Raw genomic sequence first — 50879 nt, forward strand, 5'->3', positions numbered from 1 at the left:
GGGCCGGAGGCCACAGCCTCGCTGAGCTATCTCGGCCCGGTGTTCCGCCAGCGTGCCGGCCGGGCGGGGGAATTCCCCCAGGCGGGCATCGAATCCTTCGGCCGCACCGACCGCGAGGCGGCGGACGCGGAGGTCGTGGCGCTGGGCTTCGAGGCGCTGACCGGCCTCGGCGTCACCGAGCCTTCCGTGCGCCTCGGCGACGTCGGCCTGCTGCGCGCCGTGCTCGACGCGCTCGGCGTGTCGGCCGCGCAGCGCCGGCGCGTGCTGCGGGCGGTGGCGGAGGGACGGCCGCTCGACTGGGCCAACGGCGAGCGCGCGGGCCGGAACGGCGCGGCTTCCGACCACGCGGGCCTGCTCGCGGCCATCGAGGGGCAGGACCCGACCGCCGCGCGCGCCTTCGTCGAGGACGTGCTGTCGATCGCCGGCATCAGCAGCGTCGGCGGACGGTCGGCCGGCGAGATCGCCGAACGCTTCCTCGCCCGCGCCGCCGACCGCAACGGCGGCGACCTCACCGACAGGCAGCGCGAGATGCTCGCGCGCTACCTCGCCATCGAGGCCGATCCCGACATGGCGGCGGCCGCGATTCGCGATCTGGCGCGCGAGGCGCGGATCGACCTCGATGCGGCGCTCGAATCGTTCGAGGCGCGCACCGGCTTCCTCGCCGCCCGCGGCCTCGATGTCGGCGCAATCGTTTTCGCTGCGGGCTTCGCCCGCAACCTCGACTACTACACGGGCTTCATCGTCGAGATCCACGACAGCCGGCAGCCGGACACGCGGCCCATTCTCGGCGGTGGGCGCTACGACAGCCTGCTGACGCACCTCGGCGCGCCCGAGCCCGTGCCGGCCGTGGGCTTCGCCATCTGGATCGACCGGCTCGACGCCGACAACGCCACGGGAGGCCAGTAGATGAGCGCGCCCCTGATCATCGCCGTTCCCTCCAAGGGCCGCCTGCAGGAAAACGCCTTCGCCTTCTTCGCCCGCGCCGGGCTTGAGCTGGTGCGCCCCGGCGGCGCACGCGACTATCGCGGCGCGATCAAGGGCCTCGCGGATGTGGAAGTGGCGTTTCTCTCCGCCTCCGACATCGTCGGGCAACTGGCGACGGGGGCGGCGCATCTCGGCATCACCGGCGAGGACCTGCTGCGCGAGCAGCTCGCGGACGCCGACGCGGTGGTGGAATTCGTCGCGCCGCTCGGCTTCGGCTTCGCCGACGTGGTGGTGGCCGCGCCGCAGGCCTGGATCGACGTGCGCACCATGGCCGACCTCGACGACGTCGCCGCCGATATCCGCCAGCGCCACGCACGCCGCCTCAGGGTGGCGACGAAATACGTCAACCTGACGCGCCGCTTCTTCGCCGACCACGGCGTCAGCGACTACCGCATCGTGGAGAGCCTCGGCGCGACCGAGGGCGCGCCCGCCGCGGGCACGGCCGAGATCATCGTCGACATCACCACGACCGGCGCGACGCTGGCGGCGAACGCGCTCAAGGTCATCGACGACGGCGTGATCCTGCGCTCGCAGGCCAATCTGGTCGCCTCCGTTTCCGCCACCTGGTCCGGCGCGGCGCGGCGGGCGGCGCGCACCATCCTCACCCGCATCGCGGCCGAGGAGGAGGCGCGCACCATCCGCGAGCTCACCGCCGTGCTGCCGGCCGACGCGCAACTGCCGGACGACCTCGCCGGGCGCTTCGGCGCGAGCCTGCCCTTCGGCCTGCCCGACGCGCGCGGCACGGTCGTGCTGCACTGCCCGGTGGGACAGGTTTTCGCGCTGGCGGACCTGCTGGCGCGGACCGGAGCCGATCCCGTGACCGTGCGTTCCGTGGACTGGGTGCTGCGCCGCACCAATCCGCTGATCGAACGCCTGCTGGCGCGCATCGGCGCCGAGGCGGCGGGCTGATGCGGGCTTTGACGGGTTCTGCCCGCCACGACTTCACGATCGCCTCATTTGCACGATCGCCTCACTTGTATCATTGCCTCACTTGCGCCGCGCGGATATGGTTTGCGGCGTTCTGTTCCCGTCATGACGGTCAGCGCCGTCGAGCTTTCGAGTCCAAACGTCCATGAAGCATGCCCCTTTCACGTCCGCCTCGCCCAAATTCCGCAGGGCCGCGATGCTCGTCACGGTCGGCACGGCTCTCCTCACCGCCTCCGTCGCCCCGGCGCAGAACAACAACGATCCCGGCATGATGCGCGGCAACGAGCCAGGCAGAAGGCAGGCCGTGCCCCAGCAGCAGGAAAAGCAGTTTCCGGTCGGCACGTCGTGGGCGGCCCTCGAGCTCAACGGCAAGGCCTATCCGGGCGACCGGAGCCGGCCCTATTTCACCCTCGACAGCCAGTATCAGCTGCGCGGCTTCGGCGGATGCAACACCTTTTCCGCCACGGCCTATCCGCTGCGCTCCCAGGGCTTCGCCGTGAGCCCCTTCGCCATGACGCGCAAAAGCTGCGGCGCCGCGATCGACGCGGCCGAGCGTGCCTTCATGCTGGCGCTGCGCATGAGCCAGAAATGGGACATCGTCAAGGGCCAGCTCGTGCTCCAGGGCTCCGCCGGCACCATCCGCGCCGACCGCTCGCTCTGACGCCGTTCCGCGCCGTTCCGCGATCACAAAAAGTCCGTTTCTCTTCCCTTGACAGGATGCCGGGGTGAAACTACCTTCGCCTCATCCGTTAGCACTCTCCTCGGTCGAGTGCTAACAGGCTGCAACATCCACCATACCGCGCGCCTTGCGCGCATGCTTTGAAGAGGAAGCGGATCCATGACATTCCGTCCGTTGCATGACCGTGTGGTCGTCCGTCGCGTCGAGAGCGAGGAGAAGACCAAGGGTGGCATCATCATCCCCGACACCGCCAAGGAGAAGCCGCAGGAAGGCGTCATCGTCGCCGCCGGGCTTGGCGCCCGCGACGAGGACGGCGAGCGCATCCCGCTCGACGTCAAGGAAGGCGACCGCGTGCTGTTCGGCAAGTGGTCCGGCACCGAGGTGAAGATCGACGGCGAAGACCTCCTCATCATGAAGGAATCGGACATCCTCGGCATCATCGGCTGAGCGGTCGCGACCGGTTTTTTCTTCCATCAGATTCAGTTAGCAGGAGATCAAGAGTTATGGCTCCCAAGGACGTGAAATTTTCCGCCGACGCGCGCGAGCGCCTCCTTCGCGGCGTCGACACCCTCGCCAACGCCGTCAAGGTGACGCTCGGCCCCAAGGGCCGCAATGTCGTCATCGAGAAGTCGTTCGGCGCGCCCCGCATCACCAAGGACGGCGTCACCGTCGCCAAGGAGATCGAGCTCGAGGACAAGTTCGAGAACCTCGGCGCGCAGCTCGTGCGTGAAGTCGCGTCGAAGACCAACGACCAGGCCGGTGACGGCACCACGACCGCGACCGTTCTCGCCCAGGCCATCGTGCGCGAGGGCTCCAAGGCGGTTGCCGCCGGCCTCAACCCGCAGGACCTGAAGCGCGGCATCGACCTCGCCGTCGACGCGGCCGTCAAGGACATCAAGGCCCGCGCCAAGAAGCTCGCCAACTCGCAGGAAGTCGCGCAGGTCGGCACCATTTCGGCCAACAGCGAGGCCGAGATCGGCAAGCTGATCGCCGAGGCCGTCGAGCGCGTCGGCAACGAGGGCGTGATCACGGTCGAGGAGGCCAAGAGCTTCGAGACCGAGCTCGACGTGGTCGAGGGTCTGCAGTTCGACCGCGGGTATCTCTCGCCCTACTTCATCACCAACGCCGAGAAGCTGATCGTCGACTTCGAGGACCCCTTCATCCTCATCCACGAGAAGAAGCTGTCGTCGCTGCAGCCGCTGCTGCCCGTGCTCGAGGCCATCGTGCAGACCGGCAAGCCGCTGCTCATCATCGCCGAGGACGTCGAGGGCGAGGCGCTCGCGACGCTCGTCGTCAACAAGCTGCGCGGCGGCCTGAAGGTCGCGGCCGTCAAGGCGCCGGGCTTCGGCGACCGTCGCAAGGCCATCCTCGAGGACATCGCCATCGTCACCGGCGGCCAGACGATCTCCGAGGACCTCGGCATCAAGCTCGAGAACGTGACGCTCGCCCAGCTCGGCCGCGCCAAGCGCGTGCGCATCGAGAAGGAAGCCACCACGATCATCGACGGCAGCGGCGCCAAGGAAGACATCGACGGCCGCGTCGCCCAGATCAAGGCCCAGATCGAGGAGACCACCTCCGACTACGACCGCGAGAAGCTGCAGGAGCGTCTCGCCAAGCTTGCCGGCGGCGTGGCGGTCATCCGCGTCGGCGGCGGCTCGGAAGTCGAGGTGAAGGAGCGCAAGGACCGCGTCGACGACGCGCTGAACGCCACCCGCGCCGCGATCGAGGAAGGCATTGTCCCCGGCGGCGGCGTCGCCCTGCTGCGCGCCAAGGCCGCGGTGGAGCAGCTCGCCACCGAGAACCCCGACATCAAGGCCGGCATCGAGATCGTGCTGAAGGCGCTTGAGTCGCCGGTCCGCCAGATCGCCGCCAATGCCGGCGTCGAGGGCGCGATCGTGGTCGGCAAGATCCTCGACAGCGACTCCCAGACCTACGGCTTCGACGCCCAGACGGAAGAGTTCGTGGACCTGATCGAGGCCGGTATCGTCGACCCCGCCAAGGTCGTGCGCACCGCCCTGCAGGATGCGGCCTCCGTCGCCGGCCTCATCGTCACCACCGAGGCGCTGGTCGCCGAACTGCCCAAGGAAAAGCCCGCCCTTCCGGCCGGCGCTCCCGGCGGCTTCGGCGGCGACTTCTGATCGCCCGCCAACGCCCGCACGATGCGCTGCGGGCCATCCGGACAATCGCGCCGGCCCCGAAAGGGGCCGGCTTTTTGTCTTGCCAATCTCCTCTGTTCGGGCTGCCATGCATTGCACGCATGCCGCGCCGCCTCAGTCGGTTATTTCCGCTTCTTATGCTGGAATTTATATGATTTCACTTGCCTGATGGCTTTTCCGCTTACATGATATAGGCGTCATGTGCCGTCTCCTCGCCTACTCTGGCGACCCGACCTTTATGGATGCTCTCGTCTGCGCGCCGAAGAACTCTCTGGTGCGGCAATCCCTGCATGCCTGCGAGGGCAAGACCGCGACGAACGGCGACGGCTTCGGGCTCGCCTGGTACGGCGATCGCGACGAGCCGGGGCTGTTCCGGGACCTGCGTCCCGCGTGGTCGGACGAGAACCTGCAATCGCTGTGCGCGCAGGTACGCTCGCCGCTGTTCCTGGCGCATGTGCGCGCGGCGACGCACACGGCGACGACCCGCGCCAACTGCCACCCGTTCGCCTGCGGACGCTACGCCTTCATGCACAACGGGCAGGTCGGCTCCTATCACCGCGTGCGGCGCCGGCTCGAGGCGCTGCTGCCCGACGAGCTGTTCGATCAGCGCGCCGGCACGACCGATTCCGAACTGCTGTTCCTGCTCGTTCTGGCGCAGATGGAAGCCGGCAAGAGTCCGGGCGCGGCCGTGGGGACGGTCATGGCGCGGACGAAGGAGCTCATGCTCGCCGCGCAGATCGCCGAGGCGCTGCGGTTCGTCGCCATCCTGACCGACGGCCAGACCATCTGGGCCTTCCGCACGTCCTGCGACGGACACACGCCGCGCCTCTACATGCGCGAGCGGCCGGGGGCGACCATCATCGCTTCCGAGCCGCTCGACAACCTGCGCGATGCGTGGACCCTGGTGCCGGACAATTCGGTCACCACGATCCGCCGCGGTCTCGGCGCGACGAGCGAATCGCTCGTCATCGGCGGCGGCTCCTGGCCGCTTGCCGCGTGATCGCGGTTCCGGTCACGCACGCACCATGTCCTTCTCCCGAGCCTAGACGATGTCGCGCTTCCGGTCTGTCGCACGCGCGGGGGCTGCCGTCGGCGCGGCATCCGTGGCATCGCGCCTCCTGGGGTTCGCGCGCGATGTGCTGATCGCGGGGGTGCTCGGCGCGGGCGTGGTCGCCGATGCCTTTCTCGTCGCCTTCCGTATTCCCAACGTCATCCGGCGGGTGCTCGGCGAAGGCGGGCTGAACGCCGGGTTCGTGCCGCTCTACGGCGAGGTCGCGGCGCGCGAGGGCAAGGAAGCCGCGCGTCGGTTCGCGGGGCGCACCATCGTCAACGCCGCCCTGTTCTTCGCGGCGCTCGCGGGCCTCGCGGAGCTCGCGGCGGGGGCGCTCGTGCTCGCGGTCGCCACCGGCTTCGGCGACGATGCGAACAGGTTCGCGCTTGCGGTGTGCTACACTCGGCTGGCGCTGCCGTTCATCGCCTTCACCGGCCTCGCCTCGCTGCTGGCGGCGCTGCTCAACGCGGAACGCCGCTTCATGGCCGCGGCCGTGGCGCCGGCGCTGGTCAACGGCGTGCTGATCGCAGCCCTCCTGCTGCTGCCCGGCGGCGGGACGGCCGACGACCCGGCGACCGGCGCCTGGCTTGCCGTGGCGATCAGCCTCTCCGGCCTGCTGCATCTTGCCATCGTCGCATGGGCGGCGGCGCGCATGCCCGATTGCCCACCGCTGCCCCCGCCGCGGCTCGACGCCGACGCCCGGCGGCTGGTCGCTTTCGCGATCCCGGCCCTCGTGGCGAGCAGCATGACGCAGATCATCCTGCTCGCGGCCATGGCGCTCGCTTCCGGCCAGCCATCGGCGGTATCGTGGCTCTACTACGCCGACAGGGTGTTCCAGCTGCCGCTGTCGTTCATCGGCGTCGCGGCGGGGGTGGTGCTGCTGCCGGAATTCGTGGCGGGGCGGCAGGGGACGCCGGCGCTGTCCGCCGCGCTGACCGACTACCTCACCGGCGCGCTGGCGCTGGCGTTGCCCGCGGCAGCGGGGCTCATCGCGCTCGGCGCCTCGATCGTATCGGTGCTGTTCGAGCGCGGCGCCTTCACCGCAACGGACGGCAGGGCCACCGCCGCGCTGCTCATGGCACTGGCGATCGGCCTGCCGGCGGCCGGCGCCAGCAAGGTGCTGAGCCAGCCCTTCTTCGCCCGCAGGGAAGTCCGGCCGCCGCTCGCGGCGGGACTGGCCGGCGTCCTCGTCACGCTCGGCTGCGGGCTTCTGCTGTCGGGCCTGTGGGGCGATGCGGTGACATGGCGCTCGCCTTTCACGGGCGCGCCGGTGCCGTTCGGCACCATCGGGCTCGCGGCGAGCCTGGGGCTTTGGGCGCAGGCACTGGTGCTCGTCGTGCTCGGGCGGGCGCAGATCGCCTGGAGCGGACAGGCGGGTTCGCGGCTCGCGCGGCTCTCCGCGGCCGCCCTCCTGATGGGCCTGATCGTCGCCGCCGCCGACGGCCTCGCGGCCTCGTGGCTCGACCCCCGCCACCCCGTGCTGCTGCGCGGGGCTGTCCTGGCGGCGCTTATCATCGGCGGCGTGCTCGTCTACCTCGAGGCGCTGCGGACATTGGGCGCGCTCAACGCGTTGCCGCTGAAACGCCGGCGATGAGCGAACGGATGCCGGTTGCGGATTTCGGTTGCGGATTTTCCTTGCGAAACCGCGCGCGCCTGCGATAACCCGCCCGGTGAGCGAAAGCAGCCTCGCCGCCGACGACAGACGACAACATCGAATGAAAGGGATAGGACGCCACCATGTCCGTCTTGAAGCAACGCGTGTTTTCCGGCGTGCAGCCCACCGGCAACCTGCATCTGGGCAATTATCTCGGCGCGATCTCGCGCTTCGTCGCCTTTCAGGAGCAGTATGACTGCATCTATTGCGTCGTCGATCTGCACGCCATCACCGTGCCGCAGGATCCGCAGGCGCTGACGCGCCAGATCCGCGAGGTCACGGCCGCCTTCATCGCCTCCGGCGTCGACCCGGTGAAGCACATCGTCTTCAATCAGAGCCAGGTGTCGGCGCACGCGGAACTCGCCTGGATATGCAATTGCATCGCCCGCATCGGCTGGATGAACCGCATGACGCAGTTCAAGGAGAAGGCCGGCAAGGACCGCGAGAACGTCTCGCTCGGCCTCTACGCCTATCCCGCGCTGATGGCCGCCGACATCCTCGCCTACCGCGCCGACGTGGTGCCCGTGGGCGAGGACCAGAAGCAGCACGTGGAACTGACGCGCGACATCGCGCAGAAGTTCAACAACGACTATGCCGAATCAATCGCCCGCAACGGGTTCGGCGAGACGTTCTTCCCGCTGCCGGAGCCGCTCATCCAGGGCACGTCGACGCGCGTCATGAGCCTGCGCGACGGCACCAAGAAGATGTCGAAATCCGACCCTTCCGACTACTCCCGCATCAACCTCACCGACGATGCCGACACCATCGCCCAGAAGATCCGCAAGGCGAAGACCGACCCCGAGCCGCTGCCCGAGACGGTCGAGGAGCTCGCCGGCCGGCCCGAGGCGGAGAACCTCGTTGGCATTTTCGCAACGCTCGCGGGCAGGACGCGCGAGGCGGTGCTCGACGAATTCGCCGGCGGCCAGTTCTCCACCTTCAAGGGCGCGCTGGTCGATGTCGCCGTCGAGAAGCTGGGGCCGATCGGCGCCGAGATGCAGCGCCTCGTCGCCGACCCGGCCTATATCGACAGCGTGCTGATCGACGGCGCCAACCGCGCCCGCGTGCTGGCGGACGAAACCGTCAATGCGGTGAAGGACATTCTCGGCTTCGTGCGCGATCGCAGCTGACGCCTGCCCCGGCGCCGCCCGCCCATTGATTGGACGGGCGAAAAGCGCCACATTGGAAAAGATCCGCCGGGTGTCTCCCGGCGGAGGTGAGTCACCGCCGCCCTTGAACCGGTCTGGTGAGGAGGAAAACATGTTCATTCAAACCGAAACGACGCCCAATCCGGCGACGCTCAAGTTCCTGCCGGGCCGGGACGTATCGCCCGACGCGCCCATCGAGATCCGCTCCCCGGCGGAAGCCGAACATTCGCCGCTGGCCCTGCAGCTCTTCGATATCGAGGGAGTGTCGAACGTCTTCTTCGGCTCCGATTTCATCGCCGTGACCAAGACGGGCGGCGAGTGGCCGCACCTCAAGCCCGCGATTCTGGGCGCGATCATGGAGCATTTCCTCTCCGGCGCGCCGCTCGTCACCGACGGACACGGGCCGGCGGGCTACGATGACGGCGCGGAATTCTTCGACGACGAGGATCTGGAGACGGTCGAAACCATCAAGGAACTGCTGGAGACGCGCGTGCGCCCGGCGGTCGCCGGTGACGGCGGCGACATCACCTTCCGCGGCTATCGCGACGGCGTCGTCTATCTCGCCATGAAGGGCGCATGCTCGGGCTGCCCGTCGTCGACCGCCACCCTGCGCCACGGCATCGAGAACCTGCTGCGCCACTTCCTGCCGGAGATCGAGGAGGTTCAGGCGGTCTGACACTCCGGCGCACCGGCCTGCGGATTGCAAAATTGCAAGCGTGGCTTGCACGGCAATGCCGTCCGCCATGCGTGGCATCCTGCTGCGGCGCAGCATATGATCTTCGTCGATCATTGTTCCACACAGTCAACGGAGGTCATCCATGACGACCGACAGAGTGAACCACCAGCCGCTCGATCCGGCGGCGCTCGACCAGCTGTTCCGCACCGCCCGCACGCATAACGCGTGGAAGGACATCCCGGTGTCGGACAATCTGCTGCGCCAGGTCGCGGAACTCTCCAAGTTCGGACCGACCAGCGCCAATGCGTCGCCGGCGCGATTCGTCTTCGTGCGGTCTCCCGAGGCCAAGGCCAAGCTCGGGCCGCTGCTGAGCGAGGGCAACCGCGCCAAGTCGCTCGCGGCGCCGGCCACCGTCATCGTCGGCTATGACACCGAGTTCTACGAAAAACTGCCGAAGCTGTTCCCCCATGCCGACGCCAGGTCGTGGTTCACGAGCAGCGCTGCGCTGGCCGAGGAGACCGCCTTCCGCAACGCGACGCTGCAGGGTGCCTACTTCATTCTCGCGGCGCGCGCGCTCGGCCTCGACACCGGGCCGATGTCGGGCTTCGACAAGGCCGGCGTCGATGCCGCCTTCTTCCCCGACGGCAAGGTGAAGTCGAACTTCCTCATCAATGTCGGCTACGGCGACCCGTCCGTTCTCTTCGACCGCCTGCCGCGCCTCGATTTCGACGAATACGCCAGCATCGTCTGATGCGCATTTAGCCATCGAATGGAATCATTCGATGGCTAAATGCCAACCTCGATCGCCCATGTACATCATGCACACGTTGTGGCGCGGCCGGTCGGGCCGTGCCATCCCCGGCAGATTCGGCGGTCGTGCCGATCCGAGGGTGACATCCCCGCCGCTTCGTATCATACATGAAACGCCGATTGGGCGGCGACGATGCATGATGCGGGTGTTCGGGGGACGGATTTGCGCGTACTGGCCATCGATACGGCGCTTGGCGCCTGCGCCGCCTGCGTGCTCGATACGCGGGCGGAACCTCCTCAGCCCGGCATCGACACGCCCCCGGACGACGCACCGGCTTCCGATCCCCTCGCCGCCGGCATCCTCGCCCATGAAAGCCTGCTGCTCGACCGCGGACATGCCGAGGCGCTGCTGCCGCTGATCGAGCGCGTCGTGGCGCAATCGGCGGGCGGTTCGGCGCGGGAAGGCCTTGCGGCGCTCGACCGCGTCGCCGTCACCGTCGGCCCCGGCAGCTTCACCGGCCTCAGGGTGGGCATCGCGGCGGCGCGCGGCATCGGCCTCGCCGTCGGCGTGCCGGTCGTCGGCGTATCGACGCTCGCCGCCCTTCTCGCCCCTCTTGTGGTGACGCCCGACGCCCGCCAGCCGGTGCTGGCGGCGGCCATCGACGCGCGCCACGGCGCGATCTATTTTCAGGCGACGGCTCCGGGCGGCCGGGTCATCGTGCCCGCCCGCCATCTCTCGATCCGCGAAGCGGCGCGGCTGCTCGGCACCAGCGCGGTGACCCTGACGGGACCGGCCGCCCCCCTCCTGGTGGACGAGATCCGGGCCATCGGCCTCGACGTGGAGATGGCCGACGTCGCGCCCGCGCCCGACATCCGCTGGGTGGCGCGCCTCGGCTTCGCCGCGGACCCCGCCATGGCCCTGCCGAAGCCGCTCTACCTGCGCGGCGCCGACGCCAAGCCGCAGGACAAGGCGCATCTGCCGCGCCAGTGATTCTCCCTCGAACAAGGCCATTTCCGGTATCAATCGCATGATGTTCCGAGATCTGTTCCCTCCCCGCCGCCCCGCCTTCCACATCGCCACCCTCACCGGCGACCACGCGGCCGGCGCTTCCGCCATTCACGCGGCGAGTTTCGCCAGACCCTGGGACACGCTCGAACTGGAGCGCATGATCGCCGCCGACACGATCTATTCCGACGGTGTCTTCCTCGGCACGGACACGGCGCTGCTCGGCTTCGCGCTGTCGCGTCTGGTCGCGGACGAGGCGGAAATCCTGACGCTCGCCATCGACCTCGGCACACGCGGCCAGGGCGCAGGGTGGACGCTGCTGTCGGCGCATCTCGACAGGCTGTCGCGGGCCGGCACGCGCGCGGTGTTTCTCGAGGTCGACGAGGGCAACGAGCCGGCGCTGGCGCTCTACCGCCGGGCGGGCTTCGCCGAGATCGGCCGCCGCCCGGGCTATTATCCCAAGCCCGACGGCACCAAGGCCACCGCGATAGCAATGCGGGCAACCCTGGGCTAAAGCAGAGGGCCAGAAACCAGAAATCTGAATCGGTCCCGCCGCGCTATCTGTTTGTCTGCGCATAACGGTACCCGTTTCGAGGCTTGATGCTTTAAGATGCGCTTTCCTGTAGAGTTTCGGCATGTCGCGTTCAACACTATCGCCTTCGTCACGGACACAGCGGAAAGGTGCGATGCCCGCAAACCGGAAACCAGCCGCCGCTGACGCAACCGCCAGGGAAGCGGCCAGAGGGGAAGCGCCCGGCCGGCGGACGCGGTCGCGGACAATCGTCAAGAATGAAAGCGCGATCCGGGAAAAGAACGCGATCGAGCGCCTGTGCGGCACGCACGGCCTGCGCATGACCGGCCAGCGGCGCATCATCGCCCGCATCATCGCCGAGGCGCAGGATCATCCCGACGTGGTGGAGCTGCACCGGCGCGCGACGCGCGACGATCCCAACATCTCGCTTTCCACCGTCTATCGCACGGTCAAGCTGTTCGAGGATCAGGGAATCATCGAGCGCCATCAGTTCGGAGACGGCCGCGCCCGCTACGAGAGCGCGCCGAACGAGCACCACGACCACCTGATCGACATGACCACGGGAGCGGTGATCGAATTCCAGTCCGACGAGATCGAGGCGCTGCAGGCCGAAATCGCCCGCAAGCTCGGCTACCGGCTGGTGCATCACCGGCTGGAGCTCTATGCCCTGCCGCTCGACGACAAGTCGAAATGAGCGACGAATGAACCGCGCACCATGAGCAGGCTTCGCTTCTACAGCCGCATCGCGGTGCTCTTGCCGGTGACGATCATCGGCATCCCGCTGCAATGGCTCGTGCTGCGGCTGAACCTGCCCGGCCGGCGGACCATTCCGATGCTCTACCACCGCATCGTCTGCGCCACGCTCGGCATCCGGCGCATCGTGCGCGGTGCGCCGCCTAGGGGCAAGGCTGCGCTCATCCTGTCGAACCACGTCTCGTGGCTCGATATCTGCGTGCTGTCGTCGCTGATGCCGCTGTCCTTCATCGCGAAAGCCGAAGTCGGCACCTGGCCGGTCGTGAGCCTTCTGGCGCGGCTGCAGCGCACCGTGTTCATCGATCGCACCCGCCGCACGGACACCGCCCGCACCAACGGCGCGGTGGCCGAGCGCCTGCAGGCGGGCGACGCCATCGTGCTGTTCGCGGAAGGCACCACCGGCGACGGCACCCGCGTGCTCCCCTTCCGCTCGGCGCTCGTCGGCGCGGCGCGCGAGGCGCTGGCGAGCGAGGGCGCGCGCGACGTGGTGCTGCAGCCGCTCGCCATCACCTACGTGCGCCGCGACGGGCTGCCGGTGCTGCGCGGCGACGCGCCCGACATCGCCTGGCACGGCGACATGGAACTCGCGCCGCATCTCAAGGGGGTTCTCGCCGGCGGCTCCATCGACGTCCAGATCACCTGGGGCGATCCCATCCCCTTCAACGCCGACACCGACCGCAAGGAAGCCACGCGCCGGGCCGAGGAGCAGGTGCGCGCCAACGTGCGCGAGGCGCTGGCGTGGGGGCGGAAGATCTGAAGCCCGCACGGCGCTTGAGCGAAGCCCACACGCTCCCCGTCGAAGACCGGGAGCGTTGTATGGGTCCTACATGAAGCTCTGCGGGTCGACATCGACCGCCACGCGTACTTTTGCAGGATGTTTCGGCGCGCGCGCCAGCCAGTCGCGCAGGTAGGCCTGCAGATCGACCGAGCGGCCGGCGCGCACCAGCAGCCGGAAACGGTAGCGACCGCGGATGAGCGCCAGCGGCGCCTCGGCGGGGCCAAGGACGACGACGTTCGCGGGAGCCTGCGCCACTCGCGCCAGCGCGCGGGCGTGGTTTTCCGCCTCAGCCCGGTCGGGGCACGATACGATCAGCGCCGCGAGCTTGCCGAAGGGCGGCAGCCCCGCCTCCTCGCGCACGGCGATTTCTGCCGCATAGAAACGCGGCGCATCGCCCGAGACGATGGCGCGCAGCACCGGATGCCCGGGCTGCATGGTCTGGATCAGCGCCCGGCCGGGCTTGTCGCCACGCCCCGCGCGCCCTGTCACCTGCTGCATGAGCTGGAACGTGCGCTCGGCCGCGCGCGGATCGCCATTGGCGAGCCCGATATCGGCGTCGATGACGCCGACCAGCGTCAGGCCGGGAAAATTGTGCCCCTTGGCCACGAGCTGCGTGCCGATGACGATGTCGAATTCCCCATCGGCAATCGACTGCAACTCCGCCCGGATGCGCTCCGCGCCGCCGGGAAAGTCGCTGGACAGCACGATGGTGCGCTTGTCCGAAAACACCTCCGCGACCTCCTCGGCGAGCCGCTCGACGCCGGGCCCGCAGGCGGCGAGCGTGTCGGTGGCGTGGCAGGCGGGACAGATCTCCGGCCGGCGCTCGACATGGCCGCAGTGATGGCACACCAGCGCCCGCCGGAAGCGGTGATCGACGAGCCAGGCCGAGCAATTGGGGCACTGGAAACGGTGGCCGCAATGGCGGCAGAGCGTCAGCGGCGCATAGCCGCGCCGGTTGAGGAACAGCAGCGCCTGCTCGCCGGCGGCGAGCGTCTCGTTCATGGCCCCGACGAGCGGCGGCGAGATCCAGCGTCCGCGCTCGAGCGGATGGCGGCGCAGGTCGATGGCCTTGATGACCGGCAGCGGCCGGCCGCCGAACCGCTCGGGCAGGACGAGGTGGCGATAGCGGCCCTTGCGCGCGTTCACCTTGCTCTCGATGGAGGGCGTGGCGGACGCGAGCACCACCGCGGCCTCCTCGAAGCGCCCGCGCACCACGGCCATGTCGCGCGCGTGGTAGGTGACGCCGTCGTCCTGCTTGTAGGCGGCCTCGTGCTCCTCATCGACGACGATGAGCGCCAGATCGCGGAACGGCATGAAGAGCGCCGAGCGCGCGCCCGCCACCACGCGCACGCTGCCGTCCGCCGTGCCCGCGTGGATGCGCGCGCGCTTCCTGCCCGTGATGCCCGAGTGCCATTCCGCCGGCCTCACCCCGAAACGCGCCTCGAAACGGGCCAGGAACTGGGCCGTCAGCGCGATTTCCGGCATCAGGATCAGCGCCTGCCGCCCGGCCCGCAGGGCCTCGGCCACGGCCTCGAAATAGACTTCCGTCTTGCCCGATCCGGTGACGCCTTCCACGAGCGTTACGGAAAAGCGCGCCTCGCGCACCCGGGCGGCGAGCGCTTCGGCAGCCTCGCTCTGCCCATCGGAGAGGTCGGCGCGGAAAAAATCCGGATCGGGCGGCAGGGCCACCGGCAGTGGCGGCAGGGCCACCGCCTCCAGCGTGCCCTCGTCGAGGAGGCCGTCGACCACCGTCGTCGACACGCCGGCCTCGTGCACGAGATCGCGCTTCGCGAGCGTGTGGCCGTCGGCGAGCGCCGCGAGCACCCGCCGGCGCGCCGGCGTCATGCGTTCCGGCGCAGCCCCCGCCAGACGCACGCCGATGCGCGGCGGCTCCAGCAGGCGGGAATTGTCCGGCCCGCCGCCCTCGGGCACGCGCAGCGCGAGCTTCATGGCGAGCCCGCGCGGCGCCAGCGTGTACCAGGCGATCCAGTCCAGAAAGTCGCGCAAGCGCTTGCTGAACGGCGGCACGTCGATGCGCCCGATCACCGGCCGCAGATTGCCGCCCGCGCCGCCCGCCTCACGCATCGTCCAGACGACGCCCGTCGTCTCGCGCTTCGCCAGCGGCACCAGCACCACGTCGCCCTCCGCGAGCGTCATGCCTTCGGGCACGGCATAGGAATACGCCTTGTCGAGCGCCACCGGCAGCAGCACATCCGCGACGCGGGCCGGCGTATCGCTCGTCTCGGACAGGGGCAGGGTCGCGGGCTGGTTCATGATCTTCGACATACGCGATTTGCGCCGTCCGGGCAAAGCCCGCGAGCGGGCGGCGGCCGCCCGGGCCTGAGGGATTTACCGGCGGTTAGGCGGCACGCGCCTATGATCGCGCCATGAACGACGCGAGCCCGATTCCGCCTGTCAGCCCCGCCATCAGCCCCGACCTGCGCGACGCTTTCGCGGAGTGGCTGTCGCATCTCGCAAGCGAGCGCAGGCTGTCGCCGAAGACGGTCGTCGCCTATGAGCGCGACGCGCGCCAGTTCCTCGCCTTTCTCGCCGCCTACCACGGCGGGACGCCGTCGCTGGCGAGCCTCGTGGCGCTGAGGCCCGCCGACCTGCGCGCCTTCCTGTCGGAACGGCGGCGCAGCGAGGTCGGCAGCCGCAGCCTCATGCGCCAGCTCGCGGGGCTGCGCTCCTTTGCCCGCTATCTGGAACGCACCGAGCGCGGCGAGGCGGCCGCCTTCACCGCCGTGCGCGGACCGCGCGTCAACCGCACCCTGCCCAAGCCGATGAGCGCCGAGGCGGCGCGCGCCGTCACCGATGCCGATCTGCGCGCCGGCGAGGACAAGCCGCAATGGGTGCTGGCGCGCGACGCCGCCGTGTTCGCCCTGCTCTACGGCTGCGGCCTGCGCATCAGCGAGGCGCTGTCGATCGCGCGCCAGGATGCCCCCGTCGACGGGCGCGACAGCGTCACGGTGATCGGCAAGGGCAACAAGATGCGCTCCGTGCCCGTGCTGGCCGAAGTCAGCGCCGCGGTCGCCGATTATCTGGCGTGTTGCCCCTTCAGGCTCGCGCCGGACGAGCCGATGTTCCGGGGCGAGAAAGGCGGGCCGCTGTCGCCGCGCGTCGTCCAGCTCGCCATGCAGTCGCTGCGCGGCGCTCTCGGCCTGCCGGCGAGCGCCACGCCGCACGCGCTGCGCCACTCCTTCGCCACCCACCTGCTGTCACGCGGCGGCGATCTGCGCGCCATCCAGGAACTGCTCGGCCACGCCTCGCTCTCGACGACGCAGGGCTATACCAAGGTCGACGCGGCGCGGCTGATGGCGGCCTATGACGCCGCGCATCCCCGCGCGGGAAAAAGTTAGCTCCCGAACGACGAAATGCCGCCGTGCGCGGCCGACCATTCCGCCGGCTTGTTCAAAAAGCCCTCGACCTCGGTCAGCACGCCGGCGTCGAAATGGCCGCTGTCCTTGGCCGCGGCCAGCACGTCCCACCAGGTGGTGAGGTAGTGCAGCTTGACGTTGAGCTTCTCCATGACCTCGCGGCTGTGGGGGAAGATATCGTAGAAGAACAGCACGAAGCAATGATCGACCTGCGCGCCCGCCGTGCGCAGCGCCTCGGCGAAATTGACCTTGCTGCGGCCGTCCGTCGCCAGATCCTCGACGAGCAGCGTGCGCGCGCCGACATTCACCTCGCCCTCGATCTGGGCGTTGCGCCCGAACCCCTTGGGCTTCTTGCGGATATACTGCATCGGCAGCTCGAACCGGTCCGCGATCCAGGCGGCGAAGGGAATGCCGGCCGTCTCGCCGCCGGCGATGATATCGATCGACTCGTAGCCGATCTCGCGCACGATGGTGGAAGCGGCGAAGTCGATCAGCGACGAGCGCAGGCGCGGGTAGGAAATGATCTTGCGGCAGTCGATATAGACCGGGCTCGCCCAGCCGGAGGTGAAGATATAGGGCGTCTCGGCGTTGAAGTGCACCGCCTTGATCTCGAGCAGCATCCGGGCGGCCTGGCGCGCGATGAGCTCGCGATCGACGGGAGGCGGCAAGGTGGTCATGTTGGGCTCCTGCGGGAATACGATACCGAACGGCGGATTGCCGCGCTTTCAATCACGTCAGGGGCGGTTCGGCAAGGGTAATCAGCTTGAGTAATCGGCCGGCAATGCTCAGGCGCCCGGCTTCCAGAACGTCACCTTCTCGTCGAAGTCGGGGCGCGAGCGGTCCTTCTGGGCCTCGCTCGCCGTGCCGATATGGACGATGCCGGCCACGCGCTCCTTCTCCCCGATGCCGAATACCCGCTTCGCGCCCTCGCTGTAGGCCGGCCAGCCGGTGAGCCACACGCCGTCGAAGCCGGCGAGCGTCGCCGCGGTCAACAGGTTCATGCATGCGGCGCCGGCGGACAGGATCTGCTCCCACTCGGGCTTGCGCGCTTCCGGGTCCGCCCGGCTGACGACGATCACCGCGACGGGTGCCGCGGTCAGCGTGGCGGCGGTCTTTTCGATCTGCTTGGCGCGCTTGTCGGCGCTCTCGTCGGGATTTTCGCCGTCATAGACCGCGCCGAGCCGGCGCGCGGCCTCGTGGCGGGCGTCGCCCGCGAGCACGATGAACCGCCACGGCTCCAGCTTGCCGTGGTCGGGCACCCGCATGGCGATCGTAATGAGACGCCGCAGCATGTCCGCGTCGGGCCCCGGCTCCGCCAGCAGCAGCGGCGCGGCCGAACGGCGGCGCTCAAGCCGCTTCAACCGCTTCGACACTTTTTCCAGCACGCTCTCGTCCACCAAATCCCTGCCCTTTCCCTAAAGCATCAAACCGAAAAGTGGGCACCGCATTTTGGATAAGTTTGATGCGTAAACAAGAAGATAGCGCGGCGGTGGTTCATATTTTCTGTCCGCCGCGCCACAAACCCGCGCCGCCCAATAAAAAAGGCGGCAAGCGCCGCCTTCGCAACCGCCATGCGGCAGGTGTCACCGCCCGGCGGCGGCGCGCAGGTCGTGCAGTTGCACCAGCTTGTCGGAAGCCTTCTGCTTCTCCTCGATGGTCTTGGCATCGCGGATATCCTCTTCGGCATCGCGAATCTGCGCCTCGACCGAGGCCACGTCGATCTCCTCGACGGGGACGGCGTATTCGGCCAGCACGGTGAGGCCGGCAGGATTGACGTCGACGAAGCCGCCGCGCACGAACAGGCGGCGCGCGGTCTTCTGGTCGTCACGGATGGTGACGACGCCGGGCTTCAGCACCGCCATCAGCGGCGCATGGCCGGCAAGCACCGTCATCTCGCCGCTGACGGAAGGCACCGTGGCGCTCTCGGCCTGACCGGCGAACAGCAAATTTTCAGGCGAGACCAGCTCGACATGAAAGGTAGTCATGACGGTACTCCCGACCTCTCTCCAGCGCGCGGGGCGCGGACGCGCCCCACCATATCACGATAGCCTCGCACCGTCCCGGATCAGGCGGCTTCGGTGGAGAGCTTCTGCGCCTTCTCGACCGCCTGCTCGATGGTGCCGACCATGTAGAAGGCCGATTCCGGCAGGTGGTCGTACTTGCCCTCGACGAGGCCCTTGAAGCCCTTGATCGTGTCCTCAAGGCTGACCAGCACGCCCGGCGAACCGGTGAACACCTCGGCGACGTGGAACGGCTGCGACAGGAAGCGCTCGATCTTGCGGGCGCGGGCGACGGTGAGCTTGTCCTCTTCGGACAGCTCGTCGATGCCCAGGATGGCGATGATGTCCTGCAGGGACTTGTAGCGCTGCAGCACCTGCTGCACCGAACGGGCGACGCCGTAGTGCTCCTCGCCCACGACCAGGGGCGACAGGATGCGCGATGTGGAGTCGAGCGGGTCGACCGCGGGATAGATGCCCTTCTCGGCGATGGCGCGCGAGAGCACGGTGGTGGCGTCGAGGTGGGCGAACGAGGTGGCCGGCGCCGGATCGGTCAGGTCGTCGGCGGGCACGTAGATGGCCTGCACCGAGGTGATCGAGCCCTTGGTGGTGGTGGTGATGCGCTCCTGCAGCGCGCCCATGTCGGTGGCGAGCGTCGGCTGATAACCCACCGCCGACGGGATGCGGCCGAGAAGCGCCGACACTTCCGAACCCGCCTGGGTGAAGCGGAAGATGTTGTCGACGAAGAACAGCACGTCCTGGCCCTGATCGCGGAAGTGCTCGGCGACGGAAAGGCCGGTCAGCGCCACGCGGGCGCGCGCGCCCGGCGGCTCGTTCATCTGGCCGTAGACCAGCGCGCACTTGGAGCCGACGGCCGAACCATTGTTTTCCTTGGGATCGACGTTCACCTTCGAGTCGATCATCTCATAGTAGAGATCGTTACCCTCGCGGGTGCGCTCGCCGACACCGGCAAACACCGAGTAGCCGCCGTGCGCCTTGGCGATGTTGTTGATCAGCTCCTGGATGAGCACCGTCTTGCCGACGCCCGCGCCGCCGAACAGGCCGACCTTGCCGCCGCGCGAATAGGGCGCGAGCAGGTCGATGACCTTGATGCCGGTGACGAGGATCTGCGCTTCCGTGGACTGCTCCGCATAGCTCGGCGCGGGCTGGTGGATGGGGCGGTAATCCTCCGCCTCCACCGGACCGGCCTCGTCCACCGGCTCGCCGATGACGTTGAGGATGCGCCCGAGCGTCCCGTTGCCCACCGGCACCTTGATCGGCCCGCCGGTGTCCCGCACCTCCTGGCCGCGCACCAGACCCTCGGTCGTGTCCATCGAGATGGTGCGGACAGTGTTCTCGCCGAGCTGCTGCGCCACTTCGAGCACCAGCCGCTGGCCACGGTTGGTGGTCTCCAGCGCATTCAGGATCTCGGGCAGCTGGCCGTCGAACTGCACGTCGACAACCGCGCCGATCACCTGTGTGACGCGGCCGATATTTTTAGCCGAAGAAACATTAACCATGGTGCAGCTCCGTCCGAGCCCGTCCGGGCCTCTCATACTTCCAACACACGGGCGCCGGCTCTCGCGGCAACGCCCCAGATTCCATTGTTCGGGAGCGCCGCGCGCACCCGCTCGGATCGCCGGTCAGATCGCTTCTGCGCCGGAGATGATCTCGATCAGTTCCTTGGTGATGATCGCCTGACGCGACCTGTTGTAGATCAGCGTCTGCTTCCTGATCATCTCACCCGCGTTGCGGGTGGCGTTGTCCATGGCCGACATGCGCGCGCCCTGTTCGGAAGCGGCGTTCTCCAGCAGCGCCCGGAAGACCTGCACCGAGACGTTGCGCGGCAGCAGCGTCTCGAGGATCTCCTCCTCGTTCGGCTCATAGGAGTAGACGGCCTCGACGTCGCCGTTCTTCGTCCGCTCCGGCAGCTGCGCGGGGATGATCTGCTGGGCGGTCGGGATCTGCGAGATCACCGACCGGAACTGCGAGTAGAACAGCGTCGCGACGTCGAACTCGCCGGCCTCGTAGGCGGCGATCAGCTTCTTGCCGAGCCGGTCGGCCACGTCGAACGTCAGCGTCTTGACGTCGCGCAGCTCGATGGATTCGATGATATAGTCGCCATACTGGCGGCGCAGGATGTCCGCGCCCTTCTTGCCCACCGTGATGATCTTGATCGTCTTGCCCTGGCTAAGCAGCGACTGGATGTGCTCGCGCGCCAGACGCACGATCGAGGAGTTGAAACCGCCGCACAGCCCGCGCTCGGCGGTGGCGACGATCAGGAGATGGACGTCGCTCTTGCCCGTGCCGGCGATCAGCGGCGGCGCGCCCTCGCCCGGCCCGATGCCCCCGGCCAGGTTGGCGAGCACGCGGTCGATCCGCTCGGCGAAGGGCCGCGCGGCCTCGGCCGCGAGCTGGGCGCGGCGAAGCTTCGCCGCAGCCACCATCTGCATGGCCTTGGTGATCTTCTGCGTCGCCTTCACGGAGGCGATGCGGTTACGCAGATCCTTCAAGCTCGGCATGGTTGCGCCTGTCTCCCTCGCGGGCCGCGGCCCAAGGCCACGACCCGGATCCCGTACCCGATCAGTTGAACGTGCGGACGAACTCTTCGACCGCGGCCTTCAGCTTGGCGGCCGTCGCATCCGTGAGGTCCTTGGTCACGCGGATGTCTTCCAGGATATCGGCATGCTTCGACCGCAGGGCGGCGAGCAGGCCGTCCTCGAACGCGCGCACCTTCGCCACCGGAATGACGTCGAGATAGCCGTTGACGCCGGCATAGATCACGACGACCTGCTCCTCGTTCTTGAGCGGCGAGAATTGCGACTGCTTCAGGAGCTCGGTCAGGCGCGCGCCGCGGTTCAGCAGGCGCTGGGTCGCGGCGTCGAGGTCCGAGCCGAACTGGGCGAACGCCGCCATCTCGCGGTACTGGGCGAGCTCGCCCTTGATCTTGCCGGCAACCTTCTTCATCGCCTTGGTCTGGGCGGAGGAGCCCACGCGCGACACCGACAGGCCGACGTTCACCGCCGGGCGAATGCCCTGGTAGAACAGGTCCGTCTCAAGGAAGATCTGGCCGTCGGTGATCGAGATCACGTTGGTCGGGATGTAGGCCGACACGTCGTTGGCCTGCGTCTCGATGATCGGCAGCGCCGTCAGCGAGCCGAGGCCGTTGTCCTCGTTGAGCTTGGCGGCGCGCTCCAGCAGGCGGGAGTGCAGGTAGAACACGTCGCCGGGATAGGCCTCGCGTCCGGGCGGACGGCGCAGCAGCAGCGACATCTGGCGGTAGGCGACGGCCTGTTTCGACAGGTCGTCGAACACGATCACGGCATGCAGGCCGTTATCACGGAAATACTCGCCGATGGCCGCGCCCGCGAACGGGGCGATGTACTGCAGCGGCGCGGGGTCGGAGGCGGTCGCGGCGACGACGATCGAATATTCGAGCGCGCCGTGCTCCTCCAGCACCTTCACGAACTGGGCGACGGTGGAGCGCTTCTGGCCGACGGCGACATAGACGCAGTAGAGCTTCGCCTTCTCGTCGTCACCCTGGTTGATCGGCTTCTGGTTGAGGATCGTGTCGAGCGCCACGGCGGTCTTGCCGGTCTGGCGGTCGCCGATGATCAGCTCGCGCTGACCGCGGCCGATCGGGATCAACGCGTCGATGGCCTTGAGGCCCGTCGCCATCGGCTCGTGCACCGACTTGCGCGGAATGATGCCGGGCGCCTTGACGTCGACCTGGCGGCGCTCCGTCGCCTCGATCGGACCCTTGCCGTCGATCGGGTTGCCGAGGCCGTCCACGACGCGGCCGAGCAGGCCACGGCCGACCGGAACGTCCACGATCGAGCCCGTGCGCTTGACGGTCTCGCCTTCCGAGATGTCGCGGTCGTTGCCGAACACCACGACGCCGACGTTGTCGGTCTCGAGGTTGAGCGCCACGCCGCGCACGCCCGATTCGAACACCACCGTCTCGCCGGCCTGGACGTTGTCCAGACCATAGACGCGGGCGATGCCGTCGCCCACCGAGAGAACCTGGCCGACCTCTGTGACCTCGGCCTCATGACCGAAGTTCTTGATCTGCTCCTTGAGAATTGCGGAAATCTCCGCCGCACGGATGCTCATCAGCCGACCTCTTTCAACGCGAGACGGATAGAATTGAGTTTATAACGCAGGCTCGCGTCGACCAGGCGACTGCCGAGCTTGACGATGATCCCGCCGAGAATGGCGGGGTTGACCTTGACGTCGAGAACGATCTCGCCACCCTTCGCGGCGCCCGCAAGAGACGTCCTGATCTCCTCGAGCACCTTCGCCGACGGCTCCTCGGCGAGCGTCACCTCGGCGCGCACGACGCCGCGGCTCTCGGCCACGAGCGCCTTGTAGGCCTTGATGATCTCCTGAACGAGGAAGAGACGGCGCTTGGAGGCGACGAGCCGGATGAAGTTGCCCGCCAGGCCGCCGATGCCGGCCTTGTCGAGAACGGCGCTGATGGCGGCGAGCTGCTGCTCGGCCGTGAACACCGGCACCCGCACGAGCCGCGCCAGATCCGCGCTCTCGGCGACGAGGGCGTCGAACCGATCGAGGTCGGCGCTGACGGCGTCGATGTTCTTTTCTTCAGCCGCCAGCTCGAACAGCGCGGTGGCATAGCGTCCCGCGACGCCGGAAACGATCGATCCGCCTTGTGACACGGGCCCCTCTCCGGTTGATCGAGAGGATATGGCGCAACAGACCCGCAAGGGTCACCGCACACATCCGCTCGCCTGCAAACTCTGTGGTGGGAACGGGAACGCGGTCCGCTTTCCCGTTGATTGGGCGTGCCCTAACATAGGCTTGAGCGCCGCGCAACCCGGCATGTCACAATCCGGCCACTTCGTTGCACACGCGCCACGCCCGGCCTGTCCCGCCCCCCGCTTCAGCCCGCGCGCGGGCGGGCGCCGAAAAGGGCGGAGCCCACGCGCACATGGGTTGCGCCGAGCATCACCGCCTGTTCGAAATCGCCGCTCATGCCCATGGACAACGCCTTGATACCGTTTCTTCCGGCGATCCTGCGCAGCAGCGCGAAATGCGGCGACGGCGGCTCGTCGACCGGGGGAATGCACATCAGCCCGCGGATCTCCAGCCCGTGTTCCTCGCGGCATTCGCGGATGAAGGAATCGGCGAGCTGCGGCGTGACGCCTGCTTTCTGCGGCTCCTCGCCGGTGTTGATCTGGATGAACAGATCGGGCAGGGGCGCGCCGCCCCGACCGTCCCGCTCTCTGGCGAATTCCCTGGCCAGCTCCTTTGCCAGCGAAGGGCGGTCGAGCGCATGGATGGCGTCGAACAGCGTCACGGCGTCGCGTACCTTGTTGGTCTGCAGCGGCCCGATCAGGTGCAGCCGCACATCGGGAAAGTCGCGCTTCAGCGCCGGCCATTTCTCCTTCGCCTCCTGCACGCGATTCTCGCCGAACACGCGCTGGCCCGCTTCGAGCAGGGGCCGAATCGCCTCCGGCCCGAACGTCTTCGACACCGCGATCAGGGTCACGTCGTCGGGATCGCGCCCCTCTTCCCGGGCGGCGCGGGCGATGGCATCCCGCACCGCAGCGAGGCGCTCGGCCGCCGAATGCCCATTGCCCGCAAGCCCGGTGCCCGAATGGGCGGCGAGGTCATCCGGCCTGTCATTCATCGGATTGGTGTCCTGTCTGCATCGGTTCCCCGTCATTTGCTCCGCGGGCCCTTCCAGCATGCGGCGGAACACTGACAGCACGTTGACGGCATCGCCCATTCGTGCCCTAGTCCTGCGCGACATGCGCCGCGCTTCCGCCGCAGACGGAAGTCTTATTGTGCGGGAGCAGCGTTTTCATGCGGCCCGGCGGCCGCTACGATGTGCGACAGCGGATTCCAGATAGCAAGACCAAGAGTCGGACCAAGATAGCAGACCATGAGTGCGGACCAAGCGAATACGGAACGGTATAACCCCAAGGACGTCGAGCCCCGGTGGCGCGCAGCCTGGGAGGCGAAAGGGCTTTTCCGCACCCGCAACGACGACGCGCGTCCGCCCTATTACGTGCTGGAGATGTTTCCGTATCCGTCGGGGCGCATCCACATGGGCCATGTCCGCAACTACACGATGGGCGACGTGGTGGCGCGCTACAAGCGGGCGAAGGGCTTCAACGTGCTGCACCCCATGGGCTGGGACGCCTTCGGCATGCCGGCCGAGAACGCCGCCATGGAAAACAAGGTCCATCCGGCGCAATGGACCTACGCCAACATCGCCGCGATGCGCAAGCAGCTCCAGTCCATGGGCCTGTCGCTCGACTGGAGCCGCGAGTTCGCCACCTGCGACCCCGCCTATTACAAGCACCAGCAGAAGCTGTTCCTCGATTTCCTCAAGGCCGGCCTCGTCGACCGCAAGACCGCCAAGGTCAACTGGGACCCGGTGGACCATACCGTGCTCGCCAACGAGCAGGTCATCGACGGGCGCGGCTGGCGCTCGGGCGCGCTCGTCGAACAGCGCGAGCTGACCCAGTGGTTCCTGAAGATCACCGACTACGCCGAAGATCTCAACGCCGCTCTCGACACCCTCGACCGCTGGCCGGAGAAGGTGCGCCTCATGCAGCGCAACTGGATCGGCCGCTCCGAGGGCCTGGCGCTGCGCTTCGCGCTCGATCCCTCCGGCACGCCGGCGGGCTTCGACGAGGTCGAGGTCTACACCACCCGCCCCGACACGCTGTTCGGCGCGCGCTTCCTCGCCATCTCGGCCGACCATCCGCTCGCGAAGGCGCTGGCGGCGGACAACGCTGCGCTCGCCGCCTTCATCGACGAATGCCACCATATGGGTACCGCCGCCGAGGCGCTGGAGAAGGCGGAGAAGAAGGGCTTCGACACCGGCCTTTCCGTGCTGCATCCCTTCGATTCGGGCTGGAAGCTGCCGGTCTATGTGGCGAATTTCGTGCTCATGGACTACGGCACCGGCGCCGTGTTCGGCTGCCCGGCGCACGACCAGCGCGACCTCGACTTCTCCAACGCCTACGGGCTCGGCAACACGCCCGTCGTCTGCCCGCCGGGCTTCCTTTCGCCGGGCGTCGATCCGGCGACCTTCGTCATCACCGATACGGCCTTCACCGATGACGGGGTGCTGATCAACTCGCGCTTCCTCGACGGTCTGACCATCGCGCAGGCCAAGGAGGAGGTTGCCGCGCGGCTGGAGAAGGAGATACGGGGCGGCGCGCCCGTCGCTGTCCGCAAGGTCAACTTCCGCCTGCGCGACTGGGGCATCTCGCGCCAGCGCTACTGGGGTTGCCCGATCCCGGTCATCCATTGCGAGACGTGCGGCCCGGTGCCGGTTCCGGACAGCGACCTGCCGGTGAAGCTGCCCGAGGACGTGACCTTCGACATGCCCGGCAACCCGCTCGACCGGCACCCGACGTGGAAGCACGTGGCCTGCCCGCAGTGTGGTGCGCAGGCGCGGCGCGAGACCGACACCATGGACACGTTCGTCGATTCGTCCTGGTACTTCGTCCGCTTCACCGACCCGCGGAACGAGGCGGCGCCGACCGACCCCGCGGTCGCCGACCACTGGCTGCCGGTGGACCAGTACATCGGCGGCATCGAGCACGCCATCCTGCACCTCCTGTATTCCCGCTTCTTCAGCCGCGCCATGGCGGCGACGGGGCATCTGGCAGTGAAGGAACCGTTCGCCGGCCTCTTCACCCAGGGCATGGTCGTGCACGAGACCTACCGCGACGCGAGCCGCGCGTGGGTCGAGCCGGCGCAGGTGCGTTTCGAGACCGGCGAGGGCGACGTGCGGCGCGCCTTCCACATCGGCACCGGCGAGCCGGTCGAGATCGGCTCGATCGAGAAGATGTCGAAGTCGAAGAAGAACGTCATCGACCCGGACGAGATCATCGGCACGTTCGGGGCCGACACCGCGCGCTGGTTCATGCTCTCCGATTCGCCGCCCGAGCGCGACTTCATCTGGACGGAGGAAGGCGTGCAGGGCGCGCACCGCTTCGTGCAGCGCCTGTGGCGGCTGGTGCAGGAGGCGGCGCATCTCTCCGCGACCGACGGCGTCGGTGACGAGGCGGCGGCGCTCGGGCTGCGCAAGGCCGCCCACCGCGCCGTGATCGTCGTGGAGGAGGACATCGAGCGTCTGCGCTTCAACCGCGCCGTGGCGCAGATCTACGAACTCGCCAACGCCCTGCAGGATGCACTGGTGCCCGCCCGCAAGGCCGGCGCGAGCCCGGCGCTGGTCGCGGCGGTGCGCGAGGCAGCGGGCTTCCTGACGCAGATCTCAGCCCCCATGATGCCGCATCTCGCCGAGGAATGCTGGACGGCGCTCGGCAACGAGGGCTTCGTGGCGCAGGCGCCGTGGCCGGCGGCCGACCGCGCGCTCACGGTGGAGGATGTGATATCCTTGCCCGTGCAGGTGAACGGCAAGAAGCGCGCCGACATCGAAATCGCGCGCGACGCCGACGAGGCCAGCATCGAGGCGGCGGTTCTGGCGCTCGACGCCGTCCAGCGCGCGGCGGAAGGACGGCCCGTGCGCAAGATCATCATCGTCCCGCAGAGGATCGTCAATGTCGTGGTCTGACAATCTCCGCCTTCTGCCCCGGCTTGCGGCCGCCGTCATCCTGGCCGCCGCGCTCAGCGGCTGCTTCCGGCCGCTGCACGGCGTGTCGCAGGACGGCACGCGCGTGCAGGACAAGCTCGCGGGCATCGAGGTCGCGACCATCAACCCCGGCAATCACGACAACTCCCGCATGGCCTACTACACGCAGTCGGAGCTGACCTACCGCCTCTCGGGCGGCGCGCCGGACAAGGCGCCCAAGCAGTTCCGGCTGGAGACGACGGTGCGGGAATCGGTGACCTCGACCATCGTCAACACCTCGACGGGCAACGCCGAGGCCGCGCTGCTGACGGGCCGGGCCGATTTCCGCCTGCTGCCGGCGGGCGGCGGCGAGCCGCTCTATGCAGGGGAGGCGGTCGCGTCGTCGGCCTATGACCGCACCCCCCAGCGCTTCGCTTCGCTCAGGGCCGCGCGCGATGCGCAGATCCGCGTGGCGCAGGCGCTTGCGGATCAGATGCATACCCGCCTCGCGGCCCAGTTCGCCGCCGGCAAGATCGCCGCGGGGCCCTGACCGGATGGTTGCCGTCAAGGCGGGCGACGTCGAGCGCGTGCTGGCGAGCCCCGATCCCAAAGCGGCCGTGTTCCTCATCTACGGCCCGGACACAGGCCTCGTCTCCGAGCGCGCCAGGCGTCTGGCGGACGGCGCCGTCGACGATCCCGCCGATCCGTTCCAGATGGTGCGGCTCGATGGCGACGAGGTCGCGGCCGATCCCCTGCGGCTGCTCGATGAAGCGAACACCATCGGCCTCTTCGGCGGCCGGCGGGCAATTCGCGTCGGCGCCACCAGCCGCAACCTCGCGCCCGCGCTCACGCCGCTGCTCGCCGCCCCGCCGCAGGATGCCGTGGTCGTGGTGGAAGCGGGCGACCTGCAGCGTTCGTCGCCGCTGCGCACGCTCTGCGAACGCTCGCCCACCGCGCTCGCCATTCCCTGCTACGCCGACGGCGCGCGCGAGATCGGCGGCCTGATCGACAGCACGATGCGCGAGCACGGCCTCGCCATCGAGCGCGACGCGCGGGCGGCGCTCATGTCCCTGCTCGGAGCCGACCGGGTGGCGAGCCGGGCGGAACTCGACAAGCTCGCGCTCTATGCGCGCGGCGCCAGCGAGGTGACGCTGGCGGACGTGCACGCCGTCGTCGGCGATGTCTCGGCGCTCGCCGTGGATGCGGTGGTGGACGCGGCGTTCGGCGGCGATCTGCCCGCCCTCGATCACGCCTTCACCCGCCTGATGGGTGAAGGCTTCGACGCCGGGGTGCTGCTCGGCTTCGTGCTGCGCCACGCCCTCGCGCTTGCCCGCGCCCGCCACGCCATCGAGGCGGGCGGGGAGACGCCCTCATCGGCAATGGAGGGCATGCGTGCGCTGCACTTCAAGCGCAAGGCCGCCGTCGAGCGCCACCTGCGGCTGTGGACCGGCGCGGACCTGACACGCATCGTCCGCGAGCTGGGAACGGCCACCGCGAACACCCGCCGCAATGCGGCGCTGGCGCCGGAACTGGCGCAGAAGACGCTGTGGACCATCGCGCTCGGTGCCAGACGGGCGGCGGCGCGCGGCTGATCCGCTAGGGCATCAAACCAAAGAATGGATACCGCTTTTTGGACAAATTTGATGCACAAACAAAGAGATAGAGCAAAATGGCGATTCAGGTTTAATGCATTTTGCTCTACCGCCTCAGCGCCAGCGGATTGTCGGTCAGCGCGGCCGCATCCGGACCGTCGACACGGGGCTCGCCGGTGAAGGCGCTCCATAGCCGGCGCACGAAGGCCTCGTCGAGATCGCGCAGGATGAACACCAGCCGCGTCGTGTGATCGCCATCCGGCCAGGCGGGCAGCGTCACGGGCGCGTGGAACAGGTGCTGCACGCCCTGCACCACGACGGGGTGGCCGGGGTCGTCGGCGAGCTTCACGATACCCTTGACGCGCAGCAGATTCGGCCCGTGGGCCGAACGCAGCAGATCGAGAAACGCCTCGAACCGGCCGCGTCCGATCGCCTCGGGCGTCGAGAGGCAGAACGCGCGGATGCGCGCATCATGCCGGTTCACATCATGGTGATGATGGTCGTGGTCGTGGTCATGATCATGGTGGCCGTGATGGTGATGATCGTGATCGTGATCGTGCGGGTCGTTGAACGACTCGGCGCTCAGCCAGCCGCGCACGTCGGCGATCTTGCCGTCGATGTCGTAGAGCCCGGCGTCAAGCAGCCGCGCCGCCGCCGCTTCGCCCTGCGCCGCGTCGAGGACGGGCGCGCCGGGATTGAGGCGGCGCAGGCGGGCGCGCAAGGCCTCCACCCGCGCATCGCCGGCGAGCAGATCGGTCTTGGTCAGCACCAGCCTGTCCGCGACGGCGGCCTGCTTGACCGCTTCCGGGTGGGTGTCGAGCGTATGCGCGCCGTTGACCGCGTCCACGAGCGTGACCACCCCGTCGAGCGCGAAGCGCAGGCCGAGATAGGGATGGTAGATGAGCGTGTGCAGGATCGGGGCCGGATCCGCAAGGCCGGTGGTCTCGATCACCACGCGCTTGAAGGGCGCGATACGGCCGTTGTCGCGCCGGCGCAGCAGGTCTTCGAGGGTGGCGACCAGATCGCCGCGAATCGAGCAGCACAGGCAACCGGAGGCCAGCAGCAACATCCCCTCGTCGGCGCTCTCCACCAGCAGGTGGTCGAGGCCGATCTCGCCGAACTCGTTGATGATCACCACCGTCTCGGCAAGGGCGGGATCCTTCAGGAGCCGGTTGAGCAGCGTCGTCTTGCCGGCGCCGAGAAAGCCGGTGATCACGACGAGCGGCAAAGGTGGGAGAGGGCCCGTCGGCCGGGGCGCGGATGATGTCGATGAAAGGGTCATTGTCGTCTCGATCTGCCGGCGCGGCCGATCCTGCCAACAGGCCTCGCCCGGATAACGATGGAAGATGGCCTTGAAGCCTGAGGTGCGAACCCGCCCTCCGCCCGCCATTGATCCCCGTGCCCTCAAGGACGCGGCGGCGGCAGGGGCGTGTTATGGACGTTCCGGCGTGCCGGCTGGGTCTTCGAAGGGGTGCCGTGCCCGATGGCGCCCTGCAGCGCGATGGGGGCCGCGCCGTCGAGCGGGACGTCGGCGGGCTCGGGGGCCACGAACGCCTGCGCCGCCTCGGGGACGGGAGGCGCCGCCGGCGTCACCGCCGGGGACGGCGCGACGGCGGGCACGGCAGCGACGTTCCCCGCCTCTCGCGGCGTCTCCCTCGCCGCCTGCTGGGGTGCCCCTCTGGCCGGCCCCGTGAACACGGGAATCGGCGGAATGTCGGCACGCCGGATCAGCGTGCCCGGCTTCTCGCCCTCGACGACGGTCGTGGGACGCCACTGCGCCTCACCGGCAAAGAATGAGTGGACGGACGACCCGTCGGCAGACGCGCTGGCGGCGGCGGTGGCCAGATTGTCGTCATCGACGAGATTGTTGCGGTTGGGCCCGCAGACCGTCTGGCGCAGGTTCGGCGGCGCGGACCGGCTGCCGGTGGGGATATCCTCGACACGGCGCGAGGCGGAGAGCCGTCCGGCAAAGCCGCGGTCGAACAGTTCCGCGGCGCGGATGGTGCGCCGCGCGGCGTTGGGCTCGCCCAGCAGCACGACAATCAGCCGCTTGTTGCCGCGCCGCGCGGTGGCGACGACATTGAAGCCCGAGGCGCAGATGAAGCCGGTCTTCATGCCCTCGGCACCGGGATAGCGACCGATGAGGCCGTTCGTGTTGCGGTGGATCTGCTTGCCGAGCTGCACGCCGCCGATGCCGAAATAGGGCTGGAACTGCGGAAAGTCGGCGAGCAGCGCGCGCGCCAGAATCGCCATGTCGCGGGCGGTCGTGCGCTGGCGCGGGTCCATCAGCCCATGCGGATTGACGAAATTGCTGTCGTTCATGCCGAGCCGGCGCGCCTCGGCGTTCATGGCCGCCGCGAATCCCTCGACGCTGCCGCCGACGCCCTCGGCCAGCACGACGGCGAGGTCGTTGGCGGACTTGACCAGCATCATCTTCAGGATGTTGTCGATGGTGAGCACGGTGCCCGGCTTGAAGCCCATCTTGGAAGGCTGGGTCTTCGCGGCATTGGCCGACACCTTGAACGGCGTGTCGAGCGACAGCCTGCCGGCGCGGATCTGCTTCAGCACGACATACGTGGTCATCAGCTTGGTGACGGACGCCGGATACCAGGGATCGGACGCCTGTTCCTCATACAGGACGCGGCCATTGGCCGCATCCACGAGCAGCGCCGGGCCGGCGCTTGCCGGCGTCGCCAACGGGGCGAGCGACAGCGCAGCGACAAACGCCATCCTGCGCAGTGTCTTGAACATTCCGCGGGTCATCTTATTTCCAGGCTGGCCGTTGCTGCGTTCACGGAGCGGCATGATAGCCGCTTCCGGCGCCATGCCCAAACCGATTCTTGTCCAAACCGATTCTTGCTCGAATCGATTCTTGCCCGACTCAACTCTTGCCCGAACCGTCCGAATGGTCCGGTCATGCCGGATCGCTGCCACCGCATTGCGGCAACGGCATGTCCGCGGGGAAGCGCCTAGGTGGCCTTGCGCGCCGCCTCCTCGGGCGTGAGCGCGGTCACCGCCAGCGCGTGCAGGCCGGCGGCGAACTCCTGCGCCAGCAGGGCGTTCACCTGCCGGTGCCGGTCGACGCGGCTTCTGCCGGCGAAGGCGGAGGCCACGACGCGGATCGCATAGTGGGTCTCGCCGCCCTCGCGCCAACCGCCGTGCCCGACGTGCCGGTGCGATTCATCACGGATCTCCAGAACCTCGGGCAGCAGCGCCGCCTCGAGGATCCGGGCGATCCGGGTCTCTCTGGTGTCGCTTCCGGTCCTCGCGGCGGAAATTTCTTGCCGTGTCATGTTTGTCGCCCCTGTCGTTTTTCGCGATCTCGGTTATCCTCGGATTAGCCATTGTCGTGTTTCATCAGGTCTTGTCCAGCGAGGAGCCCTTCTCCATAAATACGGTCTCATAAACGCACGCTCATGAATCTCAACTCACGCCTTTTCGACCGAATCCGCACCCACCCACGCCGCGCCGAGGACGCCAGTTCCCCGGCGGCGATGACGTGCGAGCATCCGGGATGCACCGAACCGGGCACCTTCCGCGCTCCCAAGGGACGCGGGCAGGAGGGACGGTACTGGCATTTCTGCCTGGAGCACGTGCGCGCCTACAACCAGTCCTACAATTACTTCAACGGCATGAGCGACAGCGACGTCGCCGCCTATCAGAAGGCCGCGGCCACTGGCCACAGGCCGACATGGGCCATGGGCGTGAACCCGGCAACGCGCGAGGGGCTGCGCACCCGGCGCGAAGGGACCGGCAGACCGGGCGCGGACGCCTACGAGATCGACGATTCGTTCGGGCTCTTCGGCGCTCGCCCGCAGCAGCCGCGCAGCGCGCCCGACGATGCCCGCCCGCGCCTGTCGAGCACCGCGGTCCGGGCGCTCGACCAGCTCGGCCTCGACGCCGGCGTCGACGCCGCGACGATCAAGGCGCGCTACAAGCTGCTGGTGAAGCGCTTCCATCCCGATGCCAATGGCGGCGACCGCTCGTTCGAGGAGCGGCTGCAGGAAATCCTGCAGGCCTACAACACGCTCAAGGCCATCGGGCTGGTGTAGAAAGCCCGCCCGCCAAAGCGCCGGCCGGGCAAAATATCGCCGGCAAACCGCGGACAGGGCATTGACGCGGCGGGCGGGAGCGGCTACGTACTCGCATCTGAAATGATCATGGTTTTCCGGTGGCTGCAGATTCTGTGGCGACCGGATCTATTTTTGACCGGCAGGCCTTGGGCTGCGCCGGACGGAGAACGGTTCGATGAAGATTCGCAATTCGCTGAAATCGCTCCGCGCCCGTCATCGCGACAACCAGCTCGTGCGTCGCAAGGGCCGCGTGTACGTCATCAACAAGACCCAGAAGCGCTACAAGGCGCGTCAGGGTTGATGCCTCGTCTCTCGCCGCAAGGCGAAAGCCGATGCATATCCCGAAGGCGGGAGCCACGATATTCTGACGGCCTCCGGATGTTTCCGGGGGCCGTTTTCATTTGATTCCGCCCGGGAATCGATCCGGGGAGCAGCGAGAGCAGCCGCAGGGTGACAAGCCGCCAGCCCGACATTACGCCCGCGCAGACAGGGGCCGCACAGCCCGCGATTGCGCCGCCGCCGGCATACGGGCTGATCTGGCCGGGCAAGGACGAGGCGTGGCGGGAAGCCTCCACGCCCGTCTCCGCGAGGCTCGCCGCGGAGGCCGGCGCGCTGGACGGCAACCTGCTCATCGAGGGCGACAACCTCGACGCCCTGAAGCTGCTGTTGCCGGACTGGCGCGGACGGGTGAAGCTGATCTACATCGACCCGCCCTACAACACAGGCAACCAGCTGCTCTACAAGGACAATTTCCGCATTCCGGGTGCAGCGGACTGGGTGTCGGCCCACGCGGCCTGGCTGTCGATGATGACGCCGCGCCTCCTCCTCGCCCGCGAGATGCTGCGCGAGGACGGCGTGATCTTCATCAGCATCGGCGACGAGGAGCTCGATGCGCTGACCCAGCTCGGGCGGGAGATTTTCGGCAATGACAATTTCTGCGGCCACCTGATCTGGGAGCGCAAGAAGAAGCCCTCGTTCCTCGACGCGCAGATGGGGCGAATCACCGAGTTCATCGTCTGCTTCGCCCGCAACCGCGGCCGGGCGCCGGCGTTCGCCGCCGGCACGGTGACCCAGGGCAAGAAATACCCGTTCAACAACGCCGGCAACGGGCTCAGGGTGCTCACCTTCCCCGCCGGCGCCGTCTCCTTCGGCTGCGGCGACGGCCTCATCCCGGCGCAGGACATGTCAGGGGGCAACATCCGCACCCGGCTTCTAGACCCCGTCGAGGTCGCGGGCGGGGTCAACCGCGACGCCTTCCGGCTGGAAGGCGAATGGCGCTACGCGCAGGACACCCTCGACGCGCTGGTGCGCGAGGGCGCGCGCATCACCATCCGCAAGGCCCCGTTCCGGCCCAATCTCGTCACCTTCTCGACGGCGCGCAAGAAGACGGCGAGCCTGCTCTCCTACCGCACCAACGGCGTGCCCACCAACGAGGACGCCACGGCCGAGCTGCGCCGGCTCTTCGGGGCGGACCTCATGCCCTACCCCAAGCCCTCCGGCCTCATCGCCTATCTCGCGGATCTGGTCACCGGCGACGGCGACGTGGTGATGGACTTCTTCGCCGGCTCCGGCTCCACCGCCCACGGATTGTGGCGCGCCGACAGCGTCCGCGGCATCCGGCGGCGCTTCATTCTGGTGCAGTCGCCCGAGCCCACGCGCCAGCCGCGCGGCAACGGCGGCGGCCAAGGCAGCGACCAGGGCAGCGACAAGATCGGCTGGCGCACGTCGGCTGCCTGGGAGGCCGGCTATCCGACGATCTTCGCCATCGCGCTCGAACGCCTGGAACGGGTGGCGCGGGAGCTTGACGAGGAAGGCGCCAGCGCCGATACGCGCTTTCATGTGCTGCGGGTCGAGGCCCACGAGGCACAGAAACCCCGCCGGCAAGCGGGTGCATCGGCACAAGCAGGGCATAAAATCGCCGCACCGGGATAAAACTGCTGACTCGCCGCCGGGCTTGTCGTATCCATACAACACTGTTGTGCGGATGCATCATGCGTGCGAATCGCCCACCGCCATGATGCGGCGGCCCAAAGATGCCGTCGGGCAAGGCTTATGCCGCCGGGCAGCGCGGCGTCGGCCTCTTTTGACAATGCGGAAACGGTGTGCCTTTGACACAGGTCGCGGACAATCAGCGCAGGCGCGGATCGCGGGTATCGGGCGTGGCCGGCACCTTCGCCGTCGTGCTGGCGCTCGCGTCGGCGCTCGGCACCTTCATGATTCTGGCGGGCCTGACGCCGATCCTGCCCACCCACTCGGTGGTGCTGTGGGCGCTCGTCGGCAACGGCATCCTGGTGGTGGTGCTGATCGGCATCGTCCTGTGGGAAGCCTGGGCCATCGTGCGGGCGCGGCGCGCGGGCGCGGCCGGCGCCGGCATCCATGTGCGCATCGTGTCGCTGTTCAGTCTGGTGGCGGCGTTCCCGGCGGTGCTGGTGGCGCTCGTCGCCTCCGTCACGCTGGAGCGCGGCCTCGACCCCTGGTTCACGAACTCGCTCAAGGCGCTGATCGCCAACACGGCCGAGATCGCGGGTGCCTATCGGGAGAGCCAGTGCCGCAATCTGGTACGCGAAACCGACCTCATGGCCGCCGACCTCAACCGCGCGCTGGTGCTCTACCGGGCGGACCGCAAGCTGTTTCAGGAGTTCCTGCGCTCCCGCGCCATGTTCCTCGGCTTCCCCGTGGCGATGCTGGTGAGGCCCGACGGCACGGTCATCGAGCGTGTCGAGGCCGACAGCAAGGAGCAGCTCCCCGGACCGAGCCAGGAGGACATCGAGGCCGCGAACTCCGACGATCCGGTCTGCCTCATCCCGCAGACGGGCAATCTGTTCCGCTCCATCCTGCGCCTCACGTGGGAGGAAGAGACGATCCTCTACGTCGTGCGCCCGGTCGACCCGCGGGCGGTCGAATTCCCCGCCGTGGCCGAGGTGGGCGTCGCCTATTATCAGGCGCTGGAGGAGAAGAAGATCGGCATCCAGATCGCCTTTGCCTCGATGTTCGCGCTGGTGGCGCTGATCGTGCTCCTGTCGGCGATCTGGTTCGGGTTGAGCCTCGCCAACCGGCTGGTGGCGCCGATACGCCGCCTCATCCACGCCGCCGATCAGGTGGCGAGCGGCAACTTCTACGTGCGCGTGCCGGTGCTCAGGACCGAGGGCGACCTCGGCCACCTCGGCACGACGTTCAACAAGATGACCTCCGAGCTGCGCCGCCAGCACGACGGCCTGCTGGAGGCGAACGAGGTCAACGACCAGCGCCGCCGGTTCACCGAGGCGGTGCTGGCGGGCGTGTCCGCCGGCGTCATCGGCACAGATGCGCAGGGCGTCATCAACATCGTCAACCGTTCGGCGGAGGCGCTGCTCGGCACCCCGGCGGCGCAGCTCGCCGGGCGGCCCGTGGCGGAGGTGATCCCGGAAATCGCGGATCTCGTCGAGGAGGCGCTCGCGAATGCGGCGGCGGCCGACGGCTGGCGGGCGGCCGGCGAGCCGTCCCAGGGCCGGTCGCAGGGGCAGGTGTCGCTGTCGCGCGGCGGCCGCGACCGCATGCTGAACGTGCGCGTCACCAGCGAGCGGGGCAGAAGCGAGCAGGACCTGGGCGAACACAAGGGCTTCGTGATCACGCTCGACGACATCACCGGGCTCGTCGCCGCCCAGCGCACCGCCGCCTGGGCCGATGTGGCGCGCCGCATCGCCCACGAGATCAAGAACCCGCTCACCCCCATCCAGCTTTCGGCCGAGCGCATCAGGCGCAAGTACGGCAAGGTCATCACCGAGGACCGGCAGGTGTTCGACCAGTGCGTCGAGACCATCGTGCGGCAGGTGGACGACATCAAGCGCATGGTGGACGAATTCTCCTCCTTCGCCCGCATGCCCAAGCCCTCGCAGGCCGACGAGGACATCGTCGAGACGGTGCGCCACGTCCTGTTCCTGATGCGGGTCGGATCGCCGGACCTGCAGTTTTCCGATTCGCTGCCGGACAGCCCCCTCGTCGCCCATTTCGACAGGCGTCTGCTGTCGCAGGCGCTGACCAACATCGTCAAGAACGCCACCGAGGCCATCAAGGCCGTGCCCGAGGCCGAGCGCGGCCCCGGCACCGTGCATGTGAGCGTGCGGCAGGAGGCCGGCAACGTCGTCATCGAGGTGACGGACAACGGCAAGGGCTTCCCGCGTGAAAACCGCCAGCGGCTGCTCGAACCCTACATGACCACCCGCGAGGGCGGCACGGGCCTCGGCCTCGCCATCGTGGGCAAGATTCTCGAGGACCACGGCGGCGGCATTCAACTGCTCGACAACCCCGCCGGGCGCGGCGGGCGCGTCGTGCTCTGGCTGCCCCTGGAGGGCACCGACGGCAGACCGGGCGCGAGCACGACCCCGCCATCTTCTAAACCACCACCGCCTGAGGCCGCCCCCTCCCGGGGGATCGGCGACAGCCAACCGGGAGCACGCACATGAGTGCCGATATCCTTATTGTCGATGACGAAGCCGACATCCGGGAACTCGTGGCCGGCATTCTGGAAGATGAGGGGCATCGCACCCGCTCCGCCGGCAGTTCCGACGAGGCGCTCAACGCCATCGAGGCAAGGCGCCCGCATCTCGTCTTCCTCGACATCTGGCTGCAGGGCAGCCGCCTCGACGGGTTGCAGGTGCTCGACATCATCAAGGAGAACAACCCCGAGCTGCCGGTGGTGATGATCTCGGGGCACGGCAACATCGAGACCGCCGTCTCGGCCATCAAGCGCGGCGCCTACGACTTCATCGAGAAGCCGTTCAAGGCGGACCGCCTCGTGCTGGTGGCCGAACGCGCCCTCGAAGCCTCGCGCCTGCGCCGCGAGGTGAAGGACCTGCGCGCCCGCTCCACCCAGGCGAGCCGCATCGTCGGCCATTCCGCCGCCATGAACCAGCTGCGCCAGGTCGTGGAGCGCGTCGCGCCGACGAACGCGCGCGTGCTCATCACGGGCGCGCCCGGCTCCGGCAAGGAGCTCGTCGCCCGCACCATCCACAACGCCTCCAACCGCGCCTCGGCGCCGTTCGTGGTCATCAACGCCGCGACCATCACGCCCGAGACGATGGAGCAGGAGCTGTTCGGCGTCGAGGCCGCGGATGGGCGGGCGCGGCGCATCGGCGCGCTGGAGGAGGCCCACGGCGGCACGCTCTACATCGACGAAGTCGCCGACATGCCGCGCGAGACGCAGAACCGCATCCTGCGCGTGCTGGTCGACCAGAACTTCCAGCGCCTCGGCGGCACCACGCGCGTGCACGTCGACGTGCGCATCATCGCCTCGACCGGGCGCGACCTCGCCCACGAGATCGCCCAGGACCGTTTCCGCGAGGACCTCTATCACCGCCTGAGCGTGATGCCGATCCGCGTGCCATCGCTCGCCGAGCACCGCGAGGACGTGCCGGAGCTGATCGACTTCTTCATGGACCAGATCTCCCAGGCCACCGGCCTGCCCAGGCGCGTCATCGCCGACGACGCCCTCGCCGTGCTGCAATCGCACGACTGGCCCGGGAACGTGCGCCAGCTGCGCAACAACATCGAGCGGCTGATGATCCTCTCCAGCGGCGACCCCGACACCGTGATCTCGACGCAGATGCTGCCGGCGGAGATCGGCACCCTGGTGCCGACCACGCCCACGGGCGCCGGCGGCGAGAAGCTGATGAGCCTGACGCTGCGCGACGCGCGCGAAATTTTCGAGCGCGAGTATCTCGTCGCCCAGATCAACCGTTTCTCGGGCAACGTGTCGCGCACGGCGGAGTTCATCGGCATGGAGCGCTCCGCCCTGCATCGCAAGCTGAAGTCGCTCGGCATCGGCGGATAGCGCAGCGGACGACAGAGCAAAATGCATTGAACCTGAATCGCTATTTTGCTCTGTCCACTTGTTGGCGCATCAAATTCTTCCAAAAAGTGCGCGCACTTTTTGGTTTGATGCTATAGCCGGAGCGGTGACACCGCCCTTGTCGCCCGTCTCAGTAGGAGACGCTGACGCGTGCGTTGGCGGCAAAGTCGCCGCGCCTGGTGCTAGGGCCGTTTTTCAGCGCCCATCCCGCCGACAGCGAGGCGAGCAGATTGCTGGCGATGCGGTAGTCGACGGCAGCGCCCGCACCGACCAGCGTCGTATCCTCGCCGGCCCACTCCGAGGACGTCTGGGAGCCGCTCCTGAAATTGTGGCCGTATCCGACATCGACGAACACGTAGGGCGACAGGTTGTCCTGCAGGCGCGGCCCGGAGCCGCCGGCTGGCCGCTTCCCGATGGTGTCGAGCAATGAGAAGGTCGGCAGCCGCAACTCGTTCCGCAGCACGAGGCCGGCGTCGACCGCCCCGTCGCTGACGGAATAGCCCCGCGTGGCCCACGCGCCGCCGAGCGAGAGCTGCTCGGTATCGGGCAGGGCCTTGCCACCGATCAGCGCCGTGAAGCCTGTATTGAGGCTGAAGTCCCTGAGCGCCGGAATCGCACCCAGAGGCGTGCTGCGGCTCAACTCGATCAGGCCATAGATGTAATGGACGGATTCGACCCGCCCGTTGGTCTGGGCGCTCCATATCCGCCCCTTGTTGCCCGGCAGGCCGCCGCCGGGATTGAAGACGGCGCGCATATCCAGCGAATTGGTCGCGCCGTCTTCACCGCGCCAGTAGCGCGACAGGCCGAGCAGCAGATTGAACGTCGCCGAATCTCCGCGCGCCAGATTGATGGTGTCATAGGCCGTGTGGCGCTTGGTCCATTTGAGGGAGGTGCCGCCGTAGAATTCCAGTTGCGAGGGCGCGTTCGCCCAGATATTCGACGCGGCCGAGCGGTAGAGCACCGGCAGCTCGAACGTGGTGTTGCGGAACGACAGCACGCGATCGATCGTCTCCTGCCGGGTGGCGACGAAGTTGGGCGCGATCTCGATGCTCTGCCGCGCGAGGGTGGGGATGGCGATGCGGCCCGCGTGGCTGATATATCCCGGCCACCTGTCGCCCGCCAGCCGACCCTTCGAAGGCGCGCCCCAGAAATTCTCGCTGCCGGTGAGCTGGTACGACACCGTCAGATCGTGCAGCGCCTCGATGCCGGCCGAGAAGCCGACGAAGTAGCGGTCATACCCCGTCGCCTTGCTGCCGGTGTTGGAGTAGCCGCCGTAGATCCGCCAGGGCTTCTGGCGGGTGATGTTCAGGGTCAGATCCGTCTCGCCCGGCCGCGAGCCGGGTTCGAACACGCCGTTGACCTGACGGTAGGGGAAGCGATTGAGCCAGTCGATGTCCTCCGACAAATGATCGGCATCGATGAACTCCCCTGCCCGCGCCCGCAGCCGGGAGGCGTGGGCCGCCGCGGTGTCCCCGGAGTTCGCGGCGTCCGTGCCGGCAACGCCGGATGCGTCCTCGCGCGCCCTGATGTCGCCCAATCGGTAGGGCACGACCTGCAGCTGCAGCACGCCGCCGGTGATCTCCTGCGGCGGCGGCGTGACGGAGACGAACGGACGCCCGACACTGCGGAACGCGGCCACCACGGCGGTGCGTGCCTCGGCGACCAGTTGCTGCGACAGCGGCCGGCCGATGAAGGGCGCGAGGGCCTGTTTCAATGCCACTGCCGGCACACCCTCGACATCCTCGATGACGACACCCTCGCCCGGGTTGGCCGCAACCTCGCCGTTGAGGCCGAACAGCCTGACCCCCCGGATGTCGACGCCGAGCGGGGCATCGTCGGCGCTGGACGCGATCGGCGGCGGGGCGATGTCGCTGCGCGGCGGCGGCGCTTCAGGCGGCAGGTTACGCTCCAGCGCCGGCGGGCGCTGCGACCAGGCGAAACCGGAAGCCGTGATTGAAAACAATAACACGGACACAGAAACACTTATACATCCGCCATCGAGTCTCAATTCAAGCCTCCAAAACTATATTCGTCCATTACAATTCTGTATATATTTCTCATCTCAAGGTATATTCATGAACAAACACAGCATATTTACGTATATTTGCAACTTGTTTGCTCGATATTAACGTAAATAATCAACCTTAATGATTTACTAATAGGAATTATTCCACCAGAAATACTTGTGGATACATGTTGGCAGCCTGCCGCCAGCGACGGCGGGCGGCGCCTTTCTCTCCGGAAGCACGGCAAAACGGGGGACAGACCGCGAGGGCGGCTGGCGGGCGACCATTCCGGCCGTCAACGCAGCGGACAGAAATCCGAATCGGTACCGCCGCGCCATCTCTTTGTTTGACGCACCCCATTTATCCAAAGGCGGCATTCATTGTTGGTTTGATGCTTGAACTCAAGCCGCGCCGTGTTATCGGGTGTGGCCTAGCATGCCTGCTCTCTTGATTACGGCAGCCGGCTGGATTAGCGTTCGCGGCTCGTGGTCCGGCGCGCCGCAACGGTGTCGCGTGGGGAATCGATGCCTTGCCGTGCACCCGTTTGCGGCGGACAGCCGACACCGGACTGCCGACACGGTATGGAAGAGTGGCCGAGTGGTTGAAGGCACTGGTCTTGAAAACCAGCAACGGGGCAACCCGTTCGTGGGTTCGAATCCCACCTCTTCCGCCATGTTCTCATCCCGCCTCGTATCACACGCTCTCAATCCCGTTGATCTGCAACGCGTTCCGTGAGATACCTTCTCTCAGTCGTTCTCATTTCGTCCCGCATGTTCCAAATTATGCCCACGACATTTGCGGGCACTTTGCGGGCACTGGAGAACGAAATGCGGGCATCGAGGGGAACAGGGCATGGCACTTACCGACGCGCAGATTCGCAAAGCCAAGCCGGGTGAAAAGCCGATCAAGATGGCGGACGGCGGGGGCCTGACGCTCGTTATCTCCCCAGCCGGGGCCAAGCTCTGGCGATTCCGGTATCGATTCGACGGGCGGGAAAAGCAACTCGCGATAGGAGAATACCCGGATATCAGTCTGGCTGACGCGCGTGACGCTCGCCATGCGGCGAAGGCGCTGCTCAAGGAGGGCAAAGACCCGTCGGCGGAAAAGCGGAAGCGCCCAGCCCCACCCGATTCTGCCCTAACCTTCGAGGCAATCGCGCGGGAGTGGTATGGGAAGAGCAGCGCCATTTGGACAGAGACGCACGCCTATGACGTCCTGCGCTCGCTTGAGCGGGACGTCTTTCCTGAGCTCGGCGACCGCTACATCGCTTCAATCACCGCGCCGGAGGTGCTTGATGTCTTGCGTAAGATCGAGGACCGGCCGGCGATCGAAACGGCCAAGCGAGTCCGGCAGCGTATGTCTGCGGTCTTCGTTTACGGCGTCGCTTCGGGGATTTGTGAGAACGACCCAGCCGCCATCGTAGAGAAGGCCCTTAGACCACTGATCAAGGGCCGGCAGCCGGCTATCACCGACCTGAAACTGGCGCGAGAGATTATTGCGCGGGCCGATGCGACGCCGGGAAAGCCGATCGCGAAACTGGCTCTGCGGATGCTCGCGCTCACTGCTCTCCGCCCAGGCACGCTGATAACCACACCGTGGGCGGAGATGGACGATGTAGACTGGAATGGGGTGCCGATCTGGCAGGTGCCGGCAGCGCGAATGAAGCTGCGCAAGGTACAAAAGGATGACCCGAATCGCGACCACCTTGTGCCACTGCCCCGCCAAGCGGTCGAGACGATTAAGGTGCTGCGAAAAATCACCGGTCGCGGGCCGTACCTGTTTCCGAATGACAGGCGCGCGCACCGGCCAGCGAGCGAAAACGCAATTGGCTACCTGCTCAACAGGGCCGGCTATCACCATCGGCATGTGCCGCACGGGTGGCGGGCGACTTTCTCGACGATCATGAACGAGATCTTCAAGGGAGACCGCTTCGTCATCGACCTGATGCTGGCGCATTCGCCGAAGGACAAGGTTGAGGCGGCGTATAACCGGGCCGCCTACATCGATCGCCGGAGGGAACTCGCCCAGGCATGGGCGGACCTAATCATGGAGGGGCAAATGCCACTGGAGCAGGTCATCAGCGGCCCGAGACGTGCTCCGCCTCTTTCTCCGGGGTCAAGCTCCGCATCCACCGATCAAGGTCGCTCCTCCGCCATCGCGACATCCCGCCGGAGAGCCTGACCGGCGCCGGGAACTCGCCATCGGAAACCTTACGATAGATCGTCGACGCGCCCATGCCGACGATCTCCTTCACCTCGGTGATCTTCAGCAAGCGGTCCATTTCATCAATCAAAGCCATATAGTCCGCCCCCTACCCCTCAATGCGTCTGCTCTCTGTCGAACACGCCTGTGGAATAAAGCTGGGCGCCCTCGATGATGGTTTCCGCGAGCTGTGCCGCGATGCGTCGTTCCTCGGCCGGACTATCGGCCACGGCGTTGTTGACAGCGAGGAGCGCATTCAGCAGGCATGACAGCGCTGTGCTGGCGTCGGCTTCGCTCACGATGTCAATTACCTTCTCGGTCAAAACGGCCACTTCGGCTGCATCAGGCATGGCCATCCTCGAAAAGCTGGTGTTGATCCTTGTTAGCGAGCCGGCGATAGTCCGCGGCAGCAGCCTGGAGGATCGCGATTCTACGCCGTGCTTGCTCGGGGCTCATCCGGCCAGCGGCAATCCAGCGCTCGCAGGTCCTTTGCGTCGTGGCGGTGATGCGTTCCAACTCGATGGCGATTTCTCGGGCGGCGAAGCGCCTGGTGGTGGTCGACGCGGTCATCCGTCACCTCCCTTGCTGTAATTCGGCAACAACGGCTGCATCTCGTTGTGCTCATAGGCTGATGCGATGCGGGGGCGGACATGCTCGGATACGAGTGCACCATCAGGCATGACGATGTTCGCGAGAAACTCATCCTCGAATGTCACGATGCCGACCGCAACTGCCTCCAGCTTCGCCTTGACGACGAGTGCAAGAGCGCGCCATCTGGACCGGCACGCCTGTTCCCATGCTGCGAGCGCAGCGTCCGCCGTGCGAAGGGCGTTCTTGGTCGGGGTATGGGTGAACTCCCAGTCGGCGGGATCGGGCATTTGCAGCCGGAACATGACGCGCCGGTCATTCATCACGAACACGACAGCGGCCTCATGCTCTCCCTCGACGTGCATGAATTCCTTGGCGCCATAACGGCGCAAGGTGGCGCGGATCTCCGCGATGCTTTTGTCTGTCGATACCGACGTGTCGGCTGCGTAGCGGCGTGTCATGAGGTCTCTTCACCTCCCTTGCGTGCACGGATGGCGGCGTCGAGAAGCCCTATGATGAGCGGGATGGCGCTGCTGTCGTGGGACGACCCGGCAAATCTGCCGTCGCTGGTGTACTCCACGCGAAACTCGGAGCGCACGGCTTCCAATGTCGACATCAAGCCGGCCGCCACCTCGCGTTCTTCCGCCAGCGCCTGTTCGGCAGCTTCGTATCTGCCAATTTCTGCCAATCCTTGTTTTGTTCTTTCGTTCAGTGTCGTCATGCGCACGCGTGCGATTTTCGATACCGGATAGTCATCAGGTAAAGATGCATAGTCTATGTCTCGCAACACTTCACGTATTTTGGTTAGCTCTTGTTCGGCGGCTTCGGCGCGTTCTCTATATACCTGTCTACTGGCGACGGTCGCCATGTACGCCCGTTCAGCGGCTTCCGCTCTACGCCTCCACTCCGCCGCGCACTCAGCGGCGAAGGCGGCCATCACCTCATGCATGTGTCGGAAGTCATCATCGTCCTCGTTCCATTTGGACCAAACGGATTCGGCAGATCTTACCAGATCGGCATGCGGTTCTGGCTGGGCGGCCGGCAGGATGCGCTCCCCGCGCGCCGACAGCATCATGCTGAGGTTGACAACGTCGACCGGATCGCCCTTCTCGACGTGCTCTCGCAGCATCCGGGACAGGTCGGCCTGCGAGCATATGTCCTGAGACTCCCAACCGCCGCGGCCCTCCGCCCGCTTCTGCGCGAGCTTCGCCTTCATTCTGGCGGCAAACTCGTCGACGGCGAGATCGTCGGGGTGCGGGTCGGGCCGGTCGGTCGCGCCCCATGTTCGCTCGATGAACGATATAAGGGTGTTCCCGTCTTCCATTGACCATGACGGCCCGAACACAGCCCGGCAAACACTGTCCTGGTGGTGAGCGGCGCTCCACGGCGGGTTGCTGGCATCCCATCCGGGCCAGATGGAAAGACCGACTGCTTTGCCGCCGGCCCCCGGCGCTTTGCTGTCGTCAACGAGGGGTGGTGACAGCGGGAGCACGCCCTTACCTCTTATGGCGGCGGCAATTCGGCCCGATAGCGCCAAGGCTCCCAATTGTGTGCTGTACTTGCCGTATTCTTCGACTTTCTGCGCCGCTCTCTCCCTTTCCCGTGCTGTTGCCCAAGCGACAGCGGCGTGCCAAATCCTGACCTCGTCATTTGTGTGGATGCGGCCCGGTCCGTATTCGCTTAGGGACCATGCGTCAAAAGAGCCTGTCGCGTCAGTCTGCATGAGCCTGCAACTCCTGTATCTTGGCTCGCAGTTCGGCATTTTCAGCGCGGAGCGGGGCGTTTCTACCTGCTGGGTTTTCGCCGCTTCGAGGATCACAGCGGTGATCGTGTTGCGGGCCGGCTTGCGGAAATGACGACGGCTCATCTCGGCGCCTCCGCATCCTTTTCCGCCCACGTGGCGAGACTGATGGCGGCAGCCCTGATGATGTCACGCGCCCCTTCCAGGCGCTGGCGCAGATCGCGGACTTCCGCGGCGAGGATGTTATTCTCGCGATCCAGCTCGGCGATCTTCCGCTGCTGATCCTCGATCTTTTGGCGATGCGTGCTGTAATCAGACAGCCAAGGGAAAAGGCTCATGTTGACTTCCTCTGCGAGAACGGTCGGGATGGAATCCGCCTCTTGCGCCGGCGTTCTGGTCGCGGCTCTTCGCCGGTAGATTTTGCAATCAGGCGGCGATCGAACTCAGCCGAGCCGCGCGCGAGACGCTTGCTCTTTGCAATCGCGTGGATGTCGCCGCCGGCCGTCGTGATGCGTTTCTCGCCGCCCCGGCCGAAGGTCTTGGTGTCGTGACCGGATTTCCGGAGCGGTTGGATGAAGTGCGGGTCGTTGGCTTCCGGAACGAGCAGGCCCGTTTCAGGATCGACCCGGCGCAAGGCAAGCGGCGGGTTGTGATCCCAATTGATCCCGCCACGGATTTCCTCATCGGTGAACCCGAGCCGGAGCAACACGGCATGGAGCTTCACACCCACGGGGATATGTCGGCGACGGGTGGCTGGGGCGTTCGTCATGTCAGTGCCCAATCACCAAATTCGCCGTCCATGATCTCCCTGATGGTCGATCCGGGGCAGAGCTGTGTGGTGACGATCTCCTCGACCTGCTGCACGAACGCGATCAGCCCGGCGTTATCGAGGTCCGCCAGCGACAGCGGCTCCTGGGCGATCGTGCCGTCGAAATAGGTCACGTCGATCACGTAGCCGACCGCGCGCTTGAACTTGCGCTTGAGAATGTCGGGATCCTCGCCCAGCGCGTCGGCCACCTTCTTGTTGAGCATGTGGAACCGGCGCATCAGGACAGCGTCCTTCGGCTGGGTGACGGACACGATCAGGCGCGAGCCGTGCGGATACCGGGCGATCATCTCAGCATCGAAGTTCGTCGCCGGCTTGAGCCAGTTCCCTTCCCGAATGAACTCCAGCGGGCACGGATCGCTCTCGGTTCGACGGCGGGCCATCGATCAGCCCTCCGGGTTCTCGGCGCGGGTGCGAGCGGCGGTATAGGCCCGCTTCATCGCGGAGATCATGTTGCCGGGGACGTTGACCTCGAAGCGCCACACGCTGGTTTCGTCCCAATGGGCCTTGATCGCGACGACATCCTGTATCGTCCTGGCGTCGGCGCAGCGTCGGAGGAACGCATCAAAGTATGCCTTGACCTCGCCGTCCGGAGCGATTTTCTCGGGGCCAGCGTCGGCCGGCGGAGGGAGAGATGCCTGCGGCGCGGGATCGGCGGGCGGGGCGGGCGGCTTCTTCGTCGTTTCCTTCTGCGCAGCCTGCGCCGCAGCAATCTTCGTCACCCGAGCGAGATGCTGCTCTTTTGCCTCGCGCAGCTTCTCGACGAAACCGTCGGCGCCACTCAACTCGGCTTCCCAATCGCTTTCGGCGTAGATGGTTTCGATCTCGTCGGAGGTGCGGCAGCGCGCCATATGGTCGATGGCCTCGGCCAGGATTTCATCCGGGGAGACGGTGTCGGCAACGGAATCGGCCGCCACGTCAACCTGATCGACAGTTTCCGCAACCGCAGGGGCCGGGTTGTCAATCTCGGCGTCGATCGTGACAACCGCCCTGCTGTCCGCGATGCTTCCATCTGCAACAAAGTCGGCGGGTGCGACTCCCGGCCCCGGCTGGTGCTCGATGACTGCCGGTTCCGGCGTGCTCGGCAACGGCGGCGGAGGCGGAGGCGCGGACACAGCTACCGGCCGGGCCTCGACAACCGATTCCGCCTCATCCTCGATCCGGATCGCGTCGGCCAGTTCCGGCGACTGCGGCAAGCGCTTTATCAGGCGACGAAGAACCGTTTTCTTAGACATTTCAGTGTCGTCGGTAGACCACGGCGTCGACTTGATCTTGCCGGCGGTGAAAGCCTTCCACGCATCCGACCTATCCCTGATCTTGTGGATGTCGGCGACGGACATGGGCTCGAAATCCGATGAGCCGTCGCTAAACAGGACGACGGCGTAATAGCCCACGATAGGGCCGCGATCACCGAACACGTCTGGCTTGTGGTGCAGGCTCTTGTGGTCTCCAAGCGTGCAACTGAAATCGTCGTTCAGGTTTACCTCATGCGCATAGAGGTTCTTCACCTCGCCGGACTGACGCGCGAGCTTCATCAGGCCGCGATAACCTACGCGGAGCTGCGGCTCCTGCCGGCCGGCCTTCCCATTCCAACCGAGGATCAGGTATGCCTCGCCCAACTGCGGGTCGAGCAGCAGCCCGAGCGCCGCAGCCTTCGATACCTCCCGGAATGTCAGGCGCGGGTCGCATTTCAGCAGGTCGGGATTCTGCATGAGCGCGTTCGCGAGATTGCGCTCGAAACGCTCGGGGCTAACGTGGCGCGGCAGGCCGAGCGTGTGCAGCTTCTCCGGCGGCAGGACCTGCGCGCGGTAGGCGTCGACGGGCGTCTGCTTTTCAATGGTGGTGACAGCATTCATCAGACTGCCCTTTCTTCGGAAATGAACTTCACGCCGGCGATCGGGACGCGGGCGGCGGAGCGCGCAGCGGCATTGGCGATCGTCGAGACGGCATCACGGACGTTGGGGTGATCTTTGAGCGCCTGGAGCGCAGCGTCGTAATCGACGATCTCGGCCCGCCAGTACGTCTTGAGGACGGTCTTTGCGCCCTTGCTGCCGGCGGACACCTTACGGGCTTCGACCGGCGCGCCGGCCGCTTCCGTCCGCGCCTTCGCCTCGGCGGCGGACTTGGCCTTCTCGGCCCGCAGGTACGGTCCCTCGACAACATCACGGATCCGGGAAACGCGAACCTTCGCGCCGTCAATCCATGGCGTCCACTTCTCCCGGACCTCTTTGAGCGCCTTGTCGATAGGATCCTTCTCAGCCTTGAACCCGGCCTCAGCCTGTCTCTGCGCGACGGTCAGGCGCTTTTTGAGGTTCGCGGCAAAGTCTGCGGCACCCTGATCCGCCGCCGCGCCGGCGGCAACGATCTTGTCCGCCTCGCGGAGAAGTTCCTCGATATTGCCTTTCAGCACCTCGAAATCATCGGGCTGGCTGTTGTGGCCGATCTTGCCGTGGCGGCCGACGATCTGCGAGCGCGTCGGCGTGCCGTCCGGCCACGTGCCCTTTTGCACCGCATGCTCATAATCGTCGTTCGACACCGCAATGCAACGCGCCCAAGGCCCCTCGATGAAATCGAGGTATTTCTCGCGATCCTCGCCGTCGGCACCGAATGTCTGCTTGTTGACGCGCACCTGGGTGATACCACCTTCGTCCGGCCAGACGGCAACCGCATAAGCGCCTCCGCCGCTCGGCAGGCGATAGCGGCCGAACTGAGGCTCACTGTCAGGATCGGGCTTCTCGCCCGTCTCCATCGCGCGTTGCCAGAACTCGTAACCGGTGAGCGTCAGGGATGCGGTCATTGGGAAAACCTTCAGGTATCGGCGCCGCCCCGCCTGCACAGCATGGCGCGGAGCACAATGAAGCCGAGAATGGCGAAAGGGAGGTGGATCGCGGTCAGGCCAAGGATGACGGTCAGTGCATCATCAGAGCTCGATGGCATTGTCGCCTCCGGTGCGCTCCTCGACGCCGGTGATGTATGGCGCGGGCGGAGGCGTACCGATCGGCTCCTGATTGACTGCAAGCCGGAGATCACGTGCGAAGCGGGTATAAAAAATGCCGTTCGTCACATCCTCAACCCACACCTTGTCGTCGAAGGCGCCGCGGACGATGCCGAACCGACTGCCATCCGCCTCGTGGACGACCTGATCGCCGATTTCGAAATGCGGGGACACAAGCGATACGGCTTCGATCTCCACAGCGGTTCCATTATGGCCAATGTTGACAACGACATATCCTTCAGCGCCGAGATGTTTGACGACAGTGCGAACGTCGACAACGTCGCCCTTGCGGAAATTGCGTGTCATGATGCACCTTTAAATTTGAGGATGATGTCACGAGCCCGGCGAAGATCGCCGACTGTGAATTTGGATTCGGCGCAGATGTATCGGGCGCCGACCCTAGCCGGCCTGACAGAGACTGGAACGTGCTGGTCTGGTACGAGGTCTCCCCACTCGGAAGCCTCTTGGCAAAAGGGTTTCAGTGCCTCGACGAGCCCATCCAACAGAAGGAGTTGCTCTATCGTGAACGTCCTGCCACCGATGCAGTACTTGGTCGGGGCCAGATTAGATGCATCGACCCTGCACCCGGCGAGTACGTCCGCGTCGATCAGAAAATCCTTGTTCACGCGGCCCTCGCCATCTCGCGCGGCGCAGCCAGATCCGCATAGACCCTGCGGATATCGTCCAGCACGCGGATCTTGTCGGGGAACTGCGCGAGGCCAAGACCAGCCGCATATAGCTCCTGCACGGCGCGCGCCTCGTCGACGAAGGGATTGAGGCCGGCAGCGAACAGCGCCTTCACGCGGAAGCCAATCGCTGCCTGGTAAGGGGTAATCGTCTCCATGGTTTCGTCCTCCGCTCAACCGACCATCGCGAGACGGTGGGAGCGTTCGTTTTCGGCTTCGTCAGCGGCGGCGTCCGCCGCGATCTCGTCAGGGTGAGGAAAATCGATCTTGCCGGCGCGCTCCCGGCGCAGGATCTCCGTCGTGATCATGCGGTAGAGAGGATCGCCCTTGCTCAGCTCCTTGTGCGCGCCCTGCATCGCTCTGCCCGTGCGACGATCCTCTATCCAGGTCGACACGGCGATACCGTCGAAGCCGGCGATGTACGGACGGCCTTCCCCGATCTCGACTCGCAGATCCGCGTACCCGTCGAACAGGGCATAGGCGACAATCTGGCCGTCGGCGGACAGGATCGGGATTTCGTCGAAGTCGTAGCGCTGGGTGTGGAGCATGGCGCGCCTCGTCAGTGCTTGGAAACCTGCTCGGGCTCGGCAAGGCCGCGCGCCAGTAACAGCGCGAAGCCAACTGGGGCCAATGTCGCGAGCAGATCAGCAGCAAACGTCTTCAGGTCCTGACTGCCGGTGTGCCGACCCAGCCTCAAGGTCAGCTTGAACGCGTCCCGGACATGCCCACGGATTTCCTCGATCAGCTCCGAGTCCGTGCGCATGTTTTCTGCAGGCGCGAGCTCTTCGCCCCAATGGCTGATGGTTTCCGGCGCGGTGTCGTTGGTGTTGGACATGGTGATGATCCTAAATTTCCGGGGAGGGCGGCGGCGCGCGCGCCGCCGTATAATGCTCAGTCGTCGGCTTCTTCCGCCTCGACCTTCACCGGCTGGCCATCCTTCAGGACATAGAAAACGCCGGGCTCGATGCCATCGCGGCCTACGATCCCGGTCCAGAAATCGATGATCGCGCCTTCGTCGTCACGCTGAACGAGGATCAGCCCGCCACCGTCCTTCAGTCCTCGCACCTTGCCGTCGCCGCTCGTGGCAATGGCAATGCCGTTTCCGCTATCCACCGTTGCGGAGGCTTCGTAACCTGTTGCGAGCGATGCGCTGAGGTCCCCGGTGGCCTGCGATGCGCTGCGGTACCCGGTGGCCTGCGATGCGCTGCGGTACCCGGTGGCCTGCGATGCGCTGCGGTACCCGGTGGCCTGCGATGCGCTGAGGTCCCCGGTGGCCTGCGATGCGCTGCGGTACCCGGTGGCCTGCGATGCGCTGCGGTACCCG

At 67.1% G+C, this 50879-nt stretch carries 52 protein-coding genes, 1 tRNA gene and 1 pseudogene (1 of these 54 running past the window's edge); 25 read left to right on the forward strand and 29 right to left on the reverse strand.

What is annotated here, in order from left to right; all coding sequences use genetic code 11:
- From ACUSIJ_RS17585 to ACUSIJ_RS17650, 14 genes are all read left to right on the forward strand, one after another.
- Positions 1-906, forward strand: partial view of an ATP phosphoribosyltransferase regulatory subunit gene (locus ACUSIJ_RS17585; RefSeq protein WP_449309714.1) — the 3' portion only. The gene continues 237 nt to the left of window position 1, outside the view; the window shows 906 of its 1143 coding nt (coding positions 238-1143); the start codon falls outside the window, past its left edge; the stop codon is at positions 904-906.
- On the forward strand, positions 907-1893 hold the full coding sequence (gene hisG, locus ACUSIJ_RS17590) for an ATP phosphoribosyltransferase (protein WP_449309715.1): 987 nt from the start codon (positions 907-909) through the stop codon (positions 1891-1893).
- Between the two features lie 163 nt (positions 1894-2056).
- Positions 2057-2572 (forward strand): META domain-containing protein, encoded by a 516-nt coding sequence (locus ACUSIJ_RS17595; protein ID WP_449309716.1) that lies wholly within the window; start codon positions 2057-2059, stop codon positions 2570-2572.
- A 177-nt stretch (positions 2573-2749) separates the two neighbouring features.
- Positions 2750-3037 carry a co-chaperone GroES gene (gene groES / locus ACUSIJ_RS17600; RefSeq protein ID WP_449309717.1) on the forward strand — a complete coding sequence of 96 codons (288 nt, stop codon included), beginning with the start codon at positions 2750-2752 and terminating at the stop codon, positions 3035-3037.
- A gap of 56 nt (positions 3038-3093) precedes the next feature.
- Positions 3094-4728, forward strand: coding sequence for a chaperonin GroEL (groL, locus tag ACUSIJ_RS17605; protein WP_449309718.1), 1635 nt, complete (start codon positions 3094-3096; stop codon positions 4726-4728).
- Between the two features lie 217 nt (positions 4729-4945).
- Positions 4946-5746: a class II glutamine amidotransferase gene (locus tag ACUSIJ_RS17610; protein ID WP_449309719.1), complete on the forward strand. Its 801-nt coding sequence runs from the start codon at positions 4946-4948 to the stop codon at positions 5744-5746.
- Positions 5747-5795: 49 nt separating this feature from the next.
- Positions 5796-7391 (forward strand): murein biosynthesis integral membrane protein MurJ, encoded by a 1596-nt coding sequence (gene murJ / locus ACUSIJ_RS17615; RefSeq protein ID WP_449309720.1) that lies wholly within the window; start codon positions 5796-5798, stop codon positions 7389-7391.
- Between the two features lie 143 nt (positions 7392-7534).
- Entirely contained in the window at positions 7535-8578 is a 1044-nt protein-coding gene (gene trpS / locus ACUSIJ_RS17620) for a tryptophan--tRNA ligase (RefSeq protein ID WP_449309721.1), read from the forward strand.
- A 130-nt stretch (positions 8579-8708) separates the two neighbouring features.
- Positions 8709-9272 (forward strand): NifU family protein, encoded by a 564-nt coding sequence (locus ACUSIJ_RS17625; RefSeq protein ID WP_449309722.1) that lies wholly within the window; start codon positions 8709-8711, stop codon positions 9270-9272.
- Between the two features lie 142 nt (positions 9273-9414).
- Positions 9415-10023: a malonic semialdehyde reductase gene (locus tag ACUSIJ_RS17630; RefSeq protein WP_449309723.1), complete on the forward strand. Its 609-nt coding sequence runs from the start codon at positions 9415-9417 to the stop codon at positions 10021-10023.
- Positions 10024-10245: 222 nt separating this feature from the next.
- The gene (gene tsaB, locus ACUSIJ_RS17635; protein WP_449309724.1) at positions 10246-11013 is read left to right on the forward strand and encodes a tRNA (adenosine(37)-N6)-threonylcarbamoyltransferase complex dimerization subunit type 1 TsaB; all 768 of its coding nucleotides are present in this window, start codon (positions 10246-10248) and stop codon (positions 11011-11013) included.
- A 37-nt stretch (positions 11014-11050) separates the two neighbouring features.
- Complete coding sequence (locus ACUSIJ_RS17640; protein ID WP_449309725.1) at positions 11051-11542, forward strand: GNAT family N-acetyltransferase; 492 nt, start codon at positions 11051-11053, stop codon at positions 11540-11542.
- 337 nt (positions 11543-11879) lie between these two features.
- On the forward strand, positions 11880-12254 hold the full coding sequence (locus ACUSIJ_RS17645) for a Fur family transcriptional regulator (protein WP_449309771.1): 375 nt from the start codon (positions 11880-11882) through the stop codon (positions 12252-12254).
- 21 nt (positions 12255-12275) lie between these two features.
- Positions 12276-13070, forward strand: a complete 795-nt coding sequence (locus tag ACUSIJ_RS17650; protein WP_449309726.1) for a lysophospholipid acyltransferase family protein — start codon at positions 12276-12278, stop codon at positions 13068-13070.
- Positions 13071-13136: 66 nt separating this feature from the next.
- Here the strand turns inward: ACUSIJ_RS17650 and ACUSIJ_RS17655 are convergent, their stop codons facing one another.
- Positions 13137-15365, reverse strand: coding sequence for a primosomal protein N' (locus ACUSIJ_RS17655; protein WP_449309772.1), 2229 nt, complete (start codon positions 15363-15365; stop codon positions 13137-13139).
- A 113-nt stretch (positions 15366-15478) separates the two neighbouring features.
- On the opposite strand from ACUSIJ_RS17655, the gene ACUSIJ_RS17660 reads away from it, so the two are divergent.
- Positions 15479-16450 carry a tyrosine recombinase XerC gene (locus tag ACUSIJ_RS17660; protein ID WP_449309727.1) on the forward strand — a complete coding sequence of 324 codons (972 nt, stop codon included), beginning with the start codon at positions 15479-15481 and terminating at the stop codon, positions 16448-16450.
- Here the strand turns inward: ACUSIJ_RS17660 and ACUSIJ_RS17665 are convergent.
- The 8 genes from ACUSIJ_RS17665 to ACUSIJ_RS17700 all read right to left on the reverse strand — a co-directional run bounded on the left by ACUSIJ_RS17665 (position 16447) and on the right by ACUSIJ_RS17700 (position 24115).
- Positions 16447-17145 (reverse strand): orotate phosphoribosyltransferase, encoded by a 699-nt coding sequence (locus tag ACUSIJ_RS17665; protein WP_449309728.1) that lies wholly within the window; start codon positions 17143-17145, stop codon positions 16447-16449. The two genes, ACUSIJ_RS17660 and ACUSIJ_RS17665, sit on opposite strands and share 4 nt — an antisense overlap.
- Positions 17146-17253: 108 nt before the next feature.
- Positions 17254-17865, reverse strand: a complete 612-nt coding sequence (locus ACUSIJ_RS17670) for a nitroreductase family protein (protein WP_449309773.1) — start codon at positions 17863-17865, stop codon at positions 17254-17256.
- 186 nt (positions 17866-18051) lie between these two features.
- Positions 18052-18453 carry a F0F1 ATP synthase subunit epsilon gene (locus tag ACUSIJ_RS17675; RefSeq protein ID WP_449309729.1) on the reverse strand — a complete coding sequence of 134 codons (402 nt, stop codon included), beginning with the start codon at positions 18451-18453 and terminating at the stop codon, positions 18052-18054.
- Positions 18454-18533: 80 nt separating this feature from the next.
- On the reverse strand, positions 18534-19985 hold the full coding sequence (gene atpD / locus ACUSIJ_RS17680) for a F0F1 ATP synthase subunit beta (RefSeq protein ID WP_449309730.1): 1452 nt from the start codon (positions 19983-19985) through the stop codon (positions 18534-18536).
- A gap of 123 nt (positions 19986-20108) precedes the next feature.
- The gene (locus ACUSIJ_RS17685; RefSeq protein WP_449309731.1) at positions 20109-20987 is read right to left on the reverse strand and encodes a F0F1 ATP synthase subunit gamma; all 879 of its coding nucleotides are present in this window, start codon (positions 20985-20987) and stop codon (positions 20109-20111) included.
- 61 nt (positions 20988-21048) lie between these two features.
- On the reverse strand, positions 21049-22578 hold the full coding sequence (gene atpA, locus ACUSIJ_RS17690; RefSeq protein ID WP_449309732.1) for a F0F1 ATP synthase subunit alpha: 1530 nt from the start codon (positions 22576-22578) through the stop codon (positions 21049-21051).
- Positions 22578-23141 (reverse strand): F0F1 ATP synthase subunit delta, encoded by a 564-nt coding sequence (locus ACUSIJ_RS17695; RefSeq protein ID WP_449309733.1) that lies wholly within the window; start codon positions 23139-23141, stop codon positions 22578-22580. Before ACUSIJ_RS17695 ends, atpA begins: the two co-directional genes overlap by 1 nt.
- A 224-nt stretch (positions 23142-23365) precedes the next feature.
- On the reverse strand, positions 23366-24115 hold the full coding sequence (locus ACUSIJ_RS17700; RefSeq protein ID WP_449309734.1) for a YggS family pyridoxal phosphate-dependent enzyme: 750 nt from the start codon (positions 24113-24115) through the stop codon (positions 23366-23368).
- 255 nt (positions 24116-24370) lie between these two features.
- On the opposite strand from ACUSIJ_RS17700, the gene leuS reads away from it, so the two are divergent.
- From leuS to holA, 3 genes are read left to right on the forward strand one after another with little or no spacing between them, the layout of a single operon-like run.
- A complete protein-coding gene (leuS, locus tag ACUSIJ_RS17705; protein WP_449309735.1) occupies positions 24371-27022 on the forward strand; it encodes a leucine--tRNA ligase in 2652 nt (883 codons plus the stop codon).
- Positions 27009-27569, forward strand: a complete 561-nt coding sequence (lptE, locus tag ACUSIJ_RS17710) for an LPS assembly lipoprotein LptE (protein ID WP_449309736.1) — start codon at positions 27009-27011, stop codon at positions 27567-27569. The genes leuS and lptE overlap by 14 nt, the downstream gene beginning before the upstream one ends.
- A gap of 4 nt (positions 27570-27573) precedes the next feature.
- Positions 27574-28611, forward strand: a complete 1038-nt coding sequence (holA, locus tag ACUSIJ_RS17715) for a DNA polymerase III subunit delta (protein ID WP_449309737.1) — start codon at positions 27574-27576, stop codon at positions 28609-28611.
- A gap of 106 nt (positions 28612-28717) precedes the next feature.
- Here holA and ACUSIJ_RS17720 read toward each other — a convergent pair whose 3' ends face one another.
- From ACUSIJ_RS17720 to ACUSIJ_RS17730, 3 genes are all read right to left on the reverse strand, one after another.
- A complete protein-coding gene (locus ACUSIJ_RS17720; protein ID WP_449309738.1) occupies positions 28718-29893 on the reverse strand; it encodes a CobW family GTP-binding protein in 1176 nt (391 codons plus the stop codon).
- Between the two features lie 122 nt (positions 29894-30015).
- Positions 30016-31374 carry a D-alanyl-D-alanine carboxypeptidase family protein gene (locus ACUSIJ_RS17725; RefSeq protein ID WP_449309739.1) on the reverse strand — a complete coding sequence of 453 codons (1359 nt, stop codon included), beginning with the start codon at positions 31372-31374 and terminating at the stop codon, positions 30016-30018.
- Between the two features lie 206 nt (positions 31375-31580).
- Positions 31581-31904, reverse strand: a complete 324-nt coding sequence (locus tag ACUSIJ_RS17730) for a BolA family protein (protein ID WP_449309740.1) — start codon at positions 31902-31904, stop codon at positions 31581-31583.
- Between the two features lie 123 nt (positions 31905-32027).
- On the opposite strand from ACUSIJ_RS17730, the gene ACUSIJ_RS17735 reads away from it, so the two are divergent.
- The 5 genes from ACUSIJ_RS17735 (at position 32028) to ntrX (ending at position 38493) form a co-directional block, all read left to right on the forward strand.
- Positions 32028-32663, forward strand: coding sequence for a J domain-containing protein (locus tag ACUSIJ_RS17735; protein WP_449309741.1), 636 nt, complete (start codon positions 32028-32030; stop codon positions 32661-32663).
- A 196-nt stretch (positions 32664-32859) separates the two neighbouring features.
- Positions 32860-32985 (forward strand): type B 50S ribosomal protein L36, encoded by a 126-nt coding sequence (gene ykgO, locus ACUSIJ_RS17740; protein WP_449309742.1) that lies wholly within the window; start codon positions 32860-32862, stop codon positions 32983-32985.
- Positions 32986-33134: 149 nt separating this feature from the next.
- Complete coding sequence (locus ACUSIJ_RS17745) at positions 33135-34616, forward strand: site-specific DNA-methyltransferase (RefSeq protein WP_449309743.1); 1482 nt, start codon at positions 33135-33137, stop codon at positions 34614-34616.
- Between the two features lie 170 nt (positions 34617-34786).
- Complete coding sequence (locus tag ACUSIJ_RS17750) at positions 34787-37126, forward strand: ATP-binding protein (RefSeq protein ID WP_449309744.1); 2340 nt, start codon at positions 34787-34789, stop codon at positions 37124-37126.
- Complete coding sequence (ntrX, locus tag ACUSIJ_RS17755) at positions 37123-38493, forward strand: nitrogen assimilation response regulator NtrX (RefSeq protein WP_449309745.1); 1371 nt, start codon at positions 37123-37125, stop codon at positions 38491-38493. The genes ACUSIJ_RS17750 and ntrX overlap by 4 nt, the downstream gene beginning before the upstream one ends.
- 148 nt (positions 38494-38641) lie before the next feature.
- On the opposite strand, the gene ACUSIJ_RS17760 is transcribed toward ntrX, so the two are convergent.
- Entirely contained in the window at positions 38642-40480 is a 1839-nt protein-coding gene (locus ACUSIJ_RS17760) for a ShlB/FhaC/HecB family hemolysin secretion/activation protein (RefSeq protein WP_449309746.1), read from the reverse strand.
- Positions 40481-41100: 620 nt separating this feature from the next.
- On the opposite strand from ACUSIJ_RS17760, the gene ACUSIJ_RS17765 reads away from it, so the two are divergent.
- Together ACUSIJ_RS17765 and ACUSIJ_RS17770 are read left to right on the forward strand one after the other, a co-directional pair.
- Positions 41101-41190: transfer RNA gene (locus ACUSIJ_RS17765), tRNA-Ser, on the forward strand.
- A 179-nt stretch (positions 41191-41369) separates the two neighbouring features.
- Positions 41370-42698: a tyrosine-type recombinase/integrase gene (locus tag ACUSIJ_RS17770; protein WP_449309747.1), complete on the forward strand. Its 1329-nt coding sequence runs from the start codon at positions 41370-41372 to the stop codon at positions 42696-42698.
- Here ACUSIJ_RS17770 and ACUSIJ_RS17775 read toward each other — a convergent pair.
- From ACUSIJ_RS17775 to ACUSIJ_RS17850, 16 genes and pseudogenes are all read right to left on the reverse strand, one after another.
- A complete protein-coding gene (locus ACUSIJ_RS17775; protein WP_449309748.1) occupies positions 42595-42816 on the reverse strand; it encodes a helix-turn-helix transcriptional regulator in 222 nt (73 codons plus the stop codon). The two genes, ACUSIJ_RS17770 and ACUSIJ_RS17775, sit on opposite strands and share 104 nt — an antisense overlap.
- 19 nt (positions 42817-42835) lie before the next feature.
- Positions 42836-43069: a hypothetical protein gene (locus ACUSIJ_RS17780; protein ID WP_449309749.1), complete on the reverse strand. Its 234-nt coding sequence runs from the start codon at positions 43067-43069 to the stop codon at positions 42836-42838.
- Positions 43062-43289, reverse strand: coding sequence for a hypothetical protein (locus ACUSIJ_RS17785; RefSeq protein ID WP_449309750.1), 228 nt, complete (start codon positions 43287-43289; stop codon positions 43062-43064). Before ACUSIJ_RS17785 ends, ACUSIJ_RS17780 begins: the two co-directional genes overlap by 8 nt.
- On the reverse strand, positions 43286-43768 hold the full coding sequence (locus ACUSIJ_RS17790) for a hypothetical protein (RefSeq protein ID WP_449309751.1): 483 nt from the start codon (positions 43766-43768) through the stop codon (positions 43286-43288). The genes ACUSIJ_RS17785 and ACUSIJ_RS17790 overlap by 4 nt, the downstream gene beginning before the upstream one ends.
- A complete protein-coding gene (locus ACUSIJ_RS17795; protein WP_449309752.1) occupies positions 43765-45174 on the reverse strand; it encodes a hypothetical protein in 1410 nt (469 codons plus the stop codon). The genes ACUSIJ_RS17790 and ACUSIJ_RS17795 overlap by 4 nt, the downstream gene beginning before the upstream one ends.
- Positions 45171-45386: a septum formation initiator family protein gene (locus tag ACUSIJ_RS17800; protein WP_449309753.1), complete on the reverse strand. Its 216-nt coding sequence runs from the start codon at positions 45384-45386 to the stop codon at positions 45171-45173. Before ACUSIJ_RS17800 ends, ACUSIJ_RS17795 begins: the two co-directional genes overlap by 4 nt.
- On the reverse strand, positions 45383-45817 hold the full coding sequence (locus tag ACUSIJ_RS17805) for a hypothetical protein (RefSeq protein WP_449309754.1): 435 nt from the start codon (positions 45815-45817) through the stop codon (positions 45383-45385). Before ACUSIJ_RS17805 ends, ACUSIJ_RS17800 begins: the two co-directional genes overlap by 4 nt.
- Complete coding sequence (locus tag ACUSIJ_RS17810; protein ID WP_449309755.1) at positions 45814-46257, reverse strand: hypothetical protein; 444 nt, start codon at positions 46255-46257, stop codon at positions 45814-45816. The genes ACUSIJ_RS17805 and ACUSIJ_RS17810 overlap by 4 nt, the downstream gene beginning before the upstream one ends.
- Before the next feature lie 3 nt (positions 46258-46260).
- Positions 46261-47730 (reverse strand): recombinase RecT, encoded by a 1470-nt coding sequence (locus tag ACUSIJ_RS17815; protein WP_449309756.1) that lies wholly within the window; start codon positions 47728-47730, stop codon positions 46261-46263.
- Positions 47730-48671, reverse strand: coding sequence for a hypothetical protein (locus ACUSIJ_RS17820; protein WP_449309757.1), 942 nt, complete (start codon positions 48669-48671; stop codon positions 47730-47732). Before ACUSIJ_RS17820 ends, ACUSIJ_RS17815 begins: the two co-directional genes overlap by 1 nt.
- An 11-nt stretch (positions 48672-48682) precedes the next feature.
- Positions 48683-48811 carry a hypothetical protein gene (locus ACUSIJ_RS17825; protein WP_449309758.1) on the reverse strand — a complete coding sequence of 43 codons (129 nt, stop codon included), beginning with the start codon at positions 48809-48811 and terminating at the stop codon, positions 48683-48685.
- Positions 48795-49067, reverse strand: coding sequence for a hypothetical protein (locus ACUSIJ_RS17830; protein WP_449309759.1), 273 nt, complete (start codon positions 49065-49067; stop codon positions 48795-48797). Before ACUSIJ_RS17830 ends, ACUSIJ_RS17825 begins: the two co-directional genes overlap by 17 nt.
- Before the next feature lie 424 nt (positions 49068-49491).
- On the reverse strand, positions 49492-49713 hold the full coding sequence (locus tag ACUSIJ_RS17835) for a hypothetical protein (RefSeq protein ID WP_449309760.1): 222 nt from the start codon (positions 49711-49713) through the stop codon (positions 49492-49494).
- Between the two features lie 15 nt (positions 49714-49728).
- Complete coding sequence (locus ACUSIJ_RS17840; protein ID WP_449309761.1) at positions 49729-50103, reverse strand: hypothetical protein; 375 nt, start codon at positions 50101-50103, stop codon at positions 49729-49731.
- A gap of 11 nt (positions 50104-50114) precedes the next feature.
- Entirely contained in the window at positions 50115-50390 is a 276-nt protein-coding gene (locus ACUSIJ_RS17845; RefSeq protein ID WP_449309762.1) for a hypothetical protein, read from the reverse strand.
- 56 nt (positions 50391-50446) lie between these two features.
- Positions 50447-50879 (reverse strand): annotated as a pseudogene (locus ACUSIJ_RS17850) (hypothetical protein); the annotation flags it as partial.

The organism is Pseudochelatococcus sp. B33, from assembly GCF_053570585.1.

Bases quoted from the DNA above. Each gene is read 5' to 3' on its own strand.
- hisG (WP_449309715.1), top strand. From the start codon at position 907: ATGAGCGCGCCCCTGATCATCGCCGTTCCCTCCAAGGGCCGCCTGCAG.
- ACUSIJ_RS17595 (WP_449309716.1), top strand. From the start codon at position 2,057: ATGAAGCATGCCCCTTTCACGTCCGCCTCGCCCAAATTCCGCAGGGCC.
- groES (WP_449309717.1), top strand. From the start codon at position 2,750: ATGACATTCCGTCCGTTGCATGACCGTGTGGTCGTCCGTCGCGTCGAG.
- groL (WP_449309718.1), top strand. From the start codon at position 3,094: ATGGCTCCCAAGGACGTGAAATTTTCCGCCGACGCGCGCGAGCGCCTC.
- ACUSIJ_RS17610 (WP_449309719.1), top strand. From the start codon at position 4,946: ATGTGCCGTCTCCTCGCCTACTCTGGCGACCCGACCTTTATGGATGCT.
- murJ (WP_449309720.1), top strand. From the start codon at position 5,796: ATGTCGCGCTTCCGGTCTGTCGCACGCGCGGGGGCTGCCGTCGGCGCG.
- trpS (WP_449309721.1), top strand. From the start codon at position 7,535: ATGTCCGTCTTGAAGCAACGCGTGTTTTCCGGCGTGCAGCCCACCGGC.
- ACUSIJ_RS17625 (WP_449309722.1), top strand. From the start codon at position 8,709: ATGTTCATTCAAACCGAAACGACGCCCAATCCGGCGACGCTCAAGTTC.
- ACUSIJ_RS17630 (WP_449309723.1), top strand. From the start codon at position 9,415: ATGACGACCGACAGAGTGAACCACCAGCCGCTCGATCCGGCGGCGCTC.
- ACUSIJ_RS17640 (WP_449309725.1), top strand. From the start codon at position 11,051: ATGATGTTCCGAGATCTGTTCCCTCCCCGCCGCCCCGCCTTCCACATC.
- ACUSIJ_RS17645 (WP_449309771.1), top strand. From the start codon at position 11,880: ATGACCGGCCAGCGGCGCATCATCGCCCGCATCATCGCCGAGGCGCAG.
- ACUSIJ_RS17650 (WP_449309726.1), top strand. From the start codon at position 12,276: ATGAGCAGGCTTCGCTTCTACAGCCGCATCGCGGTGCTCTTGCCGGTG.
- ACUSIJ_RS17655 (WP_449309772.1), bottom strand. From the start codon at position 15,365: ATGAACCAGCCCGCGACCCTGCCCCTGTCCGAGACGAGCGATACGCCG.
- ACUSIJ_RS17660 (WP_449309727.1), top strand. From the start codon at position 15,479: ATGAACGACGCGAGCCCGATTCCGCCTGTCAGCCCCGCCATCAGCCCC.
- ACUSIJ_RS17665 (WP_449309728.1), bottom strand. From the start codon at position 17,145: ATGACCACCTTGCCGCCTCCCGTCGATCGCGAGCTCATCGCGCGCCAG.
- ACUSIJ_RS17675 (WP_449309729.1), bottom strand. From the start codon at position 18,453: ATGACTACCTTTCATGTCGAGCTGGTCTCGCCTGAAAATTTGCTGTTC.
- atpD (WP_449309730.1), bottom strand. From the start codon at position 19,985: ATGGTTAATGTTTCTTCGGCTAAAAATATCGGCCGCGTCACACAGGTG.
- ACUSIJ_RS17685 (WP_449309731.1), bottom strand. From the start codon at position 20,987: ATGCCGAGCTTGAAGGATCTGCGTAACCGCATCGCCTCCGTGAAGGCG.
- atpA (WP_449309732.1), bottom strand. From the start codon at position 22,578: ATGAGCATCCGTGCGGCGGAGATTTCCGCAATTCTCAAGGAGCAGATC.
- ACUSIJ_RS17700 (WP_449309734.1), bottom strand. From the start codon at position 24,115: ATGAATGACAGGCCGGATGACCTCGCCGCCCATTCGGGCACCGGGCTT.
- leuS (WP_449309735.1), top strand. From the start codon at position 24,371: ATGAGTGCGGACCAAGCGAATACGGAACGGTATAACCCCAAGGACGTC.
- lptE (WP_449309736.1), top strand. From the start codon at position 27,009: ATGTCGTGGTCTGACAATCTCCGCCTTCTGCCCCGGCTTGCGGCCGCC.
- holA (WP_449309737.1), top strand. From the start codon at position 27,574: ATGGTTGCCGTCAAGGCGGGCGACGTCGAGCGCGTGCTGGCGAGCCCC.
- ACUSIJ_RS17720 (WP_449309738.1), bottom strand. From the start codon at position 29,893: ATGACCCTTTCATCGACATCATCCGCGCCCCGGCCGACGGGCCCTCTC.
- ACUSIJ_RS17725 (WP_449309739.1), bottom strand. From the start codon at position 31,374: ATGACCCGCGGAATGTTCAAGACACTGCGCAGGATGGCGTTTGTCGCT.
- ACUSIJ_RS17730 (WP_449309740.1), bottom strand. From the start codon at position 31,904: ATGACACGGCAAGAAATTTCCGCCGCGAGGACCGGAAGCGACACCAGA.
- ACUSIJ_RS17735 (WP_449309741.1), top strand. From the start codon at position 32,028: ATGAATCTCAACTCACGCCTTTTCGACCGAATCCGCACCCACCCACGC.
- ykgO (WP_449309742.1), top strand. From the start codon at position 32,860: ATGAAGATTCGCAATTCGCTGAAATCGCTCCGCGCCCGTCATCGCGAC.
- ntrX (WP_449309745.1), top strand. From the start codon at position 37,123: ATGAGTGCCGATATCCTTATTGTCGATGACGAAGCCGACATCCGGGAA.
- ACUSIJ_RS17770 (WP_449309747.1), top strand. From the start codon at position 41,370: ATGGCACTTACCGACGCGCAGATTCGCAAAGCCAAGCCGGGTGAAAAG.
- ACUSIJ_RS17775 (WP_449309748.1), bottom strand. From the start codon at position 42,816: ATGGCTTTGATTGATGAAATGGACCGCTTGCTGAAGATCACCGAGGTG.
- ACUSIJ_RS17780 (WP_449309749.1), bottom strand. From the start codon at position 43,069: ATGCCTGATGCAGCCGAAGTGGCCGTTTTGACCGAGAAGGTAATTGAC.
- ACUSIJ_RS17785 (WP_449309750.1), bottom strand. From the start codon at position 43,289: ATGACCGCGTCGACCACCACCAGGCGCTTCGCCGCCCGAGAAATCGCC.
- ACUSIJ_RS17790 (WP_449309751.1), bottom strand. From the start codon at position 43,768: ATGACACGCCGCTACGCAGCCGACACGTCGGTATCGACAGACAAAAGC.
- ACUSIJ_RS17795 (WP_449309752.1), bottom strand. From the start codon at position 45,174: ATGAGCCGTCGTCATTTCCGCAAGCCGGCCCGCAACACGATCACCGCT.
- ACUSIJ_RS17800 (WP_449309753.1), bottom strand. From the start codon at position 45,386: ATGAGCCTTTTCCCTTGGCTGTCTGATTACAGCACGCATCGCCAAAAG.
- ACUSIJ_RS17805 (WP_449309754.1), bottom strand. From the start codon at position 45,817: ATGACGAACGCCCCAGCCACCCGTCGCCGACATATCCCCGTGGGTGTG.
- ACUSIJ_RS17810 (WP_449309755.1), bottom strand. From the start codon at position 46,257: ATGGCCCGCCGTCGAACCGAGAGCGATCCGTGCCCGCTGGAGTTCATT.
- ACUSIJ_RS17815 (WP_449309756.1), bottom strand. From the start codon at position 47,730: ATGAATGCTGTCACCACCATTGAAAAGCAGACGCCCGTCGACGCCTAC.
- ACUSIJ_RS17820 (WP_449309757.1), bottom strand. From the start codon at position 48,671: ATGACCGCATCCCTGACGCTCACCGGTTACGAGTTCTGGCAACGCGCG.
- ACUSIJ_RS17825 (WP_449309758.1), bottom strand. From the start codon at position 48,811: ATGCCATCGAGCTCTGATGATGCACTGACCGTCATCCTTGGCCTGACC.
- ACUSIJ_RS17835 (WP_449309760.1), bottom strand. From the start codon at position 49,713: ATGGAGACGATTACCCCTTACCAGGCAGCGATTGGCTTCCGCGTGAAG.
- ACUSIJ_RS17840 (WP_449309761.1), bottom strand. From the start codon at position 50,103: ATGCTCCACACCCAGCGCTACGACTTCGACGAAATCCCGATCCTGTCC.
- ACUSIJ_RS17845 (WP_449309762.1), bottom strand. From the start codon at position 50,390: ATGTCCAACACCAACGACACCGCGCCGGAAACCATCAGCCATTGGGGC.